The organism is Micromonospora sp. GCM10011541 (genome assembly GCF_042650725.1).
Taxonomy (GTDB): domain Bacteria; phylum Actinomycetota; class Actinomycetes; order Mycobacteriales; family Micromonosporaceae; genus Micromonospora; species Micromonospora sicca.
The window spans coordinates 1-41,543 of record NZ_JBHSBP010000028.1; the positions used below are offsets into that span (position 1 = coordinate 1).

Below are 41,543 nucleotides of genomic sequence, written 5' to 3' on the forward strand. Positions count from 1 at the left end.
AGCTGCCTGCTGCAGACCCTCGGCCGCTCGCCGACCGTCGCCGACATCGCCGCCCACCTCAAGGTGACCGAGGAAGAGGTCCTGGAGGGCCTGGAGGGCGCCCGCGCCTACAACGCCGTGTCGCTGTCCACCCCGACCGGCGACGGCGACCGGGCCACCGAGCTGGGCGACATGCTCGGCGGCGAGGACGGCGAGTTCGAGCTGGCCGAGCTGCGCGTCGCGCTGGGCCCGGCGCTCGCCACCCTCGACGAGCGCGAGCAGAAGATCCTCACGCTGCGCTTCTACGGCAACCTGACCCAGTCGCAGATCGCCGAGCAGATCGGCGTCTCGCAGATGCACGTGTCCCGGCTGCTGGCCCGGGCGCTGACGAAGCTGCGCGGGCAGCTCGCCGACGCCTTCTGAGTCGGAGCGGCAGGCCTCACCGCCGTGCTGAGGGGGTTCCGGCGGTGCCGGAACCCCCTCATGCCCCACCTTCTGCTGTGGCTGTTATTCCAGGGTAGTGATGCGCACCCGGACGGGTCGCGGGTCGGCGCGGCCGTGGGCTGGGTCGCTGTCGGGGTGAGAGGTCGCGCCGGGATCTGACCGGGTGTGACAGTGGGTGCTGCTGCTAACGGCTGCCCTCGGTGAACAGCGCGGCGTAGCGGGCGAGGTACAGCGGCCATCCTTCGTCGTGGGCGACGCCGTCGCTGACGGCCTGCCAGCCGGGGCCGTGCCGGTCGATGTGGCGGTGCTCCAGCTCCACCCGGGTGCGCTGCGGGGTCTCGGCAACGAACCGGACTTCGACCTCGCTGGTGTTGTCCGGCTCCGTCTCCACCTGCCACTGCGGGCTGATGTCCCAGCTGAACACGACCCGGCCAGGTGGCTCGTACGCGAGCACCCGCGCCCAGCGGCACTCGCTGCCGTCGGCGGCGCGGTCGTAGATGTGCCCGCCGACCTTCGGCTCGAACACGGTTTCGGCGATCGGCGCGCCGAGCAGGTTGTGCTCCGGCGGCTTGAAGTCGCCGAACCGTTCGGTGAACACAGTGAAGGCATGCTCGATCGGTGCTTGGACGACGATCTGCTTGCGGACGACTGCGGCTGTTGTTTCCGTCATGACGTCTCCTCGGGTGATTGCTCGGCGACGTCCTGATAGCCGTCCAGCGCTCGGTTCCAGAACGTCTCAAGTTGATCGCGCAGCGCGGCCACGCCTGCCGGATTGAGTCGGTAAACCCGGCGGGTGCCGGCGGCGCGGGCGGTGACCAGTCCGGCGTCCTTGAGCACCTTCAGATGCTGGGACACCGCAGGCCGGCTGATCGGCAGCTCGTCGGCGAGTTCGCCGACGGCCCGCGGTCGCTCGGCCAAGCACGCGACGATGGCGCGTCTGGTGGGATCTCCGAGAGCGCCCCAGCCATCACCAGCTTGGTAATTAGCCACGAACGGAAAGCTACGACTTACGGACCAGGAAAGTCAAGACCGGCGAGCCGGCAGAGCCGCGACCACGGCCGAGCAGTCATGGAAATGCCCCGTCTGGGGCCGACGGGTGTGCTCCACATGTACGCCATCGGCCGGAGCGCGGGACGGCTGGCATACGTGTCCCCGTCGGCCTGCACGAGCTGTGCGATCACCGGGACGCGGTTCCCGCCGGCCGAGGCCAGCAGCATCATCGCGCGTCGGTATCGCACCGAGCTGGTGCTGCCCCGGCGCACGATCTGCTGCAGCTGATTCGATCGCTTGGCGCAATCGTTGCCGCCATCTGCCTGATGGCCGGCGCCTTCGGACTGCTCAATATGGGTTTGTCGTCGGTGCGACATAGAACCCAAGAGATAGGCATCCATCGTTCCCTCGGTGCGAGCCGTGGTGATGTCTTTAGGCTAGTTCTGCTCGAGACCGTTGCTGTGACAGTCCTTGCTGGCTTCAGCGGGGCCGTTCTGGCGCGGCTTGTGTTGGACTTTGCTCCCTCAATCCAAGGAGCCGATCTGGCGTCGACCAGTATCGTCCAACCCTCGTTGGTGGGCTTCGCCGTGGCTGTATCCATTGGTCTGATGGTTGGAATCGTTCCGGCCCTAAGGGCCACGCGTCTTGATGTCATCGCCGCTATTCGGAACTGATCAGATGGCAGCATCTTTCCCGCCGGCGGTATTGACTTTGGCTAGGGATGTTTGTTTGCCTTAGTGGGCCTAGGCGAACAGTAGGAGCATTTTTCAGAAAAGAGGATCCATTGAGAATCAAAAAGACGGTAGCCGTGACGGGAGTCGCCCTCGGTCTCGCCGGCGCCCTGGCCGCTGTGACGCCGGCCGTTGCCGACAGGCAGGACATGTCCGGGACGGTCTACGATGCGGTTTGGTCGCACTACTCCACGAAGCGTTGCTCTACCGGTGACCCCACCAACGGCGTCACCTTCCACATGACCAGCTACCCTGACGGCGACGACATGAGCCACTACGCCTCCACCGACAACGGCGGGGGTGCTCGGGTCGGCGTCAGCGGCTACTTCAACAGCCCCGACACCGCGTGGTACACGATGGGCTTCGGGAAGAGCACAAAGACCTGCTTCTACTGGAACTCTCAGCAGTACGAGGGGCTGAACCTCGACGGCTACGACACCTGGACGGGCCAGATCGACCACGTAGTCTACGGCTGACGTAACCTTTGACGTAGCCTAAACGCGTTGGACCACGAGGTGGGGGTTCTGCAGGGCCCCCACCTCTGTCCCGAGACTTTGTCAGGTAGAGCTTGATGCTGCTCGTCGCTTCCCTCCTTGCGGCCGCGGGACTGTCAGTCGCACTGCTCGTTCTGCCCCTGAACACCACTCGACGTGCCCAGAGCCTGTTCGCTAAAGCCGCGGTATCCGATGTAGTGGGCGCTGTCGCACGCCATCTCCATCTGACCGAGTCGGAGGCCGCCGACCTATTGGCGATGGCTGAGCAGGAACGCGGAGCCGTCATCAGGACTACACGCATTTGGCGATATGTCACGGCTGCCAGTGCTCCTGTTCTCTTGCTGCTTGTGTGGTGGGCTCGCGGACTGGCGAGCGATACCACTATCACCGCCCTCGCTTTGCCCATGGTGGCGGCGTTGGTCTGGATCTCGTTTCATTCAGGGAAGTTGGCCGGCGGGGTTTTGTGGGCCACAGCACAGCTCGCTCCCATCGTAACCCTGTGCCGCCTTTACCAGGCGACGTTGCAGAGTAAGGTTGACGCGTCCCAGGTTCAGATACTGAGCGCGGCAGCACTTCGCGCAACGAAGACCTCACGGAGCCTCTCTACTATGAGGCGTGAAATCGAAGCCGAAAGACGGCACCACAGGGTCTTCCCGTCTACTGATGCATTGAGAGCCATCGCGAGCCAAGGGCTCTTGGCCAAGCTCAACGAACCCTCCTGACGGGACCCCACAGGAACCTTCGGTACCAGCGGGAGTCCAACCGCGAGCCAGCGGATCTCGCGGGCAAAGCCACACGTCACGTCGGGTCAGCCGCCCCAATGTGCCGTTCCACAGCGTGCGACCAGCGCTTGCACCACGAGATGATACTCAAGCGTTCGAGAACGAGGGTCCGGCCTGTTGGGCGAGTGCAGCCTGTTCCATGTCTCCGTACCCTGACCAAATGGCCTAGTTCGTCGACACCGCCCAGCAGATGGCTCGCACCAAGCTTGAGGTCGCGTTGCCGCGTCGGTGGCGCGACGTCCAAGCGGTGGCAGCCAAGGCGCGCCGCGTGGCCGCAGCAGTGCCCAAGGAGGACCGGGACGTCCTGGTAGCTGCCGCCCAGGGACAATATTCGGATGAAGTTGCGCCCCGAGCTTTGCCCTGTACGGTGCCAAAACTCTGTTTCAGGCTTGTGAGCTGCGAATTTGCGAGTAGCTCAAGCTGCCCGGTGATACTCGTTGATCACGCCGCCCAGGACGCGGCGCTGCCGGATCGGCTTGTCGACCGCGACGACCACACCGGGGTCGTAGTCGGGTGGATGCTGATCCAGGCTCTGGTGCGGCCGGTGCCGGTCGAAGTGGTCCTCATAGTCGCGTAACCGGTACGGGCGTGATGTTCGTTGTAGATCAATACCCGGTCGGTGCACTCGGCCCGGACACTGCGCACGAAGCGTTCCGCGAACGCGTTCGCCCGGGGCGTGCGCGGCGGAGTCTTCACTACGTCGATGCCTTCGGCGGCGAACACCGTGTCGAACGACGCGGTGAACTTGGCGTCGCGGTCGCGGATCAGGAACCGGAACAGGGCCATTCGGTCACCGAGGTCCCAGCACCAGGTCGCGGGCCTGCTGGGTAGTCCAGGCGGCGGTCGGGTGGGCGGTGACGCCGAGGATGTGCACCCGTCGGGTCGTGATCTCCATGACGAACAGCACATACAACCGCCGCAGCGTGACGGTGTCGATGTGGAAGTAGTCGGTCGCCAGCAGGCCGGACGCCTGCGCGCGCAGGAACGTCCTCCAATTGGTGTCGATCTCGCGTGGGGCAGGACCGCGCTTCGAGTTGACGAGGATGCGACGGATGGTGCCAGCGCCGACCCGATGGCCGAGCCCGACGAGTTCGCCTTGGATGCGCCGGTGCCCCCAGCCGGGATTCTCCCTGGCCAAGCGCAGGATCAGGTCCCGGAGGTCGTCGCTGATCGGTGGTCGTCCGGGCCGGTTCGGGTAGGTCCAGTGCCGGCGGACCAGCCGGTGGTGCCAGGCCAGCAGGGTGGCTGGGGTAACGATCCGATGCCTCCAGAGTTCCCGCGGCAGTGCCCGGACCAGCGCGGACAACACCGCCCGCTCCGGCCACGACAGGCGCGGCCGACCGACCTGACGGCGTAGCACCGCCACCTCATGGCGCAGCACCAGCAACTCTGCGACCAGCGCGGACTCGCTGTACGTGGCCAGCGGCAACCAGCCGAACATCCGCACCGCACTCAGGTACAGCAGCCGAACCAACACGCCTGCCATCCTGCGTCATTGTCGCGAAACAGCAGCTCACACCCTGTGCGACGAGTTTTGGCACGGTACAGGCTGACGGGAACCTGGGGAGGCGAGACGACGTCGTAGCGTGTGGAAAGGCGACCCGGTTCCTAGGAGGAGGGAGTTCCGTATGAGGCGCTTCGCGGTCGCGCAGGCCTTGGTGGTTGTCCTCGCCTGCGCGGGCTGTGGGCGTTCCGCCCCTGCCGTGCCACGCGAAACCGAGACGCTGGGTCCGCTGCCGACATTGTCGGCCGCGGAGGCCGCGCAGCTCGTCGGCCTGCCTTGGACGGCTGACCCCATCCGGCCGACGGATCAGCAGTTCCTCATCGACGTGGCGGACGTCCGGTGCTATGAATTGGCCGGCGTCAACCTCGGAACTACGACTACCAACATCACGGTGAGCGTGCTGGGCCGGCGTGTCGAATGCCGAGCGGGGAAAATTTCGGCCGCGGCCTTGGTGCGCCTCCCGGAGCCAGTCGGATCACGTCGCCTCATTCACGCTCCGACACGTTGAGCGGCGGTTCGGCCTGCCTGGGTTTCCGGGCAGGCCGAACCGAGTTCGTGCTCTGTCAGGCGGGCGATCCGCTCACGATGGTGACACCGAAGGCGCTGGTGAAGTTGGTGAATTGGGTGAAGTTCATGTGCGCTCCGTCGGAGCTTCCGCCGCTGATGATGCCTGCGGCGAGCGTGTAGTTGGGGTTGCTCGCCAGTTTGTACACGGGCCCTCCGCTGTCCCCGTGTTGCACGATCAGGTAGTTCGGGCCGGTGGCATCGGCCATCGCCTGGTTGCAGACGTGCACGATGGTGCCGTTGTCGTTGAGGTCGAGGCAGGCATTGATCGCGGACACGCGTACGCCGCAGTTCTCCCCAGTGAACGATCCGTCCGAGCACACGCTCTGGCCGACCGCCAGCGAGGTGCTGCCGGCCACCCCGTAGGCGTAGCTGGAGTTGTACGGGCCAGTATAGACAGCGCCCGCCCAGTAGGAGCCGCCGCCGATAACCTCGGCGTCCATCCGGTTGTTACCCCACTCCACGCGCCCAACCGTTCCCATCGTGCCGGTCCGGTAGAGGGTGTTCGTGCTCGTGTCGAGGTAGCCCTGATTCCACACTGAGCCGGTCGGCCCACAGTGGCCAGCGGTGGCCATCTGCCGGGTGCTGCCGGATGCGACGACGAAGGCCGTCGTGCACTGTGTCACCCAGTTCTGACCGTTCTGAGTATAAGTACGATATATGCGATTTCCTGAGTAGTAGGGCGTGACGTCCAGCAGCCGGGTCGGAGTGGCTGCAGCCGCCATGGCGCCGACAACCCGCGCGCCGCTGGTGGGCCTGGCAACCTCATGAAGTGGACCGGGGGAGAGGCGGTCGCGGCGGACGGCGGTGTCGAAACGTTGCCGTGCCACGAGTTCCACTCGGTCGCCGAACGTCGCCCGGGCGAGCTGGCGCAGCTGTGGAGTCACCTTGGTCAGGCCCACCTGCACGCGGCCGGCTGCCGCGTCGACGAACCAGGCCGAACGCAGGCCCCGGGTGGCGGTGGCCCACGGTTCTGCCTTGTCGATCTGCGCCATCGTCGTGTCGAGGTCCCGCAGGCTGTACGGCGTCGGCGTCACCTCGACCCGCAAGGCCGAGCCGGGCCGCGCGGTGCTGGCGGTGGCGAAGCGGGTAACGGCGCCGGTGGCGGCGACGACTCGGGTGCGGGGCACGTAGACCCGCAGGACGTGCTGTCGTTCATCGACGGTCAGGCCGGTGTAGTTGTCACGGTCGGACTGCACCATCTGCTGGAAGCTCGCCACCGCGTTCTCTGGCAGGGTCACCTCAGTGGGCGCCGCGACAGCGGGCGCGCCCACCAAGCTGCCGCCAGCCAATGAGCCGACGGCAACGACGGCGAGAATGGATTTTCGCACTACTGCACCTCCATAGTGTCCAGCTTCGATATATCGCGCCGACTCTATGAAGGTCGCTATCGGGTAGTCAAGTGAACACGAAGAGTTCCTACAAAGGTCGGTGGGTGAACCACGGGCTGCCATAGGGACGACGAGGTGACCGCCGCGACATACTCGTGAGCGCGACGATGGGTCGTCCCACCCCTCTCGCACCCCAGGCCCGACCCGTCACCCGCAGTGGTTGGGAAAGGGCGGCGCGCCCCGGGCACCCAGGGCGCCTGTGATGACTACACCCAGCGTGTGAGCACCTAGCCATGCTCTTTTGCCCGCTGTTGATCAAAGTGACGGTCGGCCGGAGCTCAAGGACCCGGCTTCTCGCACATCGTGTCCGAGCTGCCCGGCGGCAGCCGCAGCAGACTGGCGCTGCCGCACCCAAATAGGCCGGGAGTGGGGATGGCTCTGTGTGTTCCGCCGTGCCTGGGGCGCGTCCGAACTCGACCGTGCTGATCGTGTCGAGCGGCGCCGGGCTCGACGGCTCGCCGCTGTCGGGCGGCTACGCGGGCGCCAAGCGGATGCAGCTGTTCCTGGCCGGCTACCTCCAGCGCGCCGCTCACGACCGCAAGCTCGGGATCCGGTTCGTCGCCCTGGCCCCGCGCCAGTTCCTGGTCGGCACCGCGATTGGGGAGGCCGCGGCCACCGCCTACGGCGCCGAGGCCGGCCTGACGGCCGACGCGCTCATGAAGCGCTTCCCGGCACCGCTCGACCCCGCCGACGTCGCCCACGCCATCCTCGCGATCGCCTCCGGAGAAGAGCACCGTGAAGCAACACTGCTGGGCTTGACCGGGAAGAGGCTGGAGGTCATCTGACCACACCGTCCCCTCGGGTGAGATCGCCGGCGGCGACCGGTACTGCACGCTCCTGATGACGGCCGGCCGGAGAATCTAGGCTGGAACGACTAGACATCTTCGGTGGCGTGGAATAGTCTTCTTCGAGTCGAGAGTAAAGATCCGTCAAGACGCAGACGGGCCGTCCGGCCGTGAGGTCACGACGGGCGGCGAGGAGCGGGAACGATCTTCACCGTTCCCCCCGAGAGGCAGTAGGAGCACGTCAGTCCCGACGTGATACGCGCCGGGGTGCAGGTGGGGCCAAGGCTCTTTTTGGGGCTCCAGCTGATGTTCGCCGTATAGGGGCCATGAAGTCGCGTGGGCTCCGACACCGGCGGACCGTACGACAGCAAGGGAAAGAAGTAGCAGAGGAAAGGGAGGGCCGTACACCGTTGGATCGCCCGCCGTCGGCCGTCATGTCAGGCCGGGCGGACACCGCAGTTTCCATCGAACGAGAGGTGGTCTCCGGTCACGCTTATGCGATCCTCGCACCCGAAGCCGTCCGTTGCGGCTGGTGCGGATACGACAAGCCGACGTTCCTGTCGGTAGATGGTGTTCTGACCCGTAAACCCTGGGCCCCGGCGCGTAAGCGCCGGGGCCCTCGACGTGGAGGTGACGTGGGGCAGAACTCCGATGACATGTTCGGCGACGAGAACTACCCGGCCTACACCATCGGCCAGGCCGCGGAGCTGCTCGGCACCACGCAGGACTTCCTGCGCCGCCTGGACGAGGCGAGACTGATCAACCCGCACCGCTCTACCGGTGGGCACCGCCGCTACTCCCGCTATCAGCTTCGCCTGGCCGCCCGGGCCCGGGAGATGGTCGACCAGGGCACCGCCCTGGAGGCCGCCTGCCGGATCATCATCCTCGAGGACCAACTCGAGGAAGCCCTCCGGCAGAACCAGAACCAGCAGCATGGGACGCGGCACACTGACGGGTGAGGTCGTCGGCGGGCGGTGAGCCGACTGGCTCGCCAGCGCGAACCACCTCGGCCCTGCCGGCCGTACTCCTGCTCGTCGCACCTCTTCCCATTTCGGCCGCCAACCGCGAGGCGCCCCCATCGAAGGCAGGCCACCTGGCTCGGGCTCCGCGGATGGCGAGGGCGTCCGGTGCGGCAGCCGGTTATCGGATCGGTGCTGTTCGTGCGTCGGTGAGGTGTTTGGTGATGCGGAGCAGCACCTGGTTCGGTGGCCCGGCGACGAAGGCGGCGGTCTCGGCGAGGGCGGCGATCAGGGGCAGTCCACGCCCGCCGACGGTGAGCGGGGCGGGAAGTTCGGCGTCGAGTCCAGCGCCGTTGGGGGTGCTGCCGCGGTTGCCGACCTCGAGGAGGCAGACGTCGTCGTCGATGACGATGGTGATGTCGACGGCGCTGTCGGCATCGGCGTGCAGCACCGCGTTGGCGCACGCCTCGCTGATCAGCACGGCGAGGTGGCCACGGGAGTCCTCGCCGACATCGGTGAGGCTCAGCAGGGTGGTGAGGACATGGCGGGCGCGGGTCACCGACGACGGTTGCCGCGGGAGTGACAGGGTCATGCTCACCCGCACTGCACAGCTCCTCCCCGGCCCGTACCTGAACCGTCGGACTACCGCGTCACCCTGAGGCGCGATGCTCCGGTGGTGATCAGCCCTACCCCGGTTCTGCTGAGGCGAAACGGTCAGGGTGCCGGCGCGACGTACGCCGGCCGACGGCGGTTCACCCGTCGGCAGAATATGGTAAGCGGGGATCATCGGGGCGTGGCGGAGGTTGCTGTGGAACTGCTGCTGTCGGTCCGGCCGGGCCGGGGTTGCACCGTGCTCGAGGCGCGCGGCGAGCTGGACATGGCGACGTCCCCCCAGCTGCGCGAGGGCCTGCAACGGTTGGTCGACGCCGATGACCGACAGGTGGTGGTGGACCTGGCCGGGGTGGGATTCATGGACTCCAGCGGACTGGGCGCGCTGGTCGTGATGTTCAAGGCGCTGCGGGACGTCGGCGGTCGGTTGAGCCTCGCCGCGGCGCAGCCCGCCGTGCGCAGCGTCCTGACGGTCACGTCGGTGGATCGAGTGATCCATGTTTATGACAGTGTGCAGGCGGCTGAAGCCGATGTGCCGTCCACCGACCACGCGCCAGGCCAGTAGTCAGTCGGGTAGCGCGGTGCTGGCACGCTCCTGGTCGGCGCCGGCGCTGGTTCGCCGGTCCTCGCGGTGTCCGCCGTGCCAGTCGAGGATGAACAGGGTGGCGTCATCGGCCAGAGTCGGTCCGCTGACCTCGAGGACGGCGTCGGCCAACGCCCGGGCAGCCTCTCGTGGATGCAGACCGGTGATCGACCGCAACATGGTCGGTAGATCCAGGTTGGCGGCGTTGCGCTCCCGCATGCCATCGGTGACCACCACCAGGCGGTCGCCCGGCCGCAGCTCGATCTCGCGAGCGCGGTGTCCGGCGTCGGCGAACATACCCAGGGGGAAGTTGGGCGGTAGTGGCAGCGCCCGGGTGTTCCCGTCGCGGACCAGCATCGGCGGGACGTGCCCGGCGTTGAGCATCGCGCACACGCCGGTGCGCAGGTCGAAACGGCCGAGGACCGCGGTGATGTAACTGCCGGGCACGGTGGCGTGTTCGGCCACGTCGGCATTCGCGGCTTCGGCCTGCTCCACCAGACCAACTCCGCGGCGGCGGCTGTTGCGCAGGCTGCCCACGCCCAGGGTGGCCGTCAACGCGCTGGCCACCCCGTGGCCCATCGCGTCGGTGACGCTGAAGTGCAGCACGTCGCGGGCGAGGCTGTAGTCGAAGGTGTCCCCGCCGATGCTGGCGGCGGGTTCCAGCCAGCCGGACAGGGTGAACGCGCTGGCCTCACACGTGAACGAGGCGGGCAGCAGCCGGCGCTGGATCTCCCCGGACAGGGTGAACGGGGTGGTGCGTTGCCCCCACTCGAACAGATCGGTGTACCGCCGGTTGGCGATCACCACGAACGCCAACAGGTGCGCCGTGCGGGTGATCTCCTGCAGCGCTCGCGGGGCGGGCTCGTCCGGCAGGATCATCTCGAGCAGGCCGATCGCCTCACCGCGGTCGGTCACCGGCGCCAACACCGCCCACCCGTCGGGCTGTGTGACGACCTGCACCGTCTGGGTGCGTAGCGCCTGCTCGGCGGGGCCGCCGTCGAACGGCATCACCGTGGCGACCTCGTCACCGCCCCGGCGTCCCGCACCGGTCCCGCCGAGCGGCACGTGGGTCAACCGGACCAGCGCCCGGCCGCTGAGATCCGCGATCAAAAACGCGACGCTACGCGCCCCCAACGCCGCACCGAGTTCCCGGGTGACCGCCTCGACCGCGTCGACGGGGGAGGCGTTCTCCGCCGCATCCAACATCTGCGCCATGATCCGCCCTCGACTGCTCTCCACCGTCCGAGCCTACGAGACCCGGCTGGTCATCGCCGAGCACGAGGATCGTCACCACAGCGTCGACAGCCCAAACCAGGTTTCACATTCAGGCCCTGGAGTGCGGGCAACCCCGGTCGCTGATCCACAGCCAACAGACCCGAGATTCAGCGGGTCTTCTTCGTTGCTCGCTTGTGGGGTGGCGTCAACAGGTCGGCGATCGTGGCGATGGCGGACGGCACGAGGCGGTAGTACGCCCAGACGCCGCGCTTGTCTCGCTCGAGCAGGCCGGCCTCGGTGAGGATCCGCAGGTGGTGACTGACGGTCGGCTGGGAGAGTCCGAGGGGTGCGGTGAGGTCACTGACGGCCGCCTCCCCCTGCGGAGCCGACTGAATCAGGCTGGGCAGTCGCGCTTCTGTCGTCTCGTCTCGGCATGATGATCTGCGGATCGAGGGAGGTGTCGTGCGTGCCTGGGTCGTGTGATGTGGTGGTCGTCGGGGGTGGGCAGGCGGGCTTGGCGGCGGGTTACTACCTGCGCCGCGCCGGTCTGGATTACGTCATCCTCGACGCCCAGACGCACTCGGGTGGTGCGTGGCGGCATGGCTGGGAGTCGTTGCGGTTGTTCTCGCCGGCGGAGTACAGCCCGCTGCCGGGGTGGGGGATGCCGCGGCAGGAGGGCGAGGAGTTCCCGACCGCCGAGCACGTCGTCGACTACCTGCGGGCCTACGAACAGCGCTACGACCTGCGGGTGCGCCGGCCGGTCCGGGTACGCGAGGTGCGGCGGGCCGGGGAGCGCCTGGCGGTGCAGACCGACGCCGGGGCGTGGCTGGCCCGGTACGTCATCTCCGCCACCGGGACGTGGGAGCGCCCGTACCTGCCCGACATCCCGGGCCGCGCCGAATTCGTCGGTCGGCAGCTGCACACGGTGAACTACACCTCGCCAGAGGCGTTCCGAGGGCAGCGGGTCGTGGTCGTCGGTGGCGGTAACTCGGCGGCGCAGATCCTGGCGGAGGTGTCCCGGGTCGCCGAGGCCACCTGGGTCACCCTGCGCCCGGCGCGGTTCATGCCCGACGACGTCGACGGTCGGGTGCTGTTCGGGGTGGCCACCCGCAAGGCCGCCGGTGATGCCGGTGAGAGTGTCAGCGACCTTGGGGACATCGTGATGGTGCCCAGCGTCCGCGACGCGCGAAAACGCGGCGTCCTGCATCCTCGCCCGATGTTCGCGCGGCTGACCGCACACGGCGTGTACTGGGCGGACGGCACGGAGCAGCCCTGCGACGCGGTCATCTGGTGCACCGGATTCCGGCCCAACCTCACCCACCTCGCGCCGATCCTGCCCGGATGGCGGCAGGGGGAGGTGAGCGTCGAGAGTACGAGGTCGGTCGACGAACCCCGCCTTTACCTGCTCGGTTACGGCGACTGGACCGGGCCGGCGTCGGCGACGCTGGTGGGCGCGGGACGTACGGCCAAGGCCACGGTCGCCGACATCAGCGCCCGCCTTGCCGGGTAGCCCCGGGACGGATCCGCCGCCCGGGGCCCGGCCAGGATCGGCCGGGCCCCGGGTGCAACTGTCAGGACAGGGCGGCGAGGTAGCGCTCCGCGTCGAGTGCGGCGGCGCAGCCGGTGCCGGCGGCGGTGATCGCCTGGCGGTAGATGCGGTCGACGACACTGCCCGCGGCGAACACACCGGGCAGGTTGGTGCGGGTGCCGGGGGAGTCGACGGTGACGTAGCCCTCGTCGTCGAGGTCGACCTGGCCACGAAACAGGTCGCTGCGCGGATCGTGGCCGATGGCGACGAACACGCCGGTGACGTCCAGGACGCGGGTCTGCCCGGTGTGGACGTCCCGCAGGCGGGCTCCGGCGACGGCACCGTCGTGGCCGAGGATTTCCTCGACGACGCTGTTCCACGCCACGGTGATCTTGTCGTTGCTCAGCGCCCGGTCGGTCATGATATGGCTGGCGCGAAAGGTGTCGCGCCGGTGGATGATGGTGACGCTGCGGGCGAAGCGGGTGAGGAAGGTGGCCTCTTCCATGGCGGTGTCGCCGCCGCCGACGACGGCGATGTCCTGGTCGCGGAAGAAGAACCCGTCGCAGGTGGCGCAGGAGGACACGCCGTGGCCGAGGAGTTCGGTCTCTCCGGGGACGCCGAGGGGCCGCCAGGCGGAGCCGGTGGCGAGGATTGCCGCATGCGCGTGGTGGGTCTGATCGCCGATCCACACGGTTTTGGTCGCAGTGGTGAGGTCGACGCGGGTGACGTCGTCGGTGACGAACCGGGCGCCGAAGCGGCCGGCCTGCTTGCGGAGGTTGTCCATCAGGTCCGGACCGGTGATGCCGTCGGGGAAGCCGGGGAAGTTCTCCACCTCGGTGGTGGTCATCAACGCGCCGCCGGACTGGCTGCCCTCGATGACCAAGGGTGCGAGGTCGGCTCGGGCGGCGTAGAGGGCGGCGGTATATCCGGCGGGTCCGGAGCCGATGATGATCAGGCGGTGCGGGTCGGACACGAGGGGCTCCTGCTCAGGCTGCAGCCGCCCGCCCACGCGGGCCGGCGGGCGGGACTGTGGCGACGGGATGGGTCAGGCGGAGGGGCGCAGTTCGGCGAGGAGCTTCTCGACCCGGGTGCGGATGTCGTCGCGGATGGGGCGGACGGCGTCGACGCCCTTGCCGGCGGGGTCTTCGAGTTTCCAGTCCTCGTAGCGCTTGCCGGGGAAGACCGGGCAGGCGTCGGCGCAGCCCATGGTGACGATGACGTCGGAGGACTCGGCCGTGGCGTACTCGAGGAGTTTGGGGGTCTGGTCGGTGATGTCGATGCCGACCTCGCGCATGGCCTCGACGGCGGCGGGGTTGACGGTGTCGGCGGGCGCGGAGCCGGCGGAGCGGACCTCGACGGTGTCGCCGGCGAGGTGGCGCAGCCAGCCGGCGGCCATCTGGGAGCGGCCGGCGTTGTGCACGCAGACGAACAGGACGCTGGGCTTGTCGGACATCAGGAGCCTCTCTGGCAGTGCGGGTCGCAGGGCCGGTCCACCGGCGCCTCGTCAGGAATCGCGGGCAGCGATCGGTCGGGGTCGCTGTTGCGGTCGAGCAGCCGGTACCGGCCAGCCGGGTGCGGCCGGTTGAGCAGGCCGCGGTACGACGTGTCGGCGCTCCGGTGCTCGGGCTTGCTGGTCATCGGCGGTGGTCGAGAGCCGGGTCCCGGTCGTCGGTGGGCACCACCACCTGGTCGGCGGCCCGCCCGGCGTCGGGGTAGAGCGCGGCCAGGAGGCCGATGCCCACGGCGAGGCCGACGAGCTGGGCGACGACGAAGCCGGGGACGGAGATAGGGGCGATGCCGGCGAAGGTGTCGGTGAACGCCCGTCCGACGGTGACCGCTGGGTTGGCGAACGAGGTGGACGAGGTGAACCAGTACGCGGCCCCGATGTACGCGCCCACGGCGGCGGGCGCGACGGGGGCGCGGCCGGAGCGGGCGAGAGCGAAGACCAGCAGGATCAGACCGGCGGTGGCGACGACCTCACCGAGCCACAGGTTGCCGGCGGCGCGCTGTTTGCTTGACCAGGTCACGGCGGTCAGGTCGAACATGAGGTTCGCCAGCACCGATCCGGCGATCGCCCCGGAGAGCTGGGCCGCGACGTAGCCGCCGAGGTCGCGGCCGGTCAGGCCGGTGCCGGCGCGGCGGCCGAGGAACCAGTCGGCGGCGGAGACGACCGGGTTGAAGTGCGCGCCGGAGACCGGGCCGAAGATCAGGATCAGCGTGCCCAGGGCGAACGCGGTGGCGATCGAGTTCTCCAGCGGTTGGAGCCCGATGTCGTCGGGGGACAGGGTGGCGGCCATGATGCCGGAGCCGACCACGGCGGTGACCAGCAGGGCGGTGCCGGTGAACTCGGCCAGCAGGCGCCGCCGGAGTGCGTTGGTCATCGGTCTGTTATCTCCCATTGCGGTAACGTCCCGGACCGCTGTCGGCCGGGGGTCTATCGGGTGGCGGGGACGTTCAGTTCGTCGAGCAGCCGGCGGACGCGGCGTTCGATCTCGTCGCGGATCGGCCGCACGTCGGCCACGGTGAGGCCGGCGGGGTCGTCGAGGTCCCAGTTCTCGTAGCGGGTGCCGGGAAAGACGGGGCAGGCGTCGCCGCAGCCCATGGTGACCACGACGTCGGCGGCGCGAACCACCTCGTCGGTCCAGGGCTTGGGGAACTCTTGGGAGATGTCGATACCGCGTTCGGCCATCGCCGCGATCGCCGCCGGGTTGACCTGGGTCCCGGGTTCACTGCCGCCGGACCAGGCGACCGCCTGTTCGCCGGCGAGGTGGGTGAAGAACCCGAGGGCCATCTGGGATCGCCCGGCGTTGTGGGTACACAGGAACAGGGCGACGGGCCGGCCGTCGCGGTGGTGACCCTCCACGCGGGCGAGGGCCTGCAGGCGCTGGCGGGCGAACCGCTCGGCCAGCAGCGGCAGGTAGTTGGGGACGCTGCCGACGGTGGCGAACTGGTCGTAGCTGGCGTGCAGGAACCGCTCCACGGTCTCGGCGCCGTAGGTCCCGTCGAACTCGGCGGCGAGGCGGGTGGCGGCGGTGCGCAGCGCGAGCTGCTGGTCGACAGAAAGGTCTTCGCGTACGTAGGCGTTGGTCTCAGTCACAGTGGTCTCCCGAGCTCGTGGCGGGGGCGATGACGGGGGCGACGCGGTCGACGCGGGCGGCGAGGTCGGCGTACGCGGCCTCGAACGCGTCGTCGGTGTCGAGGCGGACCGGGTCGGGCACCGACCAGTGCAGCCGGGGCCGGCCCGGCCCGGTGAGTTCCTCGTGGGCGTTGTCGCAGACGGCGATGACCAGGTCGTCGTCGCGCACTATGTCGGCGACATGGGAGGTGGCGGTTGGGTCCAGGGCCAGCCCGTGCCGGCGAGCCACGGCGACGGCGCGCGGATGAACCCGCTCGGCGGGTTTCGTGCCGGCGGACGCCGCCGCGGTGTGGGTGCGATCGGACCACAGGGCGGCGGCAAGCTGGGAGCGGGCGGAGTTGCGGGTACAGACGAACACCACCCGACCGACGCCGGTCAGCGGCGCCGGGGTCAGTGTCGCGAGGGCTTCGGGTCGCAGACGCAGGTAGGTGCGGCGGCGGTCACCCTCGGACCGGCCGCGCACCACCAGGCCGGCCTCGGTGAGGACCTTGACGTGGTGGGCGACCAGGTTCGTCGGCATCCCCAGGTCATGAGCGACCTCGCCGGGGGAGGCGTCTCCCAGGGTGAGCGCGTCCACGATCGCCAGACGCGCCGGGTCGCCGAGCGCGGCGTGGATCCGGGCGCGCCCCTGCAGGGAAGCAAGCTCAGTCATCATTGACTCAACTATCGCTGAGATGCTTCCGTGCCGTCAAGCAGACGAGTGGCCAGGTCCACGCACCGCCATGGGATCGACGACGGATCATGTGCTACGGTAGCCGAGTTGCAGTTTTGATTTCCGTAGACGTTTTCCGGCGCCTGATGGGGCATCTGAAACCCATCCAGGCGCTTTTCGTTTTTCGTGTCGTTTCGACGCGGGTGATCAACGCGGCGGCGTACGGGTCCGCACAGTGCGGTCTCTAACAGCCTGCGAAGGAGCAGACATGACTACAGGTACCGTTAAGTGGTTCAACGCCGACAAGGGCTTCGGCTTCATCAGCCCGGACGACGGCGGCGCCGACGTCTTCGCCCACTTCTCCGCGATCTCGGCGAGCGGCTTCCGCAGCCTCGACGAGAATCAGAAGGTGGAGTTCGACATCACCCAAGGCCAGAAGGGCCCGCAGGCGGAGAACATCCGCCCGCTTTGATCCACACTCTGCGAACGGCGGCCCGACTGGTTCAGCGGGCCGCCGTTCGGCGTTTCATGCGCTCACCACGGCATCGCGAAAAATCGTCTGATCGGCAGAAGGCCGGCCATCTCGGTGTGGAGCCAGCTCAACATCGCCCCCGTGTTCTCTTCTCTGGATCGATTCGGACCTCGGGCGCTAGTCTGCCCAGGCCGACTGTCAGCTCGCCCAAGGCGCGCCTTTGGCACATGAACCAGACAGACACAGACGTCGACCCTTATCGCTAACGAGCCGAATTCCGCATCGCCGCCGCCTGACGGTCGAGGCACGTACGGTCGCGGTCCAAGTGGAGCACACCATGGTCGGACTCGACGCCTCGCCTCCTGATGACTGTCAGACAGCCGGGACCCGGGGTGCACGGCGCTACATCCTGAAGGGTTGATGACTATGACGACGACCTACTCGGGTCCTGCGAGGCTGATCCTGGTCAACGGCGCATGCATATCCGGCATGGCTTCCCTCAGTACCAACCAGCGCGGAGGACTCAACGGCTGGGGCGGCACGTTCCGTCCGGACGAGATCACGACAGACCTTCGCAACGCAGTCGAAGGGCTGCAATTGGAACTGCCCTACGATCGGATGGGGACAGTGGCCGTCACCGGCATACGCAAGCTACTCGCCACGCAGGTGTTGATGTCGTTGGCAGGCCGCGGACCCGCACCATTCTGATCGTGCGCCGCACGGCCGCCGCTACATCGCCGCCGCGACGCGGTCACTCTGCTCTGACGCAGCGACGAGGGCAGGACCGTGTTGATCGGTAGACTTTGCCAGGAACCGTTAACTCTCATGCCGCGATGCGCGCGTTCAGCCCCGCTCCCGCAACGTCCGACTTTGCCGAGAAGAGTGCGTCTACAGTCGGTACCTGGTCGATGATCGGAGTGCCGGTTCGCATGACAGACCGACTGGCGGCAGTCGCCGAACTCTGGAACGCGCACACGCAGGCCCCGTTTCCTGGCCGGCTGAGAAGTGTTGACGTGGCCGGCGTCAGCATGGTGCTGCTCGATTCCAATGTGGCTGGCTGCGTCAGTAGCTGGCTGCATCGAGGCGGAAACATCGATGACGGGCGGTGGGACATCCTTGCGGCATGCGAGCAGGAACTCCTCCGTGTCATCCCGGAGTTGGACGACGATGAGGCCGCGTACTACCAGCGACTGTTGGACATGACGGTATTGGTCCTCAAAGCGCCGGACGACTCATCGCCCAACTGAGCCGTGTTCACTCACTTAGCGCGAGGCGATCGCTACGGTCAGTGATTGGTCCGCCGAGCTGCCCCGCGCGTGAACATGCCGATGAGCGAGTGTTTGGCGGTACCGCGACGCAGCGCAACATCTGGCAGGCTCCTTCGTCATGCGCCCGATGGACAGCCGTGATGTCGACCAAGCCGTGGCCGAAATGGTGCTGGTACTCACACCGCACGAGTCCGCGGACTGGCGACGCCCGGCCGGCACGCTCGACTGGAGCTGCTGGGAAACAGCCGCCCATGTCGCGCATGACCTCCTCGCGTACGCCGGGCAGCTCGCTGCTCGGCCCGACTCCGCCTACCTCCCGTTCGACCTGGTGGTACGCGACGACGCGTCTCCCCGCGACCTGCTGCGAATAGTCGCCGGCGCAGGAAACTTGCTGAGCACCGCGTTGGCCGCATCCGACGCTTCGGTACGAGCCTGGCACTGGGGCCCGACAGACCCGAGCGGCTTCGCGGCGCTGGGCGTAAACGAGACGCTGGTGCACACCCACGACATCACCGAAGGGCTCGGCATCCACTGGCATCCGCCTGAATCTCTCTGCAGCTCCGTGCTTGACCGGCTCTTTCCCCACGCTCCGGCCGGGGATCCGGTCCAGGTGCTTCTCTGGTCCACAGGGCGTACCGACCTTCCCGGCCGTCCTCGGCCCACCTCCTGGGTCTTGAAGGCTGCGGTCGAATAGGCCCACTGCCGGATACACCAGCATCCGCTCACTGCGCAGACTCTTCCTGTCGACGGTCTCGTCGGGCACCGTGTCTGGTGCCGGCGATCTCGGGTCGTCGGCGCACCTGGTCCCCACCGGGCCACCGCCTCGTCCGCTCGACCGTGAGAGGTCCGGCATGAGTTCCGCGGGGCCCGGTGGTCCCAGGGCACGTATGACTGGCGACAGGGCTGCGCGCCGTCGAGCGCCGATCAGTGAGCGACCGGCTTCCGTGTCCTGAGACCACCAGGTGCCCACCTGCTGCTGCAACAGCAAGGAGGACACTATGAGTGTCGGACACCATTCCTCGATGCGTCGACCAACTGCGGGCGTCGACTGGGCCAGTACTGAGCACGCCCTCGCGATCGTTGGCCCCGACGGTGTCGAGGTTCAACGGATGATCGTCGAGCACACCGCTGCGGGGCTGCGGAAGCTGCTGCGATGCCTGCAGCAAGCCGCTGTGCTCGAGGTCGGTATCGAACGCCCCGACGGGCCCATCGTCGAGGCCCTCCTCGAGGCGGGGCTCACGGTCTTCGTGATCGCCCCGAACCAGATCAAGCACCTGCGCCGCCGCTACGGCGCAGCCGGTAACAAGGACGACCGCTTCGACGCCTACGTCCTGGCCGACACCGTCCGCACCGATCACCATCGCCTGCGTCCCCTCACCGTCGACTCTCCCGCGACAGTCACGTTGCGGATGACCGTCCGCGCCCGCAAGGACCTCATCGCCGCCCGGGTCGCGATGGCCAATCAGCTCCACGCCCACCTCGAACATGTTCTGCCCGGCGTGATCGGGCTGTTCCGCGACATCGACTCCGCCATCACCCTGAGTTTCCTCACCCGGTTCGCGACTCAGGACAAGGTCGACTGGCTGTCGCCACGCAGACTGCAGAACTGGCTGCGCAGCGTCTCCTACCCCAACCCGGCACGAGCCGGGCTGCTGCACGCCCATCTGCTTGCGGCTACCCGCGGGACCACCGGTCCTGAAGCCACCGCCCGGGCGCACGTCACCGCTGCGTTGGTGGCTGGGCTTACTGCCCTGCGGGAGCAGATCAGCGCGCTGGATGAGCAGATTGAGCTCCAGCTGCTGCAGCATCCCGACGCGGCAGTGTTCACGTCCCTGCCCCGGGCGGGGATCGTGCGCGCGGCCCGGCTTCTGGCTGAGATCGGTGACGCCCGCGGCCGCTTCCCGACGCCCGAGGCACTCACCTGCCTGGCCGGGGCTGCGCCCTCGACCAGGCAGTCCGGGAAGGTGAAAGTCGTCGGCTTCCGCTGGGCCGTCGACAAACAACTCCGTGCAGCGGCCATCGACTTCGCCGGCGACTCCCACCACGCCAACCCCTGGGCCGCCGACCTCTACCGGCGGGCCCGGGCTCGCGGCCACGACCACCCCCACGCGACCCGAATCCTCGCCCGCGCCTGGCTGCACGTGATCTGGCGCTGCTGGCAAGACCGCGTCCCCTACGACCCCACCCGCCACCGCGCTCTGCAGGCCGCCCTCGCCCCCGCCGCTTGACACAGGGCTACTCATGCCGCAGACCGGGTGCGCCGGGAGTTGGCCTGTTCGTCACCAGGAGCACCAGTCATGGGGCCTGCCTGAGGACACGCCATCATGCCGGCTGCCTGGGAGTCATGCTTGACCGGTCGATCGGCCCTGGCGGCATGAGTCGGCCAGCCTCGTAGGCGGTCAGCCGACGCAGTATCTCCGCACGGTCGTAGCTCGGGAAGCGGACCAACAGGAGCCGTAGCTCGAACTGCGACTCGCGCCGCTGGTCGAAGGTTGCCCCGTCCATCGGCCGGGCGGACACGTGCCACGAGTCCGGTGCTGCCCAGTGCGTCATCCGCAGATAGAAGGCGTCGCGAGGACCGGCCTGGGCGAGCGCCGTCAGGAACGCCAACCCGTCGTCGATCGGGAAGTCGATGTAGGCCCAGCCCACTTGCGCAGCGATGACCGGGGCCATGTGCGGCAACTGCTGCGGCCAGTCGGCGTTGCTCTCGCCCGCATTCTGGCAACACGTCCACGTCGCCAGCCCCAGACGCCAGACGACCTCGATTATCGGTGCAAGCTCCTCGTCGATGTCGGCGCTAAGGTCGCCCACGCTGACCCGGCGGACTGGGTGCAGGTTCGCGCTCACCCGCGCGATCTTACTGATCATGGATGTCGGGCGTGAGCCGGAAGTAACGGCACCTCGCCCTCCAACGTTCTCCAACGTGGCGCGCATTCTGCCGCCGAGCGAGCGTCATGTTGCCTGATGGACGTGCGCTCGACGTGCGGTCGTGCCGAGAAGCAGGCACCGGGACACCGCGGGAACGGCGTGCTGCGTCTGTCCTCTGGTACCGAACGGGGTCGGACCGGGCCTCGCCGCGTACATGGCCTCGGGAACGTAACCGTGACGCCGAGGAGCACGCCGAGGAGATGCTGAACCTGCCGTCCGAGTTCGTCGGCCGCGGAACCCTGTTCGCGTTGCGCGTCCAAGGGGGCTCGATGATCGAGGCGGCCATTACCGACGGCGGCCAGCCGACGAACGCGCCACCGCCTGACCCCGAGGCCTCCGTGCTCGGCGTGTTCTTCCCCGGCTCGAAGCCGTCATACGTCGATGTCCCGCAGGACCCACTTCTCCCGGAATCGACGGGGAGCTCGTACCCGCGATCTCCCGCGGAGGACGGTCAGCAGCGCGACGAACAAGGCCGCATCGATCGCGAGCAGGGTCATGTTCGCCGCGCTCCGCTCCACATGATCGTGATGGGCGGAGGCGATGGGTGGGTTCGCCCGAATCCCGAATCCGATCGTCCCGGAAGCCTCCTCCCCGTCGGTGAACACCGCGTGATAGGCCACCGAGTACGCGCCGTCGAGCGCGGTGGGCAGCGGCATCGTCAACCGGCGGCCATCGACGGCGAATGTCTCCGAGGCGGCTGGCGTGCCGTCCGGCCGGGTCACCGCCAGGTGGGTCGCGCCCGGATCCACCAGCCCGTCGAAGACAAGGACCAATGCCGGCTGCACCGCGGCGAGCCGGCTGCCGTTGGCGGGGGAAGCCGAGACGAGCGCGGCTTCGTGGCCTGGTGCGGGAGACGTGGTCACGACCGTGGCGGTCAGCAGCGTGATGGCGAAGCACGCGATGAGGGCCCGCGCGGCCATACCTCAGATCCCGGCGCTGGAGGCCAGCGCGACACGGTCCCCGAACTCGCGCGGCCGGCAGCTGCAAGTCATCGTGCTTGCCTCGGTCTCGGTCGGGCGCAGGTGCCGGTATACGGCGACGACCATGGGGAGGAAGACCACCGTGTTGTAGAACAGGTGCAGCTCGACACGGGGCGCCACGAGCTGGAGCAGGCTGGTGGGCACTGGCTGCCCGGCGATGAAGTGACCCGTCTGCGCCTGTACGAGCAGGAGCAGGTGTTCGAGGTGATGCCAGAACTGGATTGCGAGCGCCGCGGTCCACCAGCGCCGTGCCGAGCCCTGGAACCCGCCTCTGAGCAGCCACAGCCCGGCCAGCATGACCAGGGCGTACCCGTAGTGCAGCCACTCGGACGAGATCAGCCATGGGAACGGCATTCCCAGCACGCCCCGGGCCTGCGGTCGCGGCCAGCCGAGGTACCAGATCTGGACGGCCTGGACGAGATGCTCGGCCCAGTGGGCCAGGACCACGGCCATGAATATGTTGAGGGCGGCTCGGTGGTGGCGGGTGTTGACGCTGAGAGCCAACGTCTTCCTCCTAGGTCAGGATCATGGTGAGATCCGGGGGACGACACAGGTGGGTCCGCATGACGCCGTGCAGCCGGTCGGCGAACACCTCGCCCACCCGCCGCGGCCAGTCCCGGCGCTCGGCCTCCGGTTGCAGGCCCAGGTCCTGCCAATAACCGGAGAGGGTGAGCCGCGACTCGCCGGACGACCACAGCGTCCGCTGCTCGGCCACCGTGTGCGCGACGGCAACGGCGCACTCGGCCGGGGTGGGCCGGCACTCGGTTACGAGTTCCCTGACGCGGGCCGTCGCCTCGTCGACACGGTCCGCCGGGACCCGTACGGACACCTGCCACAGGCCGCGTTCCGGACCGGAGCGCAGCATCGCCCACGGCGAGTAGCTCCACCCGCGTTCCTGACGGAACGTCCGCATCAGAAGCGACCGATAGTGGCCGCCGAGGATGCGAGCAGCCACGGCGAGCGATGGAAAGTCCGGATGGGTCCGGGGCGGCGTACGCCAGCCGAGCCGGACCAGCGCACTGGCTTCGCTGGCCACGTCGAGACGCAGGGTGGCCGGGGTCGTGGCGACGGGCTCTTCCGCCGTGGCCACGACGGCGTGCGCACCTTCGGTCAGTCCGGCGATGGCCCGCTCCACCGCCGCGTCGGGGACGAACGGGCTGACGAGGGTGGCGGTCGCCGGTCCGAGGCCGGGGAACGACGGGGACACGGCGGACATCGCCTGGGCCATCTCCCGGTACAACTCCGGCCAGGACGGCGGAGCGGTGTGCAAAGTCAGATCGGCGATGAGATCGGCCGTGCTCTCGCTGTCCGCGCTCATCCACTCCCATACCGCGACGACCTCGTCGGCCGCGGCGCGGGCTAGTTCCGCCGGCGGCGGCGTCTGGAGTGCGGCACGAATCAGATCCGTGGCCGCCGCGAGCCGCTCGGGGACCACCGTGACGTACACCGCGATGCCGTGACCGTCGGCCGAGACGGTCAGCAGAGCCCCGAGGGTGGTCAACCGCGCGTGCAGGGGCAGCCCGTCCACCGGGAGTTCCGGCACTGCGGCGCGCAGCAGGCGAGCTGCGACCAGACGCTGAGCAGCAGTCCCGGACTTCACCCGGATGCGCAGCCGAAGCCAGGCGAGATCGGCGCTGGGGCGCAACAGAGTCACCAAACCGGTCATGACCGCGGCCCTCTCGTCAGCAGGCGGGCCGGGGCGGCGGCGAGGGCCGCCGCGGCGGCTCGGACCTCGGCGGGATCGGCGGCCGCGAGCAGGCCGGGAATCTGCAGGGCATGGTTGGCGTCGCCGTACACCAGTTCGGCGGTCGCCATGATCTTGCTCTGCTCTGCGGGGTCGTCCCACGCTGCGAAGAACCGGACCGCCAGGGTACGGGCGGCGGCCGCCACTGCGTCGGCATCCGTGTCGTGCGCGAGCGACCGCAGCACCTCACGTACCGACGGCACCCAGGATTCAGGGTCGAGGTCCGCCGAGTGGTGTATCTCGACGACGAACGGGAGCGGGGCCGCGATGCCCCAGGGGTCACCGAACGGGCCCCCGTACGCGCTGACCTCCAGCGCCTCGATCTGTTCCTCGAGTGCGCCACCGTGGTCTCCGACCAGGATGTCGGCGAGCACGGTCGCCGCGATGTGGCCCCAGCTCATCGGTTGATCGGGCAACGACCAGGCGATCGCGGTGGCCTGATGCGGCTGCCGCGGCGCGATCAGCGCGTACGGCGCCGCGGGGGTGAGCACCGGAGTAGGCCCGGGGGTGTGGTCCTGCACGGGGACGGCCGCCTCACGTTCGGCCACGCCCAGCACGGCCATCAGGGGGGCCGGGTCAGCGGCGCAGATGGCCAGGACCGCGTTGTCCGCTCGGTAATGCCGGCTGAAGAACGCCGTCAGGGCGGCCTCGTCGACCCGTCTCAGCGACTCCAGGTCGCCGTACCCGTTATGGGCCAGCTCCTGCGAGTCGTAGAGTGCAGCCGGCAGCCACAACCAGGGAAAGCCGCCCATGACGGTGCTGTCCATCGCGGCCGAGATCTCGTCGCCGACGATGGTGACCTCGGTAGCGATGCGGCGCGCGTCGATCGCGGGCTCACCCAGGATCTCGAGCAGGCGGTCCAACAGGGTGGGAGCTTCCTCGGCGACGACTTGACCGTGATACAGCGTGAGATCGGGCTGAGTCACCGCGTTGCAGCTGCCGCCGGCGGCACTGAGCCGCTGTGCAGCGGCCGTCTCCTGACCACAGGAGACGTGTTCGGCGAGGTGCGCCAGTCCGGACCAGGCCGAGGTCTCGCTCCGGGAGCCGACGCGCACGGCGAGGGTGGCGGACACGACCTCGCTGTCCGGCGTTGCGCGCACCAGGACACGCAGCCCGAATGGCGAGCCGGCTCGGAAATTGTAAATCCCTGATGACTTCGTATGGCTATCTACGCTTAGCATCGCCGCCAACATAGCGGACCCACTCATGCGTGTCTACAGTCCATCGTAGACGCGCGTACCCTAGCACTTCCGGGGTGAGCAGGCAAGGGCTATTCGCAGACTCGATTGGTTGCACTTCTGTGGTGACGTATGTAAATTGCAATTTGCGACTGCCATCCAAACCTATGGAGGGGTTCTGATGACACTGTCCATTCCGGGATATGACCTGCGCACCCAGGTCCGGGCCCGCGACATCCAAATGGCCGCCAGCGCCGATCTCAGCCGTCGGGTTCTGATGGTCTCCGGGGCCATCGACACCAAGGACCACGACGTCGCGGTGACCTTCCTGCTTCCCGAGCCAGGTCGCTGGCAGGTCATCAAGTCCGAGACCAACCTGTCCGACGCGTCGTGGCTGACCTGGCAGATGACCGCAGGTGAGGGCGTCCGCTTCGTGCAGGACGAGCAGGCGATGGTCGTCTCCCAGCAGTTCGCGAAGACGTTCATGACGCCGGACCAGAAGCGGATCACGTTCTACGACGGCGAGGTCCGCCCGGGCGAGGCGGTGCTCAAGATGTTCACGATTGAGTGCACCAAGCGTCGCAGTGACGCTTCTCACGCCCGTTTCTCGCCTGCGCCCACCGAGAGCCCGAAGAAGATCAAGGACATGGTTGACGACTACGTGGCCAACGGCATGCCGAAGAAGCCCGTTATCGAGGTCGTCGTTCCCGTGACCTTGATCGGCTAATTTTCTGAAATGGATTCCCGGAATGGTCGCGGGGTGGCCCGCGGCCATTCCTGGCCTTAGTCGTAAGAGCGCAGATGAAAAACGGTTTCAAGGTATTTCTGACCGCACGCACGGTCAGTATTTTCGGCGACCGGGTGGCTGGTGTCGTTCTGCCACTCGCGATTCTGGCGGCAAACGGTTCGGCGCTCGCCGCCGGGTTGGTCGCCGCGGCTCTGCGACTCCCGGCGGTCCTGGCCGCCCTGCACCTCGGCGCGCTCGTCGACCGGTTCGACCGACGCACTCTGATGATCTGCGCCGATGTGGTCGGCGCTGTCTCGTTCGTCGCGATCGGTGCTGAGATCGTGCTCGCCGACGGGCGGCTGCCCGTGCTGGTTCTGCTCGCGCTTCTCGCCGGCACCGCGGAGACGGTGTTCAGCACAGCGTCCGGCAGCTACCTGCCGAAACTGGTCGACGAGAAGCAATTGATGCGGGCCAACGGCCTGGCCGAGGGATCGGACGCCGCCGCCACCCTGGCTGGTCCCGCCGCGGGTGGATGGCTCTTGCAGGTGTTCGGTCCGTTCGTGGCCTTCCTGACCAACGCCGCCAGCTTCCTCACCTCCGCCCTACTGCTCATGTGGCTGCCCGGCAACCGCCCGCCCGCCCGAGCCGACGTGGCCGCCGACGAATCCCTGTTCGCCGGACTGCGCCTGATCACTCACCAACGGCGGCAACGGCTGCTGCTCACCGCCGCGTGTTACATGCATCTGCTGACCGCCGTCGCATTCCTGCCGCTGCTGGTGCGCATGCGCGACGAGCTGGGACTCGACCCGGAGACCATCGGCCTGGTCATCTCCGCAGCCGGCGTCGGCGGCCTGATCAGCAGCCTGTACATCGCCCGCTGGTGCGAGACCCGGCAATGGCCGCTGCTGCTGGCCGTCGTGCTCGGCGTCAACGGCGCCGCGGCCGGCTCTTTCGCCCTGCTCGGCGGCGCCGGCTGGCTGGCCCTCGCGGTGCTGATCCTCGATGGCGCCTCGGCGCTCGCCTTCATCATCGTGTCCGCGACCCGTCAGCGCATCACCGCTGACCACGTTCGCGGCCGGGTGCTGGCGGCGGGCGGCGCGGTGACCGCGCTCGTCCGGCTTCTCGGCATCATCGCCGTCGGAGCGCTCACCGAACGGTTCGGCCCGAATCCCGTCTTGATCGGGCTCGCGCTCATCGGTATTCCGTTCATCTTGCTCCTGCTCACTGCCTCCCACAGCTCCGGCTTCGCCGCCGAGGATTCAGAAACGCCCGCCACCTCCAGACAGACCGTCGGAACGGAGTAGCGTGACCGTCTTTCTGCCCCCGCCCGAATTTCTCGACTCGCCGCGCGGACGCCGGTTCGGAGCGCCGCCGCAGCGGTACCGAACCGACGCGCTGCCGTCTACCGCCAGCGTGGTGATCGTCGGTGGCGGACTCGCGGCCATCGGTCTGGCCGGCACTTTCTGGCATGCCGGCATCCGTGACTTCGTCATCGTGGATCGATCCAGCCGGCTGGGCGGTCAATTCCTCGATCGAGCCGACACCCTCGGACAACGGGTCCTGCGCTCGCCGTACGACCACCATCCCGGGGCGGAAGGCTACCGGGATTGTGAACTGCTCGACTTCGCTCGGCTGCGCTGGTCACTGCTGACCGAGGGAGAGCGCCTCCAGGTGCGGCTGGCTCAGGCCGGACATCGATCCGTAGTGCCGATGGACGTCTTCGAGGCGTACTGCGACCACGTCGTCGCTCTCCACGGCCTTGCCTACCGAGCCTGGCAGGGTGATGTGCGGCAGATCGACCCCAATGACGACGAGGTGCTGGTACGGACGTCGCTCGGCGACATCCGGGCGGAGAACGTCGTCCTGTGCACCGGCGAGGAATCGGTGACCGCCCCGGCGGACTGGTGGCCCGGCGACACCCCGCCCGAGGGCGTGGGGTACTGGTCCGAGCCGGTGGGCGTGGCAGACGGCCCGACCGTCGTGGTGGGCGCCGGCCTGAGCGCGGCGCACGTGGTGAGTAAGGCCTTGGCCGCCGGCGGACAGGTGCACTGGGTCATCCGCGAAGTGGCGGAACGGTACCAGTGCGCGGACGTCAACGCTTCGTTCTTCCGAGCCGAGGGCCGATCGCGCTTCCACGGCACCACCTGGCAGGACCGGCTCCAGATGATGGGGCAACACCGGCGCGCCTCGGTGATGTTCGAGTTCCGGCCGGCCCTCACCGCGGCGGAGGAACGCGGCAGCCTGGTCGTCCACCGCGGCACCGGCGTCACCGCTGTGCACGGCAGGACCGATGGCGGTCCGGCTGCCGTGGACCTCTCCGACGGCACGTCGGTGAGCGGCCACCAGGTCGTTCTCGCCCTGGGCACCCGCCCGCTGATCGGCGCGGAACTGCTGCCCGCCGACGTGGTCTGCGCCCGGGACGGCTGGCCCGATCTCGACGAGGTCTCCCTTGCCTATCGTGCTGCCCCGCGGGTGCACGCCCTGGGCGCGGCCGCCTGCATGGTTCTGGGCCCGGCCGCGCGCAACATCGACGGTCATCGGGTCGGAACCTCGCGGATCGTGACCAGCATCCTGTGGCAGCTGGAAACCTCTCCGCGACGCACAGAGGTAACGCATGTCTGAGCTTCGATACGCCGACCCGGCCGAGTTCGACCTTCCCTACCTGGACGCCGATCCGATCTCCGAGGCGGGCCTGATTCTCCTGGGCCTGGACGCCGAACGGATCCTGGCCATGCTCGGGTTCGCGACACTGACAGCCGATCCCGGTGCTGCGGTGCTGGTCGTGGACTCCGCGTTGCACAACGGCGAGTTCAGGATCTCGTTCTCGGCGGCGGTCGCGGCGGGCGGCGCGGAATGGCGCCGCCACCGGCCGGCGTTCGCCGCCGCGGACGGCAACCGGTTCCGGTCCGGATCTCCTCGTGAAGCTTGGGCCGCGATGTACGACGTCGCCCGAGCCGCCGTCGCGGAGAACACCAGTTCGACCACCGTCGCCTGCCTGGCAGCCTGCTGGTTCCGGCGTGAGGAAATCGATCAGGTGACCCATGTTCGATGAGGCCCTGCGCGGCTGGGGCATGCCGCACGACTTCATGGAAAAGCACTGGCGGTGCTCGCCGGCCGCGGGCCGGCAGAACCCCGACGCCCCCGGCGTTCCGGCGCCCGTACAGGTGCGGGAACTCCTCTCCTGCGGCCTGCGTGCCGACCGGGTCACTGTCTCCACCACGGGCCGGCTGCATCACCCTGCCGAGTTCACCGTGGAGCGGGTCATCTCAGGCCGGACGGTGCCCGACGTCGTCGACCCCGACCGGCTCTCCGGCCTCGTCGAGCAGGGCGCAACCGTGATCCTCGCCGACGGTGAGCACTGGATGCCGTGGTCGACCGCCCTCGCGGCAGGCCTGGCCGAGGAGTCCGGCTGTGAGGTCCAGGCCCATGTCTTCATCACCGGCGGCAAGCAAGCCGGGCTTGTCCCGCACGTCGACGGCGAGGACAACTTCCTGCTGCAGATCGACGGGAGCAAGAGCTGGTCGCTCTGGCCGAACCAGGGCGGCGTGTCTGCCCGTCATGTCGATCCCGACCGGTTGGGCCCGCCCGCGATGACGGTGGACCTGCATCCGGGAGACTCTCTGTACATCCCCGTGGGCTGGGTCCACGCTGCCGTCGCCGGTGACGAAGGCTCGACGCACATCACGTACCAGGTCGTTCCGGTGAGGCTGTCGGACGCCCTGCTGGATCAGCTCGCCGAGGAACTGGAGCCACTACTGGGCGAGGACCTCGCCCCGATCGGCGCAAGCCCACCGCTGGCAGCGAACATCGCCGAGGAACTGGTGGCTTCCATCGTCGGCCGTCTGCAACGCCGGTAGGTGCTCCAAGGTCATCCGCCGTTCAGCCGCTCACCTGGAACGTGGCCATCATCGCCATGTCCTCGTGTTCGAGGTTGTGGCAGTGCAGCAGGTATCGCCCGGCATGATCGTCGAAGCGGATCGCCACCTCGACCAACTCGTGCGGGCGCAGGTCGACGGTGTCCTTCCAGCCGTGGTCGCCGGGGGCCGGAAGCGCCGCCGTTGCGGGAGATCACCTGGAACGGCGACAGGTGGATGTGTACGGGGTGGTGGGCGTCGGAGGCCAGCAGCCAGATCTCCACGTCGCCCAGCCGCGGGGTCGCGCCGATACGCTGTGGGTCGAACTCGCGGCCGTTGATGATCCAGCCGTCCGTCTCCTCTCCCATGATCTTCACCGTGCCCTTGCGGAACATCCAGGGCCGGGCCGTAGCCGCTCTCCGCGGCAGCGCCTCGATCTTGGAGAGCCGGGCGGGAATTCTGCTGTCGTCGGTGGCCGTGCGGGCCACCACGAAGCGCATGACCTTCCCGTCGCCGTTCTTGAGAACCACCTTCGTGCCGACCGGGTACGCCGCGAAGTCGACGATCACGTCGTAGCGTTCCGCCGGGGCGACCGCGATCGTGGTGTGCTCGACCAGCGCCTCCAGCAGGCCCTGGTCCGAGCCGATCTGGGTGAGCGGCGCGGGCGGGTCGAGGGCCAGCTCGTAGCGGCGGGCGTTGGAGGCGTTGAGGATCCGGAACCGGTAGCGGACCGCGTCGACCTCCAGCTCCGGCCAGGGAGCGCCGTTGACCAGGATGACGTCGCCGGCCGCGCCCTGCATGTGCTCCGCGTCGATGCCCGGCATGCTGATCAGGTGCGGGTCCATCGCCGGGTATTTCAGGGCGCCGTCCGCCTCGAACGCCCGGTCGGTGATCATCAGCGGGATGTCGCGACCGCCTGAACCCGCCCAGTGCTTCCTCCTCCTCCTCGGTGATCAGGAAGAAGCCGGCGAGGCCCCGCCAGACCTGCGGGCCGGTGAACCCCATCCGGTGATCGTGGTACCAGAGCGTCGCCGCGCGCTGGTCCAGCGGGTACGTCTCGCCGCGGCAGACCCCACACCAAGATCATTGCTAGCGCTAACCGCTGTACCGATCCTCCTCAACCCCGTTCCTGCTGGAACTGAAAACAACGTGCGCACATGGGCCCTCACAACGGCAGCGGCAACGTAAGCACCCGACTTCGGTCCTCCACCGCAGCCGCCCGCGGCCCGCAGGTCTCAGGTGTTGACCCGACGGTAGACGCACTCTTCTCGGCACGTCCGCGCGTCTGCCGGCAGGTTCGCCGTGACGCTGTGTGGTGGACGGACGGCGGATCGGCTCACCCGCCCGTGACGACGGCCGAGCGCGGTCTGCCCGCGCCGTGGCCGTAGGGATACGGCCATTCCCCCTTTCGATCATGGAATGGGTGCGGCATCGCGCACGCGCCGCAAAATGGTTGGACGGTGTGACGGGCGGGCTGGTAGCTTCCGTCGCGCCGTGACACTGCCTGAGGAGGTGAGACCCGTGAACGTTTGTATCGATGTGGGTGCTCCCCTCGTCGTCACGGACCGGCTACTCACGTAGGTGTCGCCGGGAGCGCCCAACAATGGCGATCCCGAAAGGCACCAACTTATGAATCATGTGGAATTCAGCCACGCCGTGCTGATTTCGCGCGTCGCACCCGGCCAATGGCATGCGCTGGAGGACGACCTCGTGGTCGGCCGCGGCGAGGCGTCGCGCCGGCCCGACGGGCGGATGTTCGTCAGCATCGACGCCTGGCACGGCGCGGCCTTCGACCGGCTGGCCGAGGCCATGCTGACGGCCCTGCGGAGGCCGCTGCACACGGTGGTCGACGAGGCCGACCTCGACCTGACCGCCCAGTGGCAGCGAGCCGGCTTCACAACACGGCGCCGGGAGTGGGAGTACTCGGTGCCCACTGACCCACGCGCCACGGGCCTCGACTCGGCTCTGCCGCCGTCCGGCGTGACGATAAGGGCCTTCGGCAGTGCGGAGGAGGCTCCGCTACGCGCCCTGGACGGCACGATCCGCGACGAGGTGGCGGCCGGCCCTGGATGGCAGGACATGCCGGCCGAAGTCTTGGTTCTTCCCGTGCTGGACCCGTCGAAGTACGCCGTGGCGGCACAGTGCGGCCAATACGTGGGTCTGCTGCGGGTCGCGATGGTGACCCGGCTGCCACGCATAGGGCTGATCGCCGTCCGGGCCGACCGTCAACGCCGCGGCATCGCCCGGGCGCTGCTGGCACACACGCTGGGCGCGTTGCACCACATCGGCAAGGAAACGGCCTCGGCCGAGGTGACCGAATCCAACATGGCCGCCACGGCGCTGTTCGAGGGCATCGGCGCCCGGCGCACCGGCAGCAACCTCGAACTGGCCCTCCGGTGACCGCGAACGAGAGGAGGCGCTGACCATGGCAAGAACATCAAACGGCATCGAACTCGAGGGCACCGTCCTCGAATGCCTGCGCAACGCCACCTTCAGGGTGGAACTCCAGAACGGCCACAAGGTGCTGGCCCACATCAGCGGAAAAATCCGTAAGAACTACATCAAGATCCTTCCGTACGACCGGGTGCTCGTAGAGCTGAGCCCCTACGACCTGACCCGAGGCCGAATCGTCTTCCGCTACCGCAGCTAGCGCCGTTCCCGGCGGTGCGGGCACCCGCCTCCGGGCCGATCGCCCGCACCGCTGGATCCGCCTTCAGCTGCCCACAAGCCGGACCCGGAGCCTGGCCGCGGCACGAGCGGCCATCACCCGGCCGTGCCGACGCAACGGCAAAACGGGCAGCCCTAGCACCTCGGCTCGCTGCTGCTCCTCACGTTCTGTCAGCTTCTTCTTCCACCCGGCCACCGCGCTATTCGATCAATCGGAGGCCCGAGAGGGAAAACGGATACGAGCGCGCCACCCGCGAGGAGTGACACAGCGTAGCGCGCGATTCGCGGCAGATCCGCGCACCCGATCGCTCGTCCCACCGCGCGCGGCGATAATCACCGGGTGTCGGAACGTCTTGTCATCCAGAGGTTGATCACGGCTGCGGCACGCTCTACCTTGCATCCCCTCGGTCTGACGCAGAAGAATCGAGGGCGGACCTGGTACGACGACCGCGGATGGTCTTTGATCGTCGTCGAGTTCCAGCCCGGACGGAGCCCCGGCACGTATGTGAACGTAGGCGCCATGTGGCTCTGGACCGAGCGCGTCTTCTGGGCCTTCGACGAAGGTTGCCGTTTGTACTGGCGCGATGACGCGACTTTCGTCTCGGAGCCGCCGCTCGGCGAGGGGGGTTGGCGACAGCAGGCCGACTTCCTGAATACCGACCAGTTCACGCGTGACGTGGCATTGGCGGTCAAGGTCGCGGCGGCTCGGGTGACTGAGCTGCGCACGCAGCTTCCTGACGTCGCCGCGGTGGCCGCACGCCTGACCGGACGGCCGACCCGGTTGGGCGAATCACCCTTATGGCACGCATTTCACAGTGGCGCGGCAGCCGCCCTCAGCGGAGATTTGTCGGCGGCGGCGCGAAGCCTCACCGAGGTCGTGTCGGCTGACCTGCAGGTGGAGTGGGAGCATGATTTGGCTGCGGAGGCGTCTGAACTGCTTGGTCTCATGAATCATCCTGTCGCGTTGCGCCGTCGCCTTGTCGAAACGATCGGACGCAGCCGACACATGCTCAAGCTCCCAGCGGCCGACCTCGACTCCGGCTGCTTTGGCCTCAGGTGACGGGAAGAACCACCAAGAGGGCGGCCAGTCCCAGCGGCATCCGCTTACCTGCATCAAGGGTGTGCGTCAACGAGGTGTTTCGAGTACTGACCAGGTGGTTTTGGGCGTGGTCCATTTTCCTCCCTGCCCCCGATGGGTGCTGTAGACCGCCTGCGGGTGGTCGGGTCAAGGGCCGCGCGTGCGCGGTCGCGGAGCGACGCCGTAGGTGCCCTTGACGCGGCCGGCGGTGGGCGGATGATCAGGCGCCGGGGGCGGGGGAAGAGGTTGGTGGGAGCGGTGTTGGTGTGCGGGGTGGGCGGCTCCTCGGGCGGTGGTTGGTGGGGTCCCTGGTGGTGGTGCGGGGTGTGGGCGGGGGCAGCCAGGCTTACCTATGGCCTTCGGGCACGAGTTGGCTGAGCCCGAGACATGATGATCGATTGGGTGACCCCCGCCCGGCGGGGGTGCGGCCGCTCAGTCTCATAGGGCCGTCCGCGGCGCCGGTGGCCGGCGGGGACGCGGTCTGACAGCGGATTGGCGGGAGCTGGCCGCGGTTGGTACCCCATCGCGATGACTGTTTGCCGGTCCACGTCCACATCCCCGGACGTCACCGGGTGGCCACCGCGGACGACGAGGTGGGTTGGCGGGTGATGGTGAATGCGTCGTCGCCGAGGTCGGTGAGGATGTGCACGGCGTGGCGGACGATGCGCCGGGCCTGGGACAGCGCGGCCCGGTTGCCGTCGTAGCGTTCCCGCACCGAGGTGTAGTAGCCGTGAGCCGGGGCGTGGCTTCGCGCGGAGGTCTTGGCCGCCTCGAACAGCAGCCAGCGCAGCACCTCGGGCCCTTGCCGCGACAGCCGGCCCGGGCTTCGTTTGCTGTCCGAGGAGCGCACGGTGATGTCCAGGCCGACGAACCTCACCGCCTTGCGGGAGGCTGAGAAGCGGTCCGCGCCGCCGAGCCAGCACACCAGCGCCAGGCTGGTCATCGGCCCGACCCCGTAGATGGCGTCCATGAGCGCCTGCGCCCCGGCCACCTGCCGGGCGGTGGCCACGATCCGCTGGCGCAGCCGGCCAAGATGCTCATCCAGGGTGTCCATGACCGACAATGCGGTGTTCACCTGCAGCCGTCCCGCCGGCGACAGCTGCTCCGAGACGATGCGCATCAGCCTCTCGCGGCTGCCGCGGACCACCCCCGCCTGGCCCAGCGCGGTGGTGCCCTGGTGGAAGCAGGTCGCATGGACACGTTGCGCCCACCCGGTGTGCTCGGCCCGCAGGTCGCTGTAGAGCTCCAGGATGGCCCGCCACTCCAGCACCGGTTCGGGCGGGATGTAGCACTCCGGCAGCCTGCCGGCGTCGAGGAGCTCCCGCAGGTGCTTCGCGTCCGCCTTATCCGTCTTGGCGCGCCTCTTAGGTCCGCGCAGCGCGGCGGTGTCGGCCGGCTCGGCCAGGTGCGGATGCACTCCGGCCTTGTGCATCTCCTCCACCACGTATCGCCAGCCGGTGCACCCCTCCAACGCAAACGCCACCGACGTGCTCGTGTCGAAACGGGTCAGCCAGGCGGCCAGGCGCTCCCGGTCGGCCGCGGCGATACGGCCCCGCTCCTGCCTGCCCGTCTCCGTCTCGACGTAGTCGAACGTCAACTGGTTCCGGTGGATGTCCAAGCCACCTACGATTGACATCGCGGGACCTCCTCAAGCTCCGTGACCACCGATGTCCAACGCACCGAGAGCCGACTCTCGTCAATGCGTCTGAGCTGAGGAGGCCCCCGCGAAACCGGATCTGTCAAGACCCGGAAGCAACGCGGAGCGCGTCGACAGCCCCCCCGGCCACGCCGAACGAAGCCGATGCATGTCATCTCATCGGCATGTGCGGACGCTTGTGGGACCGCCATGGCCAGAATCGCGGCCGGTCCGAGCGACTCCGGGGTGAGCACTCCGTGGTTCTCCGGTGGCGGCGCCGACGGTAGGTATGCGCACGAAATGTTGTTGATCTTCGATGATGTGCGCGCTGTGTGCTCTCCAGCGGATGTCAACCCGGGTGAACCGGTGCCAACCCGGGTCACCGTGGCCGACCGCCGGTCGCATTCCGGGGTTCGTGTGCTCCGCGTGTGGTCCTGGCCTGGGAGAACGGGGGTCCGGGTGACGTGGGTGAACGTGGGCCACTCCCTGCCACCCCAGGTGAACCCCCAGGTCGCTAGACTAGGCCCCCGCGCCCTCGTAGCTCAGGGGATAGAGCATCGGTTCCCTAAACCGACGCCCATCTATTGCCTGCAGCCGTTTGACCTGCGATTCAAGCTCCTATTGCGCCGATGCCATCACATTCGCGTGTATTCTGCTCGGTGCGTCGGTTATCAGCCTGGGACTGCCATGATGCTGCCGAAGCATCATGGCGAGCCGGTCTCATCGACCATGCGGGCTCTCGCCGGCGGGCTGACGGTAGTCGCCTTCGCATCTCACGAAATTACGGACACGAGATGCCGAGGGCCTCATCTTTGCGCTTTGCCGTCGTGGTCGCCTCGGCATACAACTGTGCCGCCTGAGTTATGGCGGTCTCCGGGGGCACCTCTGCCTCCTGCATCAGATCCACGAAGGTTGCCAATCGGTCGAGCCGGACGCCGTACACGTCCAGCCAGTCCTTCGCCTTGTCCCTATCGTTCGGATCCGATGGCAGTTCGAGGCCACTGACCTTTTTGTGCAGATCCGAATGAGCGGCTTCCAGATCTTGCAAGGCCGAAACGGTTTCCTGTCGAGACTGCGCCGCATCGTTGCGCTCGCGTGCGGCATCCGCCCGCGGTCGCGCGACCGCGCAACTCTTGTTCACCCCCGACACCCAGTCCGGCAACGGCCGCCGGCCAAGCGCTGGCTGCCTCCCGTCGGCCAGTAAGCCGAGGACCGCGCTCACCAGCACCACCCCAGCCAAGCCAGCCAATACCCAACGGGTTCGCATTGTCGCCGGACGAGGGATCCAGTTCGCCAGGATAGCGCCGGCCATTGCGAGCACGCTCAGAATAACGATCAGGAGTAGTCCACGCACGGCAGTCACGGATGGCATCATGTCATAGCGATTCACCGATGGGTCGCCCGGCGACTCAGGCGGCGAACAGCTAACCTCGGCCCTTCGTCAAGGGCTGCGCGGCGGCGGTCCCGGGGACGCGAAAGTGCCTTCTGATCTGGAACGATGTGACTTGTCTAGTTAGTCCGGCCTCGGCCGCCACCGTTGATGTCAACAGCTGGGGTCGGGCAGATCGCGGGGCTCGTCGCAATCGCCGATGAGGGCGGAGAGATCTTGGGGGTCCTTGGCGACCCGTCGCCGAGGATCGTGCCGGCGGCGTTGAGGCCCCACTCCGACCTCGCCTGCGATATGAACTGCAGGACGGGCGTGGTCCTGATCCCGAACCCGCCGCCGTCGGAGATCAGCGGCAACCGGCATGCTGACTACATCTTCCAGGTGCGATCAGGCTGCTTGAGCTCGTGGACGACGAATTCGACGTTCCCGAGGTCCTTGAAGGGGCTCGACTTGGCGAGCTCCGTGATCGAGTCGAGCAAGCTTGCTGCCGTCGTGGCATCGTCCTTGCGCATCGCGACGTCAAGGTTGTCGAACAGGCGCCGGAAGTTCTCACGGCGCTCGTCGTGGGTCAGCTCCAGCCCGCGGAGCAGTACGTCGCGCTGCGCGACGATCCGTTCCCGCTCGGTTGCCTCCCAAGCACGGATCTCTTCGCGCCGCGTCGACTCCTCCTGGATGACCTTCACCCACTGGTCTGCGGTACCGACCATCTGGGAGAGCACCTGGCCCAGGTCGACAACCTGCGCCGCCTTGCCAACGACAGAGGCCGGCTTGCCCAGAAACGTGATATTCGGGACCTTGCTCATGAGTACTTCTCCACGATCTTGATCGACACTTCGGTGAGTTGACCGGTGTCAGGATCGAGAACGGGTGTCTCGATCACCTCACCAATCGCGGTCACGAGTTGCAGCGCCCGAAGGAAGTCCGCGCCGTGAACGTCAGGATCGAAGTCGAGGACTTCGAGCTCGTCGACCGCGTGCTCCGCCCGGACGACCAACCCGGAGAGAACTGCCTGCAGTTCACTGATACGCGCGTCGACGCTCTTCAACAGTGCTTTCGCAGTCTCCATGTTCTCAATGGACACCGCGACCTTCGCCGCGTACTCCCGCGCTTTGGTCTTCTGCTTGGCACCGAGGATGCCGACAGTGATACCCGTGATGAACGCTGCAGGAGCGATCATGATCAAGTTCAGAACGACCGCACCCGCAGCCATGCCGCCGCCGCCCGCCGCAAGCGATCCGCCCCCAAGCCACGCGAGGGTCGCATTCGTGGCGGCCGCACCGCTGAGACCACCGATGGCAGCGCCCGTGCTCGCCGACGCGAAAGCAGACACACCCCACAGGGCGGCGCCCTGTGCGCTGGCCGCCGCACCCAGAGCTCCGAACCCGCCGGTCAGCCCCGTCCGCGCCTGTTCGACGTCGAACTTCAACTTCGGCAATGAGGGCACCGCAACTTCCACACCCGCAACGACCTCGCGGTCGAGCCGCTCAACAAGGTGCTCGTTCTTCTCAAGCCACGCGGCGAATCGGCCGATCGTCTCGGCTTGTGCGCGAAGTTGATCCTTGCCGTAGTCCTCCGCAAACTCGTGCGTACGGCCCTGGCAGACCTCAACAGCGCTGACTGCCAGCTCATGGTCGCGCTGCGCCGCCTTCGCCGTCTTGTTCGCCTGGACCAGATCGGTGACGCCCTTGCCAGCTGCGCCGACCCCGGCGGCAATCAGGGCGGCGAGCGGGATGACAAGTGGTGCGACCAAGATGCCTCCGATCGGGGTGCCGAACAACAGGTACCTGATGTTCCCATCGAAGGGCGGGGAGCGCGTGCCGCCGATCAGGTCTGGTTGGGCTGCTGTTCGGCTCGCTGCGTCCCTTCGTCCGGGCGACGTCCCGCCTTCTTCGGCCTCGGCCTGGCGGCCCACGCACCCGACCCCCGCCGGGGGGAGCCTGATCGCGGTTGTCAGCCAGCGCCAACAGATGTCGTCCTACGCGCTCACGCTCGGCGGCACTGTCGCTCCTTCCGACCGGCGTCGTCGCGTGGTGCGCCTTTTGCTGACGCGTTGCTGACTCCGCCTGACAACGGCTGGCCCGCGTCCTACTTCTGGTCCTGGTCCCGCTCGTCGCGGACGTCCAAGGATTACCGGCGAGGCGGTTGCTACGCGCCGGAACTCCGGTCGGACCCGCTACGCCGCCTTGCGGCCGCTGGCCAGGTTCCGACGGCAGGCCGTAGTGCTAATGGCGCTTCTGATGCCGTCGAACCTGGTCCTGTAACAGCGCGAGGCGGCGATTGATGTCCGCGAGCTGGGTTGCTGCCTGTTGCGCGCGGACATGCAGCTCTTCCAGATCCATTCTGAGCTGTTCCTCGGTGTCGACCTCGACCGGCGCGGGCACCTCGACGGTGGTCGTCATGCCTGTTCTCCCCACGATTGAGCAACCCGCGGAGGGGCCCCGGGTTGGGCAGAACGTACCCCGCCATCTGAGCAGGGAAACGATCGTCGGCTGACCCGCCCACGAGTGGGCGCGTCGGGTAAAAGGCGATCAGGCGGTTGGGCGGACAAGGTTTGCGAGACGCATGTAAACGAGAAATACGACCATCTCGGATTCTGAGACATGTAACAGACCACCGCCACTCACCGCCTATTGCTCTTGGAAGGTCGGGTGCGCGGCCTCCACGACCGGGCGGGACTACCGATCCGACCCCCTCGGCCCCGCCCGGTCCCAAGACGGAACAGCGCCATGACGCCATTGGAGGCACCACATGATGGCTAAGCCGCCGACCCGGACCCCGCCACCGCTGTGGCCAGACCGCCGCCACGCCGTGGCTGTACCTCCCGCGTGGAACCAGCCAACGCAGCCACTTCCCCGGACGCCGCAACCCGCCCGCCAGTGGTCGACCTATGGCATCTTCGGCGGAATCATCCTCCTAGTCGCGTGCCTCGCCATCCTGGTGACCATCCTGGCCAGATAAGGAGGCCGGGCACGCCCGCCAGGCACCTCGGCCAGGACCCGGGCACCAGGAAAGGGGCTGAGCCGCCCCGCTGCCGGACGCCTCGATTACAAGCTCTGGGCGCGTCGTCCGGCGGGGTTCGTCCGCATCCGCGACCTCGGGCCACCGTCCACAGTCGGCGGCTGGCGGTTGTCCTCGTCCCGGCCGGTTGCTGTCACCGTTGCTGTCGAAGCCATTGCCGGACTCCCACACTGCCAGGGGGCTCTCCCGAATCGCCCTGGCCTGCGACGGTCGTGACCTGCGGCCAGGCGGTCACTCTCCCCGCCAGTCCCCGTCAAACCCCTGCTGCGACCCATCGACCCGGCATGGATCTGGCACGCTGCCGTCATCATGTACGCCCCATGCCACGGAACGAAGCTCAACCACCACCGGGCCCTATAGCGCCGATCCGACGACGGCCTGGATGAACCAACCCGCGCCGGCTGCCGCCTGTTGAACAGGAAACACGGCGATGTCATCGCGTCCTCGGGCCGCAGCCCAGTGACGGGCGGCCTGTACCGAGGGAAAGAACAGCTGGTCATGGCAGTAGCTGGACAGCACCGCCGGGAGGGTGTCGCCCAGCCTGTCGCCCCGCGCTCGCACGAAGGACAGGGCAACACCACCGGCTGTAATTTCCTCCACGCCGTTCGGTCCTACCCGCAGGGAAATTGGCTGTCCGGTCGTTTCGAACGACGACTGGACCTCGATCGTCTTGCCTAGCACCCGGGGCAGCCACAGGGTGTCCCGGGGCGCACCACGCGTACAGCGTCTGCCCGTCGACGGTCAGCCGGTGCGGCGACGGCATGTCAGGCAGGGACAGGCCCCAGAAGGCAACGATCCTGCCCTTGCCGTCCCGGTGGTGAGTGTCTGCCAACACACCATCGAAAGCGGCGACCACCTGCTGTTCCGGCAGGCCAAGCCGCTCGGCCAGCGCTGAGGGGGTGACCGGCGTGCCCCTCGGCGAGCAGCCGCCACAACCCGACGGCAATACGGGATTGCACCGGATCGAGCACCGGCATGACCTTGACGTAATCCGTCAAGATCCGGTTCAGCCCACCGGCAAGCAGCGGCTCGAAGATGTCGCGGCCGAGCATCACGGCCTGGTCCTGATCGAGAACGGTGGCCGCCAGATTGGGATGGGCGCTGATCCAATCCTGGGCGTTAGAGCCGCTCGTGAAGAAGTTGATGGTGGAGCAGCACGTGTCCACGGAGCGGCCGGTGTTACCAGTGGCGGCGTACACGATCACCGCTTCCGCCGGCTGGTAGGTGGCGGCACCGTTGGTGATGGTCGCCCGGACCGGTTGGCCGGTGTGCGGATCGGCAGAGGTGATCGTCGCGTCGGTGCCGAGCATGAACGGCATGCCCAAGGCGTCGATCGCGCACATCGCGAACACCTCGACATCGCCGAATGACACCACATGTGGCGTGGGTGTTGGCGAGAACGGGTAGGCCGCGACCAGACGCCCGGCGCTATCTACGGCGACAAGGTCTTCCCGAGCAAGCTGGCGTAGCGCCTTCGCGGTGTCTAGGTCTGCCGCGTCGACAGCAGCGCGGATGTCGGCGTCAGTGGGAGCAGTCCCGGTCGCGGCGAAGTGACGCAGGATCGCTTGGTGTACCTGCCGGAGCCTGTCCGGAAGTTGCTCGGCGCGGCTGGGCCGGTCTGTCCGGATAGCGTTGCCCGGCTCCGCGCAGCAATCCACGACGCTCGGCTCCGTCACAATGGCGGTGGATTCGGCGCCCATCGCCTGGCGCAGGGCAGCACGGATGCGCTCGGCGGTGGGCAGATCGAGCCGACAGGCCGCCGGTCCGTCGCCGTCGCCACCCATCACGTCAACGCCGTTGACCAGGACCGAAGGCGACGGATAGTCCCCCACGACCTCGGTGACCACCCCTAGCGGCAGGCCGAGATCGGCCAACGCCGCATGCAGCTCCTGCCTAGCCGGAGCAAGGTTCGGACAATCAGGCACGGAACGAAGCTCAACAGCCACCCTGCCCTCGTCCACACCATCTGCTACTGCGGTCAACACAGCCCTCTCAGCAAGCGGCTCGCGGGGTGGCACGAGGCACACCGCCTGGCCGTCACGGCTCTACCCGTACCAGACCGGACCTTCCAGCACAGGGGAAGGTCAAGGCGCAATGCCGTTAAGTTTGGGCGTTTGGGCAGGCCAGCAGGGGTGTCGGTGGTCCCGGATGGCGAGTGATCCGGTCGGTGGGGCGTTTCACGCGGTAGGAGTTGTGCCGGGCGCGTTTGATCACGCGGGGGCAGGTTCGGTGCCGGCGTTCGGGGTTGGGCTGTTGCCGG

The 41,543-nt window shown here is 68.0% G+C and carries 48 protein-coding genes and 2 pseudogenes; 21 read left to right on the forward strand and 29 right to left on the reverse strand.

From position 1 onward, the window contains the following. A partial coding sequence (locus ACFOYX_RS12180; RefSeq protein ID WP_377533990.1) for a sigma-70 family RNA polymerase sigma factor occupies window positions 1–402 on the forward strand: 402 nt, incomplete at its 5' end. A gap of 205 nt (window positions 403–607) precedes the next feature. Here ACFOYX_RS12180 and ACFOYX_RS12185 read toward each other — a convergent pair. From ACFOYX_RS12185 to ACFOYX_RS12195, 3 genes are read right to left on the reverse strand one after another with little or no spacing between them, the layout of a single operon-like run. Beyond that, a complete protein-coding gene (locus ACFOYX_RS12185) occupies window positions 608–1,093 on the reverse strand; it encodes an SRPBCC family protein (RefSeq protein WP_109801943.1) in 486 nt (161 codons plus the stop codon). Continuing rightward, on the reverse strand, window positions 1,090–1,413 hold the full coding sequence (locus ACFOYX_RS12190) for a metalloregulator ArsR/SmtB family transcription factor (protein WP_322440076.1): 324 nt from the start codon (window positions 1,411–1,413) through the stop codon (window positions 1,090–1,092). Before ACFOYX_RS12190 ends, ACFOYX_RS12185 begins: the two co-directional genes overlap by 4 nt. Window positions 1,414–1,430: 17 nt before the next feature. After that, the gene (locus ACFOYX_RS12195) at window positions 1,431–1,814 is read right to left on the reverse strand and encodes a hypothetical protein (RefSeq protein WP_322440075.1); all 384 of its coding nucleotides are present in this window, start codon (window positions 1,812–1,814) and stop codon (window positions 1,431–1,433) included. Here ACFOYX_RS12195 and ACFOYX_RS12200 point away from each other — a divergent pair. Both ACFOYX_RS12200 and ACFOYX_RS12205 read left to right on the forward strand, forming a co-directional pair. Next, a complete protein-coding gene (locus tag ACFOYX_RS12200; RefSeq protein ID WP_369292973.1) occupies window positions 1,767–2,087 on the forward strand; it encodes an ABC transporter permease in 321 nt (106 codons plus the stop codon). The two genes, ACFOYX_RS12195 and ACFOYX_RS12200, sit on opposite strands and share 48 nt — an antisense overlap. A gap of 134 nt (window positions 2,088–2,221) precedes the next feature. Beyond that, window positions 2,222–2,620, forward strand: a complete 399-nt coding sequence (locus ACFOYX_RS12205) for a hypothetical protein (protein WP_322475088.1) — start codon at window positions 2,222–2,224, stop codon at window positions 2,618–2,620. A gap of 1,241 nt (window positions 2,621–3,861) precedes the next feature. Here ACFOYX_RS12205 and ACFOYX_RS12210 read toward each other — a convergent pair. Together ACFOYX_RS12210 and ACFOYX_RS12215 are read right to left on the reverse strand one after the other, a co-directional pair. After that, a complete protein-coding gene (locus tag ACFOYX_RS12210; RefSeq protein ID WP_322440073.1) occupies window positions 3,862–4,206 on the reverse strand; it encodes an integrase core domain-containing protein in 345 nt (114 codons plus the stop codon). Between the two features lie 4 nt (window positions 4,207–4,210). Further along, window positions 4,211–4,897: a helix-turn-helix domain-containing protein gene (locus ACFOYX_RS12215; protein WP_322440072.1), complete on the reverse strand. Its 687-nt coding sequence runs from the start codon at window positions 4,895–4,897 to the stop codon at window positions 4,211–4,213. A 151-nt stretch (window positions 4,898–5,048) separates the two neighbouring features. On the opposite strand from ACFOYX_RS12215, the gene ACFOYX_RS12220 reads away from it, so the two are divergent. After that, window positions 5,049–5,432 (forward strand): hypothetical protein, encoded by a 384-nt coding sequence (locus ACFOYX_RS12220; RefSeq protein WP_322440071.1) that lies wholly within the window; start codon window positions 5,049–5,051, stop codon window positions 5,430–5,432. Between the two features lie 55 nt (window positions 5,433–5,487). Here ACFOYX_RS12220 and ACFOYX_RS12225 read toward each other — a convergent pair whose 3' ends face one another. Then, a complete protein-coding gene (locus ACFOYX_RS12225) occupies window positions 5,488–6,819 on the reverse strand; it encodes a hypothetical protein (protein ID WP_322440070.1) in 1,332 nt (443 codons plus the stop codon). 479 nt (window positions 6,820–7,298) lie between these two features. On the opposite strand from ACFOYX_RS12225, the gene ACFOYX_RS12230 reads away from it, so the two are divergent. After that, window positions 7,299–7,664: a hypothetical protein gene (locus ACFOYX_RS12230; protein ID WP_322440069.1), complete on the forward strand. Its 366-nt coding sequence runs from the start codon at window positions 7,299–7,301 to the stop codon at window positions 7,662–7,664. A 656-nt stretch (window positions 7,665–8,320) separates the two neighbouring features. Next, window positions 8,321–8,623, forward strand: coding sequence for a helix-turn-helix domain-containing protein (locus ACFOYX_RS12235; protein WP_322440167.1), 303 nt, complete (start codon window positions 8,321–8,323; stop codon window positions 8,621–8,623). A gap of 181 nt (window positions 8,624–8,804) precedes the next feature. Here ACFOYX_RS12235 and ACFOYX_RS12240 read toward each other — a convergent pair whose 3' ends face one another. Then, the gene (locus ACFOYX_RS12240; protein WP_322440068.1) at window positions 8,805–9,215 is read right to left on the reverse strand and encodes an ATP-binding protein; all 411 of its coding nucleotides are present in this window, start codon (window positions 9,213–9,215) and stop codon (window positions 8,805–8,807) included. A gap of 216 nt (window positions 9,216–9,431) precedes the next feature. On the opposite strand from ACFOYX_RS12240, the gene ACFOYX_RS12245 reads away from it, so the two are divergent. Then, complete coding sequence (locus tag ACFOYX_RS12245) at window positions 9,432–9,797, forward strand: STAS domain-containing protein (protein ID WP_322440067.1); 366 nt, start codon at window positions 9,432–9,434, stop codon at window positions 9,795–9,797. Here the strand turns inward: ACFOYX_RS12245 and ACFOYX_RS12250 are convergent, their stop codons facing one another. Both ACFOYX_RS12250 and ACFOYX_RS12255 read right to left on the reverse strand, forming a co-directional pair. Beyond that, window positions 9,798–11,054 carry a PP2C family protein-serine/threonine phosphatase gene (locus ACFOYX_RS12250; RefSeq protein WP_322440066.1) on the reverse strand — a complete coding sequence of 419 codons (1,257 nt, stop codon included), beginning with the start codon at window positions 11,052–11,054 and terminating at the stop codon, window positions 9,798–9,800. A 143-nt stretch (window positions 11,055–11,197) separates the two neighbouring features. After that, window positions 11,198–11,440: pseudogene (locus ACFOYX_RS12255) on the reverse strand (ArsR/SmtB family transcription factor); the annotation flags it as partial. A 56-nt stretch (window positions 11,441–11,496) separates the two neighbouring features. Between ACFOYX_RS12255 and ACFOYX_RS12260 the strand changes: the two are divergent. Beyond that, complete coding sequence (locus ACFOYX_RS12260) at window positions 11,497–12,540, forward strand: ArsO family NAD(P)H-dependent flavin-containing monooxygenase (RefSeq protein ID WP_322440065.1); 1,044 nt, start codon at window positions 11,497–11,499, stop codon at window positions 12,538–12,540. Window positions 12,541–12,601: 61 nt separating this feature from the next. Here the strand turns inward: ACFOYX_RS12260 and trxB are convergent, their stop codons facing one another. The 6 genes from trxB to ACFOYX_RS12290 form a co-directional block, all read right to left on the reverse strand. Next, window positions 12,602–13,531 (reverse strand): thioredoxin-disulfide reductase, encoded by a 930-nt coding sequence (gene trxB / locus ACFOYX_RS12265; protein ID WP_322440064.1) that lies wholly within the window; start codon window positions 13,529–13,531, stop codon window positions 12,602–12,604. A gap of 72 nt (window positions 13,532–13,603) precedes the next feature. After that, entirely contained in the window at window positions 13,604–14,011 is a 408-nt protein-coding gene (locus tag ACFOYX_RS12270; protein WP_322440063.1) for an arsenate reductase ArsC, read from the reverse strand. Continuing rightward, window positions 14,011–14,196 (reverse strand): hypothetical protein, encoded by a 186-nt coding sequence (locus ACFOYX_RS12275; protein WP_322440062.1) that lies wholly within the window; start codon window positions 14,194–14,196, stop codon window positions 14,011–14,013. Before ACFOYX_RS12275 ends, ACFOYX_RS12270 begins: the two co-directional genes overlap by 1 nt. Beyond that, entirely contained in the window at window positions 14,193–14,939 is a 747-nt protein-coding gene (locus ACFOYX_RS12280; protein WP_322440061.1) for an MIP/aquaporin family protein, read from the reverse strand. The genes ACFOYX_RS12275 and ACFOYX_RS12280 overlap by 4 nt, the downstream gene beginning before the upstream one ends. A gap of 53 nt (window positions 14,940–14,992) precedes the next feature. Then, window positions 14,993–15,655: an arsenate reductase ArsC gene (locus ACFOYX_RS12285; RefSeq protein WP_322440060.1), complete on the reverse strand. Its 663-nt coding sequence runs from the start codon at window positions 15,653–15,655 to the stop codon at window positions 14,993–14,995. Beyond that, entirely contained in the window at window positions 15,648–16,349 is a 702-nt protein-coding gene (locus ACFOYX_RS12290) for a helix-turn-helix domain-containing protein (protein ID WP_322440059.1), read from the reverse strand. The genes ACFOYX_RS12285 and ACFOYX_RS12290 overlap by 8 nt, the downstream gene beginning before the upstream one ends. 265 nt (window positions 16,350–16,614) lie before the next feature. Between ACFOYX_RS12290 and ACFOYX_RS12295 the strand changes: the two genes are divergently transcribed. From ACFOYX_RS12295 to ACFOYX_RS12315, 5 genes are all read left to right on the forward strand, one after another. Continuing rightward, the gene (locus ACFOYX_RS12295) at window positions 16,615–16,818 is read left to right on the forward strand and encodes a cold-shock protein (RefSeq protein ID WP_013283833.1); all 204 of its coding nucleotides are present in this window, start codon (window positions 16,615–16,617) and stop codon (window positions 16,816–16,818) included. A 426-nt stretch (window positions 16,819–17,244) separates the two neighbouring features. Then, window positions 17,245–17,526: a hypothetical protein gene (locus ACFOYX_RS12300; RefSeq protein ID WP_322440058.1), complete on the forward strand. Its 282-nt coding sequence runs from the start codon at window positions 17,245–17,247 to the stop codon at window positions 17,524–17,526. 125 nt (window positions 17,527–17,651) lie between these two features. Next, window positions 17,652–18,065 (forward strand): hypothetical protein, encoded by a 414-nt coding sequence (locus ACFOYX_RS12305; RefSeq protein ID WP_322440057.1) that lies wholly within the window; start codon window positions 17,652–17,654, stop codon window positions 18,063–18,065. Window positions 18,066–18,213: 148 nt separating this feature from the next. Then, window positions 18,214–18,780 carry a maleylpyruvate isomerase N-terminal domain-containing protein gene (locus ACFOYX_RS12310; protein ID WP_322475089.1) on the forward strand — a complete coding sequence of 189 codons (567 nt, stop codon included), beginning with the start codon at window positions 18,214–18,216 and terminating at the stop codon, window positions 18,778–18,780. A gap of 304 nt (window positions 18,781–19,084) precedes the next feature. Continuing rightward, window positions 19,085–20,314 carry an IS110 family transposase gene (locus ACFOYX_RS12315; protein WP_322440055.1) on the forward strand — a complete coding sequence of 410 codons (1,230 nt, stop codon included), beginning with the start codon at window positions 19,085–19,087 and terminating at the stop codon, window positions 20,312–20,314. A 94-nt stretch (window positions 20,315–20,408) separates the two neighbouring features. On the opposite strand, the gene ACFOYX_RS12320 is transcribed toward ACFOYX_RS12315, so the two are convergent. The 5 genes from ACFOYX_RS12320 to ACFOYX_RS12340 all read right to left on the reverse strand — a co-directional run bounded on the left by ACFOYX_RS12320 (window position 20,409) and on the right by ACFOYX_RS12340 (window position 24,931). Beyond that, entirely contained in the window at window positions 20,409–20,933 is a 525-nt protein-coding gene (locus ACFOYX_RS12320) for a hypothetical protein (protein WP_322440054.1), read from the reverse strand. A gap of 452 nt (window positions 20,934–21,385) precedes the next feature. Continuing rightward, a complete protein-coding gene (locus tag ACFOYX_RS12325; protein WP_322440053.1) occupies window positions 21,386–21,934 on the reverse strand; it encodes a copper resistance protein CopC in 549 nt (182 codons plus the stop codon). 3 nt (window positions 21,935–21,937) lie between these two features. Continuing rightward, on the reverse strand, window positions 21,938–22,447 hold the full coding sequence (locus ACFOYX_RS12330; RefSeq protein WP_322440166.1) for a hypothetical protein: 510 nt from the start codon (window positions 22,445–22,447) through the stop codon (window positions 21,938–21,940). 61 nt (window positions 22,448–22,508) lie between these two features. Continuing rightward, the gene (locus ACFOYX_RS12335; protein WP_322440052.1) at window positions 22,509–23,648 is read right to left on the reverse strand and encodes an insulinase family protein; all 1,140 of its coding nucleotides are present in this window, start codon (window positions 23,646–23,648) and stop codon (window positions 22,509–22,511) included. Window positions 23,649–23,656: 8 nt separating this feature from the next. Continuing rightward, window positions 23,657–24,931 carry an insulinase family protein gene (locus ACFOYX_RS12340; protein WP_322440051.1) on the reverse strand — a complete coding sequence of 425 codons (1,275 nt, stop codon included), beginning with the start codon at window positions 24,929–24,931 and terminating at the stop codon, window positions 23,657–23,659. Window positions 24,932–25,097: 166 nt separating this feature from the next. Here ACFOYX_RS12340 and ACFOYX_RS12345 point away from each other — a divergent pair, with 166 nt between their 5' ends. The 5 genes from ACFOYX_RS12345 to ACFOYX_RS12365 all read left to right on the forward strand — a co-directional run bounded on the left by ACFOYX_RS12345 (window position 25,098) and on the right by ACFOYX_RS12365 (window position 29,500). Next, complete coding sequence (locus ACFOYX_RS12345; protein WP_322440050.1) at window positions 25,098–25,643, forward strand: DUF6423 family protein; 546 nt, start codon at window positions 25,098–25,100, stop codon at window positions 25,641–25,643. A gap of 74 nt (window positions 25,644–25,717) precedes the next feature. Further along, the gene (locus ACFOYX_RS12350; protein WP_322440049.1) at window positions 25,718–26,947 is read left to right on the forward strand and encodes an MFS transporter; all 1,230 of its coding nucleotides are present in this window, start codon (window positions 25,718–25,720) and stop codon (window positions 26,945–26,947) included. A gap of 1 nt (window position 26,948) precedes the next feature. Beyond that, window positions 26,949–28,265 (forward strand): hypothetical protein, encoded by a 1,317-nt coding sequence (locus ACFOYX_RS12355; protein WP_322440048.1) that lies wholly within the window; start codon window positions 26,949–26,951, stop codon window positions 28,263–28,265. Then, window positions 28,258–28,695, forward strand: coding sequence for a DUF6187 family protein (locus ACFOYX_RS12360; RefSeq protein WP_322440047.1), 438 nt, complete (start codon window positions 28,258–28,260; stop codon window positions 28,693–28,695). Before ACFOYX_RS12355 ends, ACFOYX_RS12360 begins: the two co-directional genes overlap by 8 nt. Then, window positions 28,685–29,500, forward strand: coding sequence for a JmjC domain-containing protein (locus ACFOYX_RS12365; protein WP_322440046.1), 816 nt, complete (start codon window positions 28,685–28,687; stop codon window positions 29,498–29,500). The genes ACFOYX_RS12360 and ACFOYX_RS12365 overlap by 11 nt, the downstream gene beginning before the upstream one ends. 22 nt (window positions 29,501–29,522) lie before the next feature. Here ACFOYX_RS12365 and ACFOYX_RS12370 read toward each other — a convergent pair whose 3' ends face one another. Both ACFOYX_RS12370 and ACFOYX_RS12375 read right to left on the reverse strand, forming a co-directional pair. Further along, complete coding sequence (locus ACFOYX_RS12370; protein WP_369292974.1) at window positions 29,523–29,627, reverse strand: multicopper oxidase domain-containing protein; 105 nt, start codon at window positions 29,625–29,627, stop codon at window positions 29,523–29,525. Window positions 29,628–29,691: 64 nt separating this feature from the next. Next, window positions 29,692–30,393: pseudogene (locus ACFOYX_RS12375) on the reverse strand (multicopper oxidase family protein); the annotation flags it as partial. A gap of 733 nt (window positions 30,394–31,126) precedes the next feature. Between ACFOYX_RS12375 and ACFOYX_RS12380 the strand changes: the two are divergent. The 3 genes from ACFOYX_RS12380 to ACFOYX_RS12390 all read left to right on the forward strand — a co-directional run bounded on the left by ACFOYX_RS12380 (window position 31,127) and on the right by ACFOYX_RS12390 (window position 33,224). Beyond that, window positions 31,127–31,897 (forward strand): GNAT family N-acetyltransferase, encoded by a 771-nt coding sequence (locus tag ACFOYX_RS12380; RefSeq protein ID WP_322440165.1) that lies wholly within the window; start codon window positions 31,127–31,129, stop codon window positions 31,895–31,897. Between the two features lie 25 nt (window positions 31,898–31,922). Beyond that, window positions 31,923–32,147 (forward strand): translation initiation factor IF-1, encoded by a 225-nt coding sequence (infA, locus tag ACFOYX_RS12385; protein ID WP_151462372.1) that lies wholly within the window; start codon window positions 31,923–31,925, stop codon window positions 32,145–32,147. A gap of 357 nt (window positions 32,148–32,504) precedes the next feature. Then, entirely contained in the window at window positions 32,505–33,224 is a 720-nt protein-coding gene (locus ACFOYX_RS12390) for a hypothetical protein (protein WP_322440044.1), read from the forward strand. Between the two features lie 583 nt (window positions 33,225–33,807). On the opposite strand, the gene ACFOYX_RS12395 is transcribed toward ACFOYX_RS12390, so the two are convergent. From ACFOYX_RS12395 to ACFOYX_RS12425, 7 genes are all read right to left on the reverse strand, one after another. Beyond that, entirely contained in the window at window positions 33,808–34,878 is a 1,071-nt protein-coding gene (locus tag ACFOYX_RS12395; protein WP_322440043.1) for an IS110 family transposase, read from the reverse strand. Between the two features lie 781 nt (window positions 34,879–35,659). Continuing rightward, complete coding sequence (locus tag ACFOYX_RS12400; RefSeq protein ID WP_322440042.1) at window positions 35,660–36,241, reverse strand: hypothetical protein; 582 nt, start codon at window positions 36,239–36,241, stop codon at window positions 35,660–35,662. A 392-nt stretch (window positions 36,242–36,633) separates the two neighbouring features. Continuing rightward, complete coding sequence (locus ACFOYX_RS12405; protein WP_322440041.1) at window positions 36,634–37,068, reverse strand: hypothetical protein; 435 nt, start codon at window positions 37,066–37,068, stop codon at window positions 36,634–36,636. Further along, window positions 37,065–38,177, reverse strand: a complete 1,113-nt coding sequence (locus tag ACFOYX_RS12410; protein WP_322440040.1) for a hypothetical protein — start codon at window positions 38,175–38,177, stop codon at window positions 37,065–37,067. Before ACFOYX_RS12410 ends, ACFOYX_RS12405 begins: the two co-directional genes overlap by 4 nt. Before the next feature lie 310 nt (window positions 38,178–38,487). Further along, the gene (locus ACFOYX_RS12415) at window positions 38,488–38,664 is read right to left on the reverse strand and encodes a hypothetical protein (RefSeq protein WP_322440039.1); all 177 of its coding nucleotides are present in this window, start codon (window positions 38,662–38,664) and stop codon (window positions 38,488–38,490) included. A gap of 973 nt (window positions 38,665–39,637) precedes the next feature. Beyond that, window positions 39,638–39,979, reverse strand: coding sequence for an organomercurial lyase (gene merB / locus ACFOYX_RS12420; RefSeq protein WP_322475092.1), 342 nt, complete (start codon window positions 39,977–39,979; stop codon window positions 39,638–39,640). 68 nt (window positions 39,980–40,047) lie between these two features. Continuing rightward, window positions 40,048–41,229, reverse strand: a complete 1,182-nt coding sequence (locus ACFOYX_RS12425; RefSeq protein WP_322440038.1) for an alkylmercury lyase family protein — start codon at window positions 41,227–41,229, stop codon at window positions 40,048–40,050. Between the last annotated feature and the right edge of the window lie 314 nt (window positions 41,230–41,543).

Bases quoted from the DNA above. Each gene is read 5' to 3' on its own strand.
- ACFOYX_RS12185 (WP_109801943.1), bottom strand. From the start codon at position 1,093: ATGACGGAAACAACAGCCGCAGTCGTCCGCAAGCAGATCGTCGTCCAA.
- ACFOYX_RS12200 (WP_369292973.1), top strand. From the start codon at position 1,767: ATGGGTTTGTCGTCGGTGCGACATAGAACCCAAGAGATAGGCATCCAT.
- ACFOYX_RS12195 (WP_322440075.1), bottom strand. From the start codon at position 1,814: ATGGATGCCTATCTCTTGGGTTCTATGTCGCACCGACGACAAACCCAT.
- ACFOYX_RS12210 (WP_322440073.1), bottom strand. From the start codon at position 4,206: ATGGCCCTGTTCCGGTTCCTGATCCGCGACCGCGACGCCAAGTTCACC.
- ACFOYX_RS12220 (WP_322440071.1), top strand. From the start codon at position 5,049: ATGAGGCGCTTCGCGGTCGCGCAGGCCTTGGTGGTTGTCCTCGCCTGC.
- ACFOYX_RS12235 (WP_322440167.1), top strand. From the start codon at position 8,321: ATGTTCGGCGACGAGAACTACCCGGCCTACACCATCGGCCAGGCCGCG.
- ACFOYX_RS12240 (WP_322440068.1), bottom strand. From the start codon at position 9,215: ATGACCCTGTCACTCCCGCGGCAACCGTCGTCGGTGACCCGCGCCCGC.
- ACFOYX_RS12270 (WP_322440063.1), bottom strand. From the start codon at position 14,011: ATGTCCGACAAGCCCAGCGTCCTGTTCGTCTGCGTGCACAACGCCGGC.
- ACFOYX_RS12275 (WP_322440062.1), bottom strand. From the start codon at position 14,196: ATGACCAGCAAGCCCGAGCACCGGAGCGCCGACACGTCGTACCGCGGC.
- ACFOYX_RS12280 (WP_322440061.1), bottom strand. From the start codon at position 14,939: ATGACCAACGCACTCCGGCGGCGCCTGCTGGCCGAGTTCACCGGCACC.
- ACFOYX_RS12290 (WP_322440059.1), bottom strand. From the start codon at position 16,349: ATGATGACTGAGCTTGCTTCCCTGCAGGGGCGCGCCCGGATCCACGCC.
- ACFOYX_RS12295 (WP_013283833.1), top strand. From the start codon at position 16,615: ATGACTACAGGTACCGTTAAGTGGTTCAACGCCGACAAGGGCTTCGGC.
- ACFOYX_RS12300 (WP_322440058.1), top strand. From the start codon at position 17,245: ATGACGACGACCTACTCGGGTCCTGCGAGGCTGATCCTGGTCAACGGC.
- ACFOYX_RS12305 (WP_322440057.1), top strand. From the start codon at position 17,652: ATGCGCGCGTTCAGCCCCGCTCCCGCAACGTCCGACTTTGCCGAGAAG.
- ACFOYX_RS12310 (WP_322475089.1), top strand. From the start codon at position 18,214: ATGGACAGCCGTGATGTCGACCAAGCCGTGGCCGAAATGGTGCTGGTA.
- ACFOYX_RS12315 (WP_322440055.1), top strand. From the start codon at position 19,085: ATGAGTGTCGGACACCATTCCTCGATGCGTCGACCAACTGCGGGCGTC.
- ACFOYX_RS12325 (WP_322440053.1), bottom strand. From the start codon at position 21,934: ATGGCCGCGCGGGCCCTCATCGCGTGCTTCGCCATCACGCTGCTGACC.
- ACFOYX_RS12330 (WP_322440166.1), bottom strand. From the start codon at position 22,447: ATGGCCGTGGTCCTGGCCCACTGGGCCGAGCATCTCGTCCAGGCCGTC.
- ACFOYX_RS12340 (WP_322440051.1), bottom strand. From the start codon at position 24,931: ATGTTGGCGGCGATGCTAAGCGTAGATAGCCATACGAAGTCATCAGGG.
- ACFOYX_RS12345 (WP_322440050.1), top strand. From the start codon at position 25,098: ATGACACTGTCCATTCCGGGATATGACCTGCGCACCCAGGTCCGGGCC.
- ACFOYX_RS12350 (WP_322440049.1), top strand. From the start codon at position 25,718: ATGAAAAACGGTTTCAAGGTATTTCTGACCGCACGCACGGTCAGTATT.
- ACFOYX_RS12360 (WP_322440047.1), top strand. From the start codon at position 28,258: ATGTCTGAGCTTCGATACGCCGACCCGGCCGAGTTCGACCTTCCCTAC.
- ACFOYX_RS12365 (WP_322440046.1), top strand. From the start codon at position 28,685: ATGTTCGATGAGGCCCTGCGCGGCTGGGGCATGCCGCACGACTTCATG.
- ACFOYX_RS12380 (WP_322440165.1), top strand. From the start codon at position 31,127: ATGAATCATGTGGAATTCAGCCACGCCGTGCTGATTTCGCGCGTCGCA.
- infA (WP_151462372.1), top strand. From the start codon at position 31,923: ATGGCAAGAACATCAAACGGCATCGAACTCGAGGGCACCGTCCTCGAA.
- ACFOYX_RS12395 (WP_322440043.1), bottom strand. From the start codon at position 34,878: ATGTCAATCGTAGGTGGCTTGGACATCCACCGGAACCAGTTGACGTTC.
- ACFOYX_RS12405 (WP_322440041.1), bottom strand. From the start codon at position 37,068: ATGAGCAAGGTCCCGAATATCACGTTTCTGGGCAAGCCGGCCTCTGTC.
- ACFOYX_RS12415 (WP_322440039.1), bottom strand. From the start codon at position 38,664: ATGACGACCACCGTCGAGGTGCCCGCGCCGGTCGAGGTCGACACCGAG.